This is a genomic window from Sorangium sp. So ce1036 (assembly GCF_051369805.1).
In the GTDB taxonomy this organism is placed as follows: domain Bacteria; phylum Myxococcota_A; class Polyangia; order Polyangiales; family Polyangiaceae; genus Sorangium; species Sorangium cellulosum_F.
The window spans coordinates 7,015,858-7,073,528 of sequence record NZ_JBBMOX010000001.1 but is presented as its reverse complement, the minus strand read 5'-3'; the positions used below and the strand labels follow the sequence as shown (position 1 = coordinate 7,073,528).

35 protein-coding genes (2 of these 35 only partly in view) are annotated in these 57,671 nt (G+C 72.7%); 13 read left to right on the top strand and 22 right to left on the bottom strand.

All coding sequences use genetic code 11. From position 1 onward, the window contains the following. The 3 genes in view from WMF31_RS26460 to WMF31_RS26450 are tightly spaced (each overlapping or abutting the next) and all read right to left on the bottom strand, a layout consistent with a single transcriptional unit that may run on beyond the window. Positions 1-378 carry the beginning of an SLC13 family permease gene (locus WMF31_RS26460; RefSeq protein WP_436604604.1) on the bottom strand. The gene continues 960 nt to the left of window position 1, outside the view, so only the first 378 of its 1,338 coding nucleotides appear in the window; the start codon lies at positions 376-378; its stop codon lies off the left edge, out of view. Beyond that, entirely contained in the window at positions 375-1,097 is a 723-nt protein-coding gene (locus tag WMF31_RS26455) for a hypothetical protein (protein ID WP_436604603.1), read from the bottom strand. The genes WMF31_RS26460 and WMF31_RS26455 overlap by 4 nt, the downstream gene beginning before the upstream one ends. After that, positions 1,097-1,783, bottom strand: a complete 687-nt coding sequence (locus WMF31_RS26450) for a hypothetical protein (protein ID WP_436604602.1) — start codon at positions 1,781-1,783, stop codon at positions 1,097-1,099. The genes WMF31_RS26455 and WMF31_RS26450 overlap by 1 nt, the downstream gene beginning before the upstream one ends. Between WMF31_RS26450 and WMF31_RS26445 the strand changes: the two genes are divergently transcribed. The 4 genes from WMF31_RS26445 (at position 1,766) to WMF31_RS26430 (ending at position 8,151) form a co-directional block, all read left to right on the top strand. Further along, positions 1,766-2,548, top strand: a complete 783-nt coding sequence (locus WMF31_RS26445; protein ID WP_436604601.1) for a phytanoyl-CoA dioxygenase family protein — start codon at positions 1,766-1,768, stop codon at positions 2,546-2,548. The genes WMF31_RS26450 and WMF31_RS26445 overlap by 18 nt on opposite strands. 321 nt (positions 2,549-2,869) lie before the next feature. Beyond that, positions 2,870-5,542 carry a pyruvate dehydrogenase (acetyl-transferring), homodimeric type gene (gene aceE, locus WMF31_RS26440; RefSeq protein ID WP_436604600.1) on the top strand — a complete coding sequence of 891 codons (2,673 nt, stop codon included), beginning with the start codon at positions 2,870-2,872 and terminating at the stop codon, positions 5,540-5,542. A gap of 90 nt (positions 5,543-5,632) precedes the next feature. After that, positions 5,633-7,357: a dihydrolipoyllysine-residue acetyltransferase gene (gene aceF, locus WMF31_RS26435; RefSeq protein WP_436604599.1), complete on the top strand. Its 1,725-nt coding sequence runs from the start codon at positions 5,633-5,635 to the stop codon at positions 7,355-7,357. Between the two features lie 227 nt (positions 7,358-7,584). Then, positions 7,585-8,151 carry an FHA domain-containing protein gene (locus WMF31_RS26430; protein WP_436604598.1) on the top strand — a complete coding sequence of 189 codons (567 nt, stop codon included), beginning with the start codon at positions 7,585-7,587 and terminating at the stop codon, positions 8,149-8,151. Between the two features lie 30 nt (positions 8,152-8,181). Here WMF31_RS26430 and WMF31_RS26425 read toward each other — a convergent pair whose 3' ends face one another. The 3 genes from WMF31_RS26425 to WMF31_RS26415 are packed head-to-tail and all read right to left on the bottom strand — an operon-like array spanning position 8,182 to position 11,917. Beyond that, positions 8,182-9,342: a hypothetical protein gene (locus WMF31_RS26425; RefSeq protein WP_436604597.1), complete on the bottom strand. Its 1,161-nt coding sequence runs from the start codon at positions 9,340-9,342 to the stop codon at positions 8,182-8,184. A gap of 55 nt (positions 9,343-9,397) precedes the next feature. Further along, entirely contained in the window at positions 9,398-10,519 is a 1,122-nt protein-coding gene (locus WMF31_RS26420) for a polysaccharide deacetylase family protein (RefSeq protein ID WP_436604596.1), read from the bottom strand. Between the two features lie 45 nt (positions 10,520-10,564). Beyond that, positions 10,565-11,917, bottom strand: a complete 1,353-nt coding sequence (locus WMF31_RS26415) for a glycosyltransferase (protein WP_436604595.1) — start codon at positions 11,915-11,917, stop codon at positions 10,565-10,567. A 224-nt stretch (positions 11,918-12,141) separates the two neighbouring features. Here WMF31_RS26415 and WMF31_RS26410 point away from each other — a divergent pair, with 224 nt between their 5' ends. The 4 genes from WMF31_RS26410 to WMF31_RS26395 all read left to right on the top strand — a co-directional run bounded on the left by WMF31_RS26410 (position 12,142) and on the right by WMF31_RS26395 (position 15,702). Beyond that, complete coding sequence (locus tag WMF31_RS26410) at positions 12,142-12,354, top strand: hypothetical protein (protein WP_436604594.1); 213 nt, start codon at positions 12,142-12,144, stop codon at positions 12,352-12,354. Between the two features lie 500 nt (positions 12,355-12,854). After that, positions 12,855-13,766, top strand: a complete 912-nt coding sequence (locus WMF31_RS26405) for a hypothetical protein (RefSeq protein ID WP_436604593.1) — start codon at positions 12,855-12,857, stop codon at positions 13,764-13,766. A 101-nt stretch (positions 13,767-13,867) separates the two neighbouring features. Further along, entirely contained in the window at positions 13,868-14,512 is a 645-nt protein-coding gene (locus WMF31_RS26400; RefSeq protein WP_436604592.1) for a YceI family protein, read from the top strand. Between the two features lie 209 nt (positions 14,513-14,721). Beyond that, the gene (locus WMF31_RS26395) at positions 14,722-15,702 is read left to right on the top strand and encodes a mechanosensitive ion channel family protein (RefSeq protein WP_436604591.1); all 981 of its coding nucleotides are present in this window, start codon (positions 14,722-14,724) and stop codon (positions 15,700-15,702) included. A 41-nt stretch (positions 15,703-15,743) separates the two neighbouring features. Here WMF31_RS26395 and WMF31_RS26390 read toward each other — a convergent pair whose 3' ends face one another. The 4 genes from WMF31_RS26390 to WMF31_RS26375 all read right to left on the bottom strand — a co-directional run bounded on the left by WMF31_RS26390 (position 15,744) and on the right by WMF31_RS26375 (position 20,779). Further along, on the bottom strand, positions 15,744-17,780 hold the full coding sequence (locus tag WMF31_RS26390) for a hypothetical protein (protein WP_436604590.1): 2,037 nt from the start codon (positions 17,778-17,780) through the stop codon (positions 15,744-15,746). A gap of 514 nt (positions 17,781-18,294) precedes the next feature. Beyond that, complete coding sequence (locus WMF31_RS26385) at positions 18,295-19,095, bottom strand: hypothetical protein (protein WP_436604589.1); 801 nt, start codon at positions 19,093-19,095, stop codon at positions 18,295-18,297. After that, the gene (locus WMF31_RS26380) at positions 19,092-19,697 is read right to left on the bottom strand and encodes an RNA polymerase sigma factor (RefSeq protein WP_436604588.1); all 606 of its coding nucleotides are present in this window, start codon (positions 19,695-19,697) and stop codon (positions 19,092-19,094) included. The genes WMF31_RS26385 and WMF31_RS26380 overlap by 4 nt, the downstream gene beginning before the upstream one ends. Next, positions 19,694-20,779 carry a hypothetical protein gene (locus tag WMF31_RS26375; RefSeq protein ID WP_436604587.1) on the bottom strand — a complete coding sequence of 362 codons (1,086 nt, stop codon included), beginning with the start codon at positions 20,777-20,779 and terminating at the stop codon, positions 19,694-19,696. The genes WMF31_RS26380 and WMF31_RS26375 overlap by 4 nt, the downstream gene beginning before the upstream one ends. Positions 20,780-21,325: 546 nt before the next feature. On the opposite strand from WMF31_RS26375, the gene WMF31_RS26370 reads away from it, so the two are divergent. Beyond that, positions 21,326-25,231 carry a protein kinase domain-containing protein gene (locus WMF31_RS26370; RefSeq protein ID WP_436604586.1) on the top strand — a complete coding sequence of 1,302 codons (3,906 nt, stop codon included), beginning with the start codon at positions 21,326-21,328 and terminating at the stop codon, positions 25,229-25,231. An 85-nt stretch (positions 25,232-25,316) separates the two neighbouring features. Here the strand turns inward: WMF31_RS26370 and WMF31_RS26365 are convergent, their stop codons facing one another. The 4 genes from WMF31_RS26365 to WMF31_RS26350 form a co-directional block, all read right to left on the bottom strand. Continuing rightward, positions 25,317-26,627: an ammonium transporter gene (locus WMF31_RS26365; protein ID WP_436604585.1), complete on the bottom strand. Its 1,311-nt coding sequence runs from the start codon at positions 26,625-26,627 to the stop codon at positions 25,317-25,319. Positions 26,628-26,831: 204 nt separating this feature from the next. After that, positions 26,832-27,263, bottom strand: a complete 432-nt coding sequence (locus tag WMF31_RS26360; protein ID WP_129346901.1) for an SRPBCC family protein — start codon at positions 27,261-27,263, stop codon at positions 26,832-26,834. After that, positions 27,256-27,573, bottom strand: a complete 318-nt coding sequence (locus WMF31_RS26355) for an ArsR/SmtB family transcription factor (protein ID WP_436606603.1) — start codon at positions 27,571-27,573, stop codon at positions 27,256-27,258. The genes WMF31_RS26360 and WMF31_RS26355 overlap by 8 nt, the downstream gene beginning before the upstream one ends. Before the next feature lie 166 nt (positions 27,574-27,739). Continuing rightward, entirely contained in the window at positions 27,740-29,386 is a 1,647-nt protein-coding gene (locus WMF31_RS26350) for a 4-alpha-glucanotransferase (RefSeq protein WP_436604584.1), read from the bottom strand. Between the two features lie 323 nt (positions 29,387-29,709). Here WMF31_RS26350 and glgX point away from each other — a divergent pair, with 323 nt between their 5' ends. The 3 genes from glgX to WMF31_RS26335 all read left to right on the top strand — a co-directional run bounded on the left by glgX (position 29,710) and on the right by WMF31_RS26335 (position 36,906). Further along, positions 29,710-32,046: a glycogen debranching protein GlgX gene (gene glgX, locus WMF31_RS26345; protein ID WP_436604583.1), complete on the top strand. Its 2,337-nt coding sequence runs from the start codon at positions 29,710-29,712 to the stop codon at positions 32,044-32,046. Positions 32,047-32,670: 624 nt separating this feature from the next. Further along, positions 32,671-35,526 (top strand): trypsin-like serine protease, encoded by a 2,856-nt coding sequence (locus tag WMF31_RS26340; protein WP_436604582.1) that lies wholly within the window; start codon positions 32,671-32,673, stop codon positions 35,524-35,526. 3 nt (positions 35,527-35,529) lie between these two features. Then, positions 35,530-36,906 (top strand): hypothetical protein, encoded by a 1,377-nt coding sequence (locus WMF31_RS26335; RefSeq protein WP_436604581.1) that lies wholly within the window; start codon positions 35,530-35,532, stop codon positions 36,904-36,906. A gap of 49 nt (positions 36,907-36,955) precedes the next feature. Here the strand turns inward: WMF31_RS26335 and WMF31_RS26330 are convergent, their stop codons facing one another. From WMF31_RS26330 to WMF31_RS26320, 3 genes are all read right to left on the bottom strand, one after another. Next, positions 36,956-37,597 carry a lamin tail domain-containing protein gene (locus WMF31_RS26330; RefSeq protein WP_436606602.1) on the bottom strand — a complete coding sequence of 214 codons (642 nt, stop codon included), beginning with the start codon at positions 37,595-37,597 and terminating at the stop codon, positions 36,956-36,958. 148 nt (positions 37,598-37,745) lie between these two features. Further along, positions 37,746-38,297 (bottom strand): hypothetical protein, encoded by a 552-nt coding sequence (locus WMF31_RS26325; protein WP_436604580.1) that lies wholly within the window; start codon positions 38,295-38,297, stop codon positions 37,746-37,748. 282 nt (positions 38,298-38,579) lie between these two features. Then, complete coding sequence (locus WMF31_RS26320) at positions 38,580-40,358, bottom strand: trypsin-like serine protease (protein WP_436604579.1); 1,779 nt, start codon at positions 40,356-40,358, stop codon at positions 38,580-38,582. A gap of 1,709 nt (positions 40,359-42,067) precedes the next feature. Here WMF31_RS26320 and WMF31_RS26315 point away from each other — a divergent pair. Further along, positions 42,068-42,841: a DUF6748 domain-containing protein gene (locus tag WMF31_RS26315; RefSeq protein WP_436604578.1), complete on the top strand. Its 774-nt coding sequence runs from the start codon at positions 42,068-42,070 to the stop codon at positions 42,839-42,841. Between the two features lie 151 nt (positions 42,842-42,992). Here WMF31_RS26315 and WMF31_RS26310 read toward each other — a convergent pair whose 3' ends face one another. The 5 genes from WMF31_RS26310 to WMF31_RS26290 form a co-directional block, all read right to left on the bottom strand. Next, positions 42,993-44,648 carry a cyclic peptide export ABC transporter gene (locus tag WMF31_RS26310; RefSeq protein WP_436604577.1) on the bottom strand — a complete coding sequence of 552 codons (1,656 nt, stop codon included), beginning with the start codon at positions 44,646-44,648 and terminating at the stop codon, positions 42,993-42,995. Then, positions 44,645-47,026 carry a carbamoyltransferase HypF gene (gene hypF / locus WMF31_RS26305; protein WP_436604576.1) on the bottom strand — a complete coding sequence of 794 codons (2,382 nt, stop codon included), beginning with the start codon at positions 47,024-47,026 and terminating at the stop codon, positions 44,645-44,647. Before hypF ends, WMF31_RS26310 begins: the two co-directional genes overlap by 4 nt. After that, on the bottom strand, positions 46,998-48,026 hold the full coding sequence (hypE, locus tag WMF31_RS26300; protein ID WP_436604575.1) for a hydrogenase expression/formation protein HypE: 1,029 nt from the start codon (positions 48,024-48,026) through the stop codon (positions 46,998-47,000). Before hypE ends, hypF begins: the two co-directional genes overlap by 29 nt. Before the next feature lie 99 nt (positions 48,027-48,125). After that, positions 48,126-48,716 (bottom strand): cysteine hydrolase family protein, encoded by a 591-nt coding sequence (locus tag WMF31_RS26295; RefSeq protein ID WP_129346916.1) that lies wholly within the window; start codon positions 48,714-48,716, stop codon positions 48,126-48,128. Between the two features lie 79 nt (positions 48,717-48,795). Next, positions 48,796-57,671: the 3' portion of an amino acid adenylation domain-containing protein gene (locus WMF31_RS26290; protein ID WP_436604574.1), read on the bottom strand. 3,721 nt of this gene lie beyond the right edge of the window; the window shows 8,876 of its 12,597 coding nt (coding positions 3,722-12,597); its start codon lies off the right edge, out of view; it ends in the stop codon at positions 48,796-48,798.

The window sequence follows — 57,671 nt, the reverse complement described above, 5'->3', positions numbered from 1 at the left end:
CAGCACCGGAAGGACCAGGACGAGCGCCGTGAGGTTGTTGACGACGCCGCTCACCAGGTACATCGCGACCGAGAACACGACGAGGACGCGGAACGGCTCGGCGCCGCTCAGCCGCGTGGCCGCGACCGCGAGGCGATCGAAGAGCCGCGAGGCCGCGAAGAGCCGGGACAGGAGCCCCAGGGTCACCAGGATGACGAGCACGTCCCACGGCACCTCGGCGAGCAGGCGCTGCGTGGTCGCGACCCCGAGCAGCGTCGACGCGAGGCAGGCGAGGGCCGCGCCGCTCGTCACGACGAGCACGCGGCGCGACGGGAGCGCGGCCTGGAGCAGGAGCGCGCCGAGCAGGATGGCGAAGAGCGCGGCCTGGGGCGTCGTCACGTCGCCTCGCGCAGCGGCGCGCATTCCCGCGGGCCGCCCGCGCCCCCGGCGGCGGCCGCGGGCGCGGGCTCGCGCGGGGGCGGCCCCACGAGGCGAGAGAAATCGTTCCGGCTCGTCTCGACCATCCAGCGCGGGTAGACCGTCATGGGGCGGCCGAGGATGTCCCAGCCGATCAGCGAGCGGAACTGGGTCCGCACGTCGGGGCCCGAGACGCGCAGCCACGAGGGGCTCACGTGGGCCGAGTGCCCGTCGGTGCCGTAGACGAAGGTGAGCAGCGCGCTCCGCCGCCCGGCCCAGCGCTGGAGATCGGACAGCGCGACCGGCACCATGAGCCCGTCGTAGTTCGCGAGCACGCGGTGGAAGTCCGGGTCGAGGCCGCCCGCGTCCGTGACGAGGCCCGCCTCCACGCCGGAGAGCCGCGGCACGAGCGCGTCGAGGCAGTCCGCCTCCAGCCCCACGACGAGCAGCCGGGTCACGCCGCGGAGCGCCTCGATGACGCCCGCGGGGTCGAGCGGCGCGTCGGCCTCGCCGGCGAGCCACCGCTCGGCGACGAAGTCGAGGACGGGGAACTCGCGCCCGAGGTGGTCGCGGGCCTCGTGGACGAGCGAGACCCCGCCGGCGTCCATCAGCTCGCGCAGGAACAGCCGCGCCGCGGAGCGCATGCCGAGCTCGGCGGCCGCCATCCGGAACGCCTGCCCGATCGCGGGCGGCAGCGCCATCAGGCCGGCTCCGTGCCGGCGGAGGCCGGCTCCGCCCCGGCCCCGGCGCGCCCGGCCCCGGCGCGCTCGGCGCGCGCGAAGAGGGCGTCGAGCAGGCTGACCATCGCGGCGTTGGCCAGCGCGTGGTGCGGCGGGCCGTCGGTGAGGCAGTCGACGAGCGCGGCGAGCTCCGGGGAGCCCTTCGGCGCGAGGCGCGTGAGCGGCGCGAGCGGGAGGGACAGCGGGTAGTCGTGGTCGTCGTCGCGCGCGAGGTGCGGCGGCAGGCGGAGCGGCACGGGCAGCGACTCGCTGGCGCGCGGCGGGCCCTCGCCGGGCCCGAGCGCCTCGAGCAGGAGGCCGAGCAGGCAGATCAGCGTGTAGCTCGCGCCGCGGTGGTGGATCGGGCCCTCTCCGACGATGCACCGGACGACGAACGCGCGCTCCTCCGCGTCGGGGATCCAGGGGGCGAGCAGCGCCTCGATCCTGGAGGGGCGGATGAGCGCGGAGACCGCGGACGAGGACAGCGGCAAATGATGGTGCGGGCCGTGATGATGAGGGTGCGGGCCGTGATGAGGTCGGGGCGGAGGCATGCGGGTGGACCAAGGTACCTCCTCGCCGCAGCCTCGATCCAGGTTGACCCGCACGAGGACGGTGACGCCGCTCGCGTTGCAGGGTAGATGCTCCGCGCCGTGGACGAGCCGACGCACACCCCGGACGCCGTCTTCGAGGACGCCCTCGCCGCGCTCGGCGCGGGGCCCTCCGCGCTCTCGGCCGACGCGGCGCGCTCGCTGGACGACGCGGGCTACGTCCTGTTCCGCGCGGCGGTCGACCCCGCGTGGCTGTCGGCGCTGCGCGAGGACTGCGACGGCGCTCGCCACGACGAGGGCCGCATGGGCCAGGGCGGCAACCAGCAGCTCGGCTGCGTCGGCACGCGGCGGGGCGCCCTCCGCGCGATCCAGTGGCCCCGGCTGCTCGCCGCGGTCTGGCACGTGCTCCGCAGGCCGTTCGTGCTGGGGTCCGTCGCGTGGCGCAACCCGCGGCACGGGCTCGGGCAGCAGGGCCTGCACGCGGACTGGAGCGGGCGGGGCGATCCGGGCGCGTACCACGTCGTCACCGCGCTCTGGTACCTGGACGATCTCGGGCCCGACAACGGCCCGACGCGCGTGGTACCTGGAACACACAAGCTGCGACGGTCGCCGCCGAAGAGCTTCGCGGACCCGGCCAGTCACCACCCGCAGGAGATGGCGATCCAGGCGGAGGCCGGCTCGGTGCTCGTCTTCAACGGCCATCTCTGGCACTCCGGGACGCGCAACCGGAGCGGCGCGCCGCGGCGGACGCTGCAGTGCTGCTTCATCGGGCGGGAGCACCGGGACACCTCGCCCGCCGCGGTGGACGACGCAAATGGCCTGTCCCCGGCGGCGCGCCTGGTGCTCGGCGCGACGGAGTCCGCCGGGTGGCGGTCGCTGGGGTGAACGGATTGAAAGGCAAGGGGACACGCGATGAAAATCAGCAGGTGGGGGAGGGGCCGCCGATGCCCCGGCGACGCGGCCCGGAGACGGCGCGACAAGGGAGCTTGTGTGTCGCCTGCATCGATGTTAGCAGCCTTGTCCGCAAGCTGTTTTTGTTGCACCGTGCGCAAGCCTGTTCTATCATCTTGAAATGTAAGCTGCATTTCATTCTGGCCGCCGTCGGTGCCGCGTTTCAGCCCAGGTGACCGGACGCCGCAACCGCCGCCCATCGAGGCGGCGCTTTCTCGAATGCCTGAAACATCAACTGTGAAGGAGTAGGCACTGATGGCCGCATCGCCCAATGTGCTGCTGCAGTCCGACGTGGACGCGCAGGAGACCCAGGAGTGGCTGGACGCCCTCGCCGCGGTCCTCGCCAAGGAAGGACCGGAGCGCGCCCATTATCTCATCGAGCGCTTGATCGAGACCGCGCGCGAGCAGGGCGCCGACATCCCCTACAGTGCCAACACCGCGTATATCAACACCATCCGCGCCGAGCAGCAGCCCAAGTATCCCGGCGACACGACCGTCGAGAACCGCATCCAGGCGTTCCTGCGCTGGAACGCGATGGCGATGGTCGTGCGGGCCAACAAGCACACCAACGTGGGCGGCCACATCGCCTCTTACGCGTCGTCGGCCACGCTGTACGAGGTGGGCTTCAACTGGTTCTGGAAGTCGCCCCTGAGCCCGGACGGCGGCGATCTGGTCCTCTTCCAGGGCCACTCGATCCCCGGCGTGTACGCGCGCGCCTTCCTGCTAGGCCGCCTCACCGAGGAGCAGCTCGACAACTTCCGCCAGGAGGTCGGCGGCAAGGGGCTATCGTCCTATCCGCACCCCTGGTTGATGCCGGACTTCTGGCAGTTCCCGACCGTGTCGATGGGCCTCGGGCCGCTGCAGGCCATCTACCAGGCGCGCTTCATGAAGTACCTGGAGAACCGCGGCCTGGCCAAGACCGAGGGGCGCAAGGTCTGGGCGTTCCTGGGCGACGGCGAGATGGACGAGGTCGAGTCGATGGGCGCCATCGGCGTGGCGGGCCGCGAGCAGCTCGACAACCTGATCTTCGTCATCAACTGCAACCTGCAGCGCCTCGACGGCCCGGTCCGCGGCAACGGCAAGATCATCCAGGAGCTCGAGGCCGTGTTCCGCGGCGCGGGCTGGCACGTCATCAAGCTGATCTGGGGCACGCACTGGGACGCGCTCTTCGCGCGCGACAAGGAGGGCATCCTCAAGAAGCGCATGATGGAGTGCGTGGACGGCGAGTACCAGACCTTCAAGTCCAAGGACGGCGCCTACGTGCGCGAGCACTTCTTCAACACGCCGGAGCTGAAGGCGCTGGTGGCCGACTGGACCGATGACGACATCTGGCGCCTGAATCGAGGCGGCCACGACGTCTTCAAGGTGTTCGCGGCCTACAAGGCGGCGACCGAGAAGAAGGGCCAGCCGACCGTGATCCTCGCCAAGACGATCAAGGGCTATGGCATGGGCTCCGCCGGCGAGGCGCAGAATATCACCCACCAGCAGAAGAAGATGACGCGCGACTCTCTTCTGCACTTCCGCGATCGCTTCGGTATCCCGCTCTCGGACGAGCAGATCGACGCGATGCCCTACATCAAGTTCGAGGAGGGCTCGCCCGAGCTCGCCTACCTGCGCCAGCGCCGCGCGGACCTCGGCGGCTATTTGCCGATCCGCCGCCAGAAGGGCGACGCGCTGCCGATCCCCGAGCTGTCGGCGTTCGGCGCGCAGCTCAAGGCCTCGGGCGAGGGGCGCGAGTTCTCCACGACCATGGCGTTCGTGCGCATCCTGTCCACGCTGCTCAAGGACAAGAACATCGGCCGCCACGTCGTGCCCATCGTGCCGGACGAGTCCCGCACCTTCGGCATGGAGGGCATGTTCCGCCAGTTCGGCATCTGGAACCAGTTCGGCCAGAACTACGTGCCCGAGGATCACGATCAGCTGATGTTCTACAAGGAGAGCCGCGACGGGCAGATCCTGCAAGAGGGCATCAACGAGGCGGGCGCGATGAGCTCCTGGATCGCCGCGGCCACGTCGTACTCGGTGCACAACGTGCCGATGATCCCCTTCTACATCTATTACTCGATGTTCGGGCATCAGCGCGTGATGGACCTGTGCTGGGCGGCGGGCGACTCGCGCGCTCGCGGCTTCCTCCTGGGCGGCACCGCCGGCCGCACCACGCTGAACGGCGAGGGGCTGCAGCACGAGGACGGCCACTCCCACGTCCTCGCCAACATGATCCCGAACTGCGTCTCGTACGATCCGACGTTCGCCTACGAGGTCGCGGTCATCGTGCACGACGGCCTGCGCCGGATGATCGCGGAGCAGGAGGACGTGTATTTCTACATCACCTTGATGAACGAGAACTACGAGCACCCGGCCATGCCGGAGGGCGCGGAGGCCGACATCCTCAAGGGCATGTACAGGTTCCGGAGCGGCGCCCCGTCGAAGGGGCCGCGCGTCCAGCTGCTCGGCTCGGGCACCATCTTCCGCGAGGTGATCGCCGCGGCCGATCTGCTCAAGGCCGACTGGGGCGTGGAGTCCGACATCTGGGGGTGCCCGAGCTTCAACGAGCTGGTGCGTGACGGCCAGGCCGTCGCGCGCTGGAACCTCCTGCACCCGCTCGAGGCGCCGCGCGTCCCGCACGTGGCGAGGTGCCTCGAGGGGGCGGTCGGGCCCGCCATCGCCGCGACGGACTACGTGAAGCTGTTCTCCGAGCAGATCCGCCCCTACGTGGGCCGCCGCTACGTCACGCTCGGCACCGACGGCTTCGGCCGCTCGGACACGCGCGAGAAGCTGCGCCACCACTTCGAGGTGGACCGCCGCTGGATCACCGTGGCCGCGCTCAAGGCGCTGGCCGACGACGGCGCGATCGGCCGCGAGAAGGTGGCCGAGGCGATCGCGAAGTACGGCCTGGATGTGAACAAGCCCAACCCGGTGGCGGTGTGAGCAGCGCCCGGGGCCGTCGGCGCGGGGCCGCGAGGCCGCGCCCCGCCTGACGGGCTCCTGCCCTCACTCCTCAGTCCTCACGAGGAAAGAATGAGCCAACTCATCGAAGTGAAGGTTCCCGACATCGGCGATTACAAGGATGTTCCGGTGATCGAGGTCGCGGTGAAGCCTGGCGACGTGGTGCAGGCCGAGACCGCGCTGATGACGCTGGAGTCCGACAAGGCGACGATGGACGTGCCGAGCCCGGCCGCCGGCGTGGTCAAGGAGGTGAAGGTCAAGGTCGGCGATCGCGTGGGCGAGGGCTCGCTGGTCGTGATCCTCGAGGGCCAGGGCGCCGCCCAGGCGCCCGCGCCCGCGCCGGCCGCGGCCCCGCAGGCCGCGGCGCCTGCGCCTGCGCCCGCCCCCGCGCCCGCCCCGGCGACCCCGGCGGCGGCCCCGCCGCCCGCTCCCGCGGCGCCCGCGGCCGGCGGCGTGGTCGACGTCAAGGTGCCTGACATCGGCGACTACAAGAACGTTCCGGTCATCGAGATCGGCGTCCAGGTGGGCGACACGGTCACGGCCGAGACGCCGGTCGTCACCCTGGAGTCGGAGAAGGCCACGATGGACGTGCCGGCCGGCACGGCGGGCGTGGTCAAGGAAGTGACCGTCAAGGTCGGCGATCAGGTGTCCGAGGGCTCCGTGGTGCTGCGGGTCGAGGCCGCCGGCGCGGCGCCTGCCCCCGCGGCCCGGCCCGCCCCCGCGCCGGAGGCCGCGCCGCCCGCGCCGTCGCCCACGTCGACGGCGCGCCCCGAGTCGCCCAGCCGGCCGCCCGCCAGCGCGCTCGGCGAGCGCCCGGCGACCGGCGCTCAGGTCGGCGCGCCGCGGGCCGCGCTGCCCGACGGCCCGACCCACGCCAGCCCGGCGATCCGCAAGTTCGCGCGCGAGCTCGGCGTGGACATCTCCCGCGTGCCGGGCACGGGGCCCCGGGGGCGCGTGCTGCACGAGGACGTGCAGCGCTTCGTCAAGGGGGTGTTCGCGCAGCTCGAGGGCGGCGCGTCGCCCGCGGCGGGCGGCGCGGGCGGCGGCGTCACCGGCGGGGGCGCGCTCAACCTTCTGCCCTGGCCGCAGGTCGACTTCGCCAAGTTCGGCCCGGTCGAGGTCAAGCCGCTCTCGCGCATCAAGAAGATCTCGGGGGCGAACCTCGCCCGCAACTGGGTGATGATCCCGCACGTCACGCAGTTCGACGAGGCGGACATCACCGAGCTGGAGGCGTTCCGCAAGGCCATCGGCCCGGAGGCCGAGAAGGCCGGGGTCAAGGTGACCCTCCTCGCCTTCCTGATCAAGGCGTCCGTCGCCGCGCTGAAGAAGTACCCCGAGTTCAACGCCTCGCTCGACGGCGACAACCTGGTCTACAAGCAGTACTTCCACATCGGCTTCGCGGCCGACACGCCGAACGGGCTGGTGGTGCCGGTGATCCGCGACTGTGACAGGAAGACGGTCTACGAGATCGCGCGCGAGATGGCGGAGCTCGCGAAGAAGGCCCGCGACGGCAAGCTCGGCCCGGCCGACATGTCGGGCGGCTGCTTCTCGATCTCCAGCCTGGGCGGCATCGGCGGCACGGCGTTCACGCCGATCATCAACGCGCCGGAGGTGGCGATCCTGGGCGTCTCCCGGTCCAGCAACAAGCCCGTGTGGGACGGCAAGGCGTTCGCGCCGCGCCTGATGCTGCCGCTCTCCCTGTCCTACGATCACCGCGTGATCGACGGCGCCGCGGCGGCGCGCTTCACGAGCACCCTCTGCCAGCTGCTCGCGGACATGCGCCGCGTGCTGCTCTGAGCGGCGGAGCCCGCGCCGGCTCCTCCCCCCAGTCTGGCGGGCCTGACGCGCCGTCCCACGATCGGGTCGGCGCGGGGGGCTCTGCCCAGCCGTACCCCAAACGTGACCACCACCCTCCCGCGTTCCTTGACTCTACCGCTCCGGCTGTACGACGGCTGGACGGGCTCGACACAAAGTGGGCTCACGAGGTCGTGTGCGCTAGAGTGCAGAATCGCTGGGCTGGAGGAATGATGGCGGGGGAAGGAGATCCGCTGGCGGACGGGGACATCCAGCGCTGGTGCGCCGAGCTGCGGCGCTGGTCGGCGGAGGAGTTCACCGCGCGCCATCACGGGCTGTTCCTGCTCGTCGGGCAGCCGAGCAGCGCGAGCGAGAGGGTCGATTTCGAGACCTGCGACGCCCACAACTACCTCGCGAAGCTGACCCGGGCCTCGCGGTCCGATCACGACGAGCTGCGCGTGCTCCGGATCGAGAAGTCGTCGCGCAACCCGTACACGGATCGGATCTCCCTCGGCCGCGCGCGCAACTGCGACGTCGTGATACGCCACCCCTCCGTCTCCAAGCTCCACGCCCACATCCGCGTGGAGGCCGGCGAGCGCTACACGATCGCGGACGTCGGCTCTCATAACGGGACCCGCGTCGACGATCGCCCCCTCGTCCCGCACAAGCCGGAGCCGTTCACGACCGGCAGCGTGATCTCCTTCGGGACGGTCGTCACCCAGGTGCTCAACGGCGAGCGCCTGCGCCGGGAGCTCCTGCGCCTGGTCGGCCCCCTGAGCGTCTTGAGCGGACGATGAGCGCCCGCCCCTCGGCGCGCGCAGGGGGGCTCAGCGCGTGCGCGCCCTGGTGAGCGCGCCGAGCCAGGCGCGGGGAGCCCCGCCGTCCTGGTCCGTGGGCGCGTGGAGTCCGCGCTCCCTGGGCGCGTGGAGGCCGCGGTGGCGGCGGTCGAGCCCGCGGTGGCCCGGGGCCGCGCGGGGCGGCGCAGGCGGAAGCCGGCGGTCGACCAGGTAATCGTATGCGATGCGCGGCAGGTCGACGCCCGCGGCGGCGCCCGCGTGGTCCCAGCGCGGGTACCGGGCGTTGACGTCGACGGTGTACAGCCCGCCGTCCCGCGCGTCGCGGACGAGATCGATCTGGAAAGGCCCCTTCAGCCCGAGCTTGCGGGCGACCTCGCGGCCGGCGGCGCAGACCGCGGCGTCGTCCGCGGCCTCGACGAGGGCGCCCTCGCCGGCGAGGGGCGGGGCCGCGCGGCGCTCGCGGCCGCGAGACCCCGCGAGCAGCTCCCCCCGCTCGTCCGCGAGGCCGTGAAACGACGCCCGATCGGCGGCGCTGGACGGGATGTGCTCCCGGATGATCAGCTCGTCCCTGAGGCGGTGGACATGGGGGTGCGCGAGCAGCGCGGCGCGCGTGTCGAAGACGCGCGCCTCGCCCGAGCCGCCGGGGAGATCGCCCCGGAGCCCACCCCAGCCGGACGCGCGGCGCGGCTTGACGACGATCGGCTCGCGCAGGCGGGCGAGGCCGGCCGCGAGGTCGCCCGCGGGCCGCAGCGCGCGCGGCGCGAGGACCTGCTTCACCTCGCAGAGCCGGTAGAAGCTCTCCTCGTCGAGGAGGGACCAGCCCACGTCGTCGTCGTTGAGGAGGAAGAGGAAGTCCCTCGATAGCTCGCGCCGGTACCGGTAGAGGAGATCGAGCTGCGGATCCGTCCCGTGATAGAGCGGGATCCTGCGCCCGACGGCGCCGCGGAGCCGCGCGCCGAGGTCGAGCAGGCGCGCCGCGGACTCGTCCTGATGCACGTCGTCGAAGCCGGGGAGGAGGCAGGTGGCGCTCACGTGACGCGAGCCCATGACGCCGTCGGCCGGGTCGGTCGCGGCCGCGATGACGGGGATCCCCGCCTCGTCGAGCGCGCGGATCAGCGTGAGATCCCCGAGCACGAGCGCGGGAGGACGCCGGGGGGAGAATCGATGAAACGCGGTGTCGTGTTGATTCATGGCTACCCGGGAGGTGACGGGAGCGGCCTCGTCTGGGGGGCTCCCCGCCGGAACGTCAGACCCCATCGAGCCGCGAGGACGGCCGCGCGCTCGCCCGGCGCGGCTCGCCTTGTGCGGCCGCGGCCAGCGCGCGCGACGCGTCGCCGTGCTCGCCGAGCAGCTGCCGGGCGCGCCAGACGCCTGACACCGAGCGGATGCAGCTGCGATGATCCTGGCCGAAGTCGATCCGGGGCACGGCGAACGGCGCGTCGGGCGAGCTCTGGAAATCGGCGGCGCTCGCGTGGCCGGACGGGCTGTTGGTCACCGCTCCCCGGAAGCCGAGCGCGCGCAGGGTCGCCGTCTCGCGGGGGCCGAAGTCGGCGCCCACGTGCCCGTTCGGGTAGCAGAAGATGGGGACCGGGCACCTGGCCTCGGCGCGGAGGCGCGCCCAGGACTCGGTGATCTCCTGCGCGGACTGCGCGTCGTCGGTCCGCGAGAGCACCGGGTGCGTGACCGTGTGGGCGCCGAACGTGATGCCGCGCGCCTCCCAGGCGCGGACGTCGTCCCAGGACATGGGCGCGTAGCGCGCGGGCGGGCGCTCGGGGAGCTCGACCTCGGCGGCGGCGGCGAGGCGCTCGATGGCGCGGAGCTTCTCGGGCTCCGGGACGTGCTTGCAGCGCTCCATGAAATCCCGGGCGAGGCGCGCCCGACCGCTCCTGTCGTCCAGGCGATAGACGAGGAGGACGCCGCCCAGCCACACGCTGATCTCGCGGCGCCGGGTCGTCTGGAACACGTGCTCCACGCGGTGCCACCAGCACCACAGCTTGCCGTCGAGGTAGCCGGTCATGACGAAGAGGGTCGCCGGGCAGTCGAACTCGGCGAACAGCGGGGCGGCGACGGTCGCCTGATCGAGGGTGCCGTCGTCCAGCGTGAAGGCGACGGCCCGGTCGAGCGGCGGCGCCTCGCCCGCGAGGCCGCGAAAGACCCTCTCGAGCGACACCACCGGGTAGCGCTCGCTCCGGAGGAACTCCAGCGCACGCCGGAGATCGCGCGGATCGACGCCCGGGATGCCGCGCGCCGGATCCGCCAGGCGATGCAGCACGAGGATGGTCGCGCGGCCGCGCATCACCCGCGCGAACGGCCGGGTCGCCCAGGGCACGGTCAGGAGATCCTTGAGCCAGTCGACAACAGTGGACATCGTTCGCCCCCTCCCTTCTCCGCGTCGTTGTGTCCCGGCGGCCGCTCAGCTCGGCGGCGCCGTCGGCGAGCGCGGCCGCGCGCCGGCCGCGGCGCCGCCGCGCGGCGCGCCCTCGTCGCGGTCCGTCGCCTCGCGGGGCGCGCTCGGGCCGAGCCCGCGCGGCAGGGCGGACGATCCCTTCACGTGGGCGACCAGGGCGCTCGGCCGGACGGTGGGCTTGCCGCGGGGGTGCTGCCGCACGAGCAGCAGCGTGTAGAGATCCATGTACCGCTCGACCATCCGAGCCGCGGAGTAGCGCTGGAGCGCGACCTTCCGGCCATTCCGCCCCATCCGCGCGGCGAGCGCGGGGTCGTCGCGGAGCTGGGTCAGCCTGGCCTCGAGCGCCTCGGTGTCCCCGGAGGGCACGAGGAAGCCCGTCAGCCCGTCGGTGACGGCCGTGGGCACGCCGCCCACGGCGGTCGCGACGACGGGGAGGCCGGCCGCCATCGCCTCGAGGACGGCGAGCGGCAGGCCCTCGGACAGGGAGGACAGGGCGAGCGCGTCGAGCGCGGCGAGGATCCGGGGGACGCCGTGCCGTTCGCCGAGGAAGAGCGCGCGCTCGGACAGGCCGAGCTCGCGCGCGAGCGCGACGAGCGGCGCGCGCTCCGGGCCATCGCCGACGAGGAGCAGCCGCCCGTCTTTCGGCAGCGCCCGCGCGGCCGCGCGCAGGAGCAACGCGTGGTCCTTCACCGGGGTGAGGCGCCCCACGGCCCCGACGACCCAGGCCTGCTGCGAGATGCCGAGCTCGGCCCTGACGCGGGCCCTGGCCACCGGGTCGGGCGCGAACCGCGAGAGGTCGACGCCGTTGGTGACGACGTGCAGCTTCGGAGGGGTGACCTGCCCCTCGCTGAGCATGACCTCGGCGGTGGGCCGCGACACCGCGACGTGGGCGTCGACGAACGCGGCGGCGGCGTGGCGCAGCCATGGCCGGGCTCGCGGGTCGTCGACGACGCCGTGCCTCGTGTGGATGACCGGGACGCGGTGCAGCCACCCGGCGGGCGCCGCGTAGATGAGCGGCTGCAGGTTGTGCACGTGGACGAGCGAGGTGCCCCACGCCGCGAAGCGCGAGACGAGCCGGGCGGTGATGCTCACGTCGAACCCGCGGCGCTTCGGCAGGAGCTGCACCTCGACCCCCCGCCGCCTGAGCTGCTCGGCGCGCGGGCCATCCGGATCGTCGGAGATCGCGATCACCACGACGTCGTGGCCTGCGGCGCGCTGGAGCGTCGCCAGATCGACGACCACCTGCTCGGCGCCGCCGACCTTGAGGCTGCTCACCACGTGCGCGATCGCGAGCTTGCACGCGAGCCGCGCCCCGGTCCGGCCGCGGCTCTCCGCGCCGTACACGTCACAAGGTTCCATGTTCCCCCCCTCGACCGGATGGTAAAGAGTCAAACCTCGCGGCTCGCCCAGCGCCCCCGCGCTGCATGGCCCCCGGCTCGTGGCCCCTCCGAGCGGCGGCGCGGCGCGCGTCCCCCCTCCGGCGCAGCAGGGCGACGAGGAACGGCGCGTCCTGGGCTCGAGGCGCGCCAGCGCTGCAGCACGCCGCGCCCGACGCGCGGCGGACGGCAGAGAAGTTGGTTGGAGTGGAATATACGCCGAACCCGGAAGGCGGCAATGCAAAACAACGACAATCGGTTAACGAGCTCCACAAAAGGATTGCTATCCAGGCGCGACCGCGCGTCGCGCGCTCGCTCCGGATGGATGCGATCCGTCCGCGACTGCCGGGTTCGACGGCATCGTCGGTCTTCTCCCGCGGCCGCGACGGAGAGCGCGCCTCGATGTCAGCCGTCGAGTGATGGAGAGGGGTGTTGAACAAGGCGCGATGGTTCGCTGGCGAGGTCTGCGAGGCGAATGTCCGCGCGTCCTCGCCCCGGTCGCGGCCCTCCGGGAGCCGGATCCCGGCCTGTCTCACGTCGGCGAGATCGGCCGCGATACGGCGCGTCCTGGTCACCGCTGTTTTGCTCTGACGGAATGCCGCGCTTCGTGCTCGTGATAACCACGCATCGGCGCCGCGCGCCTTGGCGGTGAGGAGCTCGCCATGATAGCTTCGCGTCCGATGTCGAGCTGTGATGTCCACGCAAGTTCGAACTGCCCCGCGCGCCGCGCGCTCTCCGCTGCTCTGCTCGGAGCAGGGCTTTGCGCCGCCTCGACCCTCGCGTGCTCGAGCGACGCGCCGGGCGGCGCCGGTCCGGGCAGCGGCGGCGCCGGTCCGGGCAGCGGCGGCGCCGGTCCGGGCAGCGGTGTCGCCCCGAGCGTAGCGGTGGCGACCTCATCGTCCTCTCTCGGCGGAACCTCCGTGTCGCCGGACGACGGGAGCTGGCTCGCGCTGGGCTGCGCGAGCGACGCCGATTGCGGTCCTGGCGGCCGGTGCGCCGCGGCGGACGACGACGATCCTCATTTTCGCGGGGGGCCGGCGGGCGGCTATTGCACCAAGGCGTGCCGTTCGGACGCCGACTGCGGGCCTGGGAACACGTGCAAGGACGCGGAGGACGGCGGCGTGTGCTTGCTCGGATGCACGCCCGCCGAGCCGCGCCTCACGCACATCGACGACGAGCTCGATCCGGACAAGTGCCACGGTCGCGAGGATCTCGGGTGCTTGCCGTCGAGCGGAGACGCGAGCCGCGGCGCCTGCGTCCCGGTGTGCGGCTCGGACGCGCAGTGCCCCGGGCGCCGGTGCGATCCCCTCCTCGGCGTCTGCGTGGACACGCCGAGCGCGGGGCTCCCCGCAGGCGCCCCGTGCCCGGGGACCGGGGAGGAGTGCGCGGGCGTGTGCCTGCGGGACACGGAGGGGAACTCTCAGTGCACGAGCCGGTGCGTGCTCGGCGGCGAGCTCTTCTCGACGTCGGACTGCGGAGGTATCGAGCAGGGGATCTGCATCATCAGCTTCTCGTCGAGCGGGGTAGGCGACGTCGGGGCGTGCGCGATCGCGTGCCAGCAGCATGACGATTGTCAGAACCCGTTTCTGTGGTGCAAGTCCACGCCGGTGACGGACCACGGATTCTGCATCCCCGCGAAGCCGTGCCCCGGGAGCGACGTGGAGTGCCCCGCAGGCTCGGAGTGCACGGAGACGGCGTACGGCCCCTACTGCATCGAGGGCAGGATCCCCCTGGGAGACGCCGCGCCGGGCACGGGCGGCGAGGCGGGCGCCGGCGGCGACGCGGGCGCGGGGGGCGAAGCGGGCACAGGCGGTGCGGCCGGCGCACCATGATGGATGGTTGTCACCAGTCTGGTCCTGGACGTATTGCTTGCCCTGCGCTCGCCGCTTCGCTAAAGGTTCGCCCTCACAAGGAGACCGGAGCGATGCGTGAGATGATTCGAGCGGTAGGGCTGACGGCCATCCTTCTCGGGGCGGTCGCGTGCGAGGACCCGACCAAGGACAAGGCGAAGGCCACGGTCACCGAGGCGACGAAGCCGGCGCCCCAGGCCGAGGCGCCCGCGGCCGCCGCCGCCGAGGAGCTGGCCATCGATGCGCAGGCGTCGAAGATCGAGTTCGTCGGGTCGAAGGTGACGGGCAAGCACGAGGGCTCGTTCCCGAGCTTCACGGGCAAGATCGCGTTTTCGGCGGACAAGCTCGAAGCGAGCAAGATTGACGTCACGATCGACATGACGTCGCTCAAGACGGATGACGACAAGCTGACCGGTCACCTCAAGACGGCCGACTTCTTCGACACCGAGAAGTTCCCGAAGGCGACCTTCGTGTCGACCTCGATCAAGCCCGGCGGCGCCAGCGGGGCGACCCACACCATCGAGGGCACGCTCGAGTTGCACGGCGTCAAGAAGACGATCTCGTTCCCCGCGACGGTGAACGCGGCCGCCGACGCGGTGACCGCCAAGAGCGAATTCTCGATCAACCGCAAGGACTTCGGCATCAACTACCCGGGCAAGACGGACGACCTCATCCGCGACGACGTGCTCATCAAGCTCGATATCCGCGCGCCGCGCAAGAAGAGCTGAGGGCCGGCTCGGGGCCGCCACGCACGTGACGCGCCTCGCGTGAGGCGCGCCACCTCCGGGACAATTCGACCCAGGTGCGACATCGTGTCGCACCTGCGCGCGCATGACCCGCCTGACGCCCACCTCTCGTGCTCGCGGCCGAGCCCTGCCGTCCCGGCGCCCGCTGGCATATCGGTTGCGGACGCCTCCCGGAGGAGGTGCAACCGCCCATGCCGCAGATCGACTCATGGCTCAACTCCACGTCCTGGCAGGAGGTCCCCCGGCGCACGGCCGAGTGGGCCATTCACGCCTTGCCAGCCGTGCTGCTGATCCTGGTCCTCGCGCTCGTGCTGCTCAAGGCGCTCCGTTTCCTGTGCCGGCGCATGGAAGTGTCGTTGATGCGGCGAGCCCGCTGCGGTGACGCGAAGACGGTGCGCGAGATCGAGAAGCACTCGGAGGCGCTGCTCCACCTCTTCCGGACGAGCGGGAGGGTGGTCATCGGCATCACGGTGTCGCTGCTCATCCTCGGTCAGATCGGCGTCGACGTCGCGCCGCTCCTCGTCGCCGTGGGGGTCGCCGGCCTGACCGTCGGCCTCGGGGCGCAGGAGCTCGTCCGCGACGTCATCTCCGGCTTCTTCCTCCTCCTCGAGTGCCACGTCCGGGTCGGGGACGTGGTGATCGTCAACGGCACCGGCGGCCTCGTGGAGCACATCGGCCTCCGCACGCTGACGCTGCGCGACGAGTCCGGGGTGGTCCACATCTTCCAGAACGGGAAGATCGATTCGCTCGCGAACACGACCAGGGAGTGGTCCGCGATGGTGTTCGACGTGGGGGTCGCGACCAGGGAGGACGTCGACAAGGTCATGCGCGTCATGCGCGAGGTGGCGCACGAGCTCCAGGAGGACAGGCGCTACAAGGCGAATATCTTCGAGCCGCCGGAGGTCCTCGGCGTCGAGTCGTTCGATGACCGCGCGGTGATCGTCCGCGCGCGCATCAAGACGCAGCCCGCCGAGCAGTGGCAGATAGGCCGGGAGTACCGCCGGCGCCTCAAGAAGGCGTTCGACGCGCACGGCGTCGAGATGCCGTCCCCGCACCGGCGGCTCTCCTGGGGAGAGGCGAGCCCGCCGGTCAAGGTCAACGTCCGGGCGTCGAGCGGCGTGTCGGACCGCGCCAACGGCGCCCGGATGGACGAGGCCGGCGTCCAGGCCTGACGCCGCCCCGCCCGCGCCCGCGCTCGGTTCCCCGTGGCGGGTCAGTTCACGAACCGGATGTTGTCCATGTAGTAAGGACCCGAGCCCGGGGTCACGTTGAGGTTGAACTGCAGCTTCACGTCGCTCGGCGACGCGTCGAGCGCGCTCACGGTGGCCGCCGGGAGCTGCGGGAACGTGATGGTGGCGAACGTGCCCGGGGTGTGGCCGTTGAGCACGTGGTTGCCGACCCACTGGTTGTCGATGCCGGCGGACGGGATCGAGATCAAGACCTCGATGGTGCCGATCCAGCTCGGGTTCGGCTGGGCCTTCGACACGAAGAGATCGAGCGCGATCTTGTCGCCCACCGGCGTGAGGCCCGCGGTGCTGAAGCTCGGGCCGACGATCGCGTTGAACGCGGTCGGGGTCCGGACCTCCAGCGACGAGATGCCCTCCACCACCCGGCCCGTGTGGACCGCGAGCTGCGCCTGCGGCGAGGTCCACGCGCCCGGCGTCTCGAACCCGAGGATCGGGTCGTTGAGGAGGTACTCCGCCATCACCGTCTTGCGGAACGGGAGGAACACATTGATGAGGGCCGGCGAGATCTTGAAGCGCTCCCCGCTGTTCGGGTCGTTCGCGTCGATCGGCTCCTTCTCCTCGGAGGTGTGGGTGAAGACCAGCGTGGTCGGGAACGGATCGCTCAGGCCGACGTCGAAGGCGTCGTCGATGCCGCCCTCACGGTCCTGGGGCTCGTGGCACCCCGAGCAGGCGAGGGTCTGCGCGCGCGCGACGACCTGGTCCACGGACAGGTTGCCGGCGGTGCCGGACAGATCGCTGCCCATGGCGGTCAGCTTGCTCTCGATGTTGGTCCTCAGGGTCGACGGCCCGGTGCCGAGCGCGTTCAGGTAGTTGTTCTGGAGGGGGATCATCAGGCTCTCGCCCGCGTTGATCGCGTCGGGCAGGGCCTGCGGGTAGGCGAAGCGGTTGATGTCCTCGGCCGCGGCGAGCCTCTCCACCACGTCCGGAAAGACGGCGCTCTGGAAGCTCGTGACCCGCGGATCGCTCGACGCGGCGGGCGAGAAGAGCCTCGCGGCCGGGTTGTCCTTGACGAAGGAGGGGACGATGTCCAGCGCGGGATTGCCGCTGGTGCCGTGCGTGAGCCTGAACTCCCGGAGCGACCAGGCGAGCGGCGGCGTCTGGCCGTTCAGGAACTCGTTGGTCCGGATCTGGCCCTGATCGGGGCCCGGGGCGTGGCCGTAATGGTCGATGTGGACGACCGGCTCGAACCCGGGCAGGCCGTCGAAGTAGAAGGCGAGGAGCTCGCTCGCCCGCGTCGCCGCGCTCTTCGCGGGATCCGACTGGTTCAGCCAGAACTCGACGACCGGGAGGCACGCCGCCCGGCCGAGGCCGGGGCTCGGGTTGGGCAGCCGCGCCTCGAAGATGATGAGGTTCCGCTGCAAGCCGTTCGCCTGCGGGTGGCCGCCCCGCCTCGCGAAGACGATCCGGTACTCCCCGCAATTGGAGCCGTCCGGCGGGGCGAGGTCGAAGCGGTTCGACAGCGTCGTGGCCATGTACGCGTTGTCGGCGTTCGGATCGGCGAACGGATCGCTCGCGGACTCGCTCCCCACGGCGCGCGGGCAGAGGATCGGCCACCCGTTCGTCGAGCCGGTGGGCTGCTCGGCCGGGTTCGAGGAGCCCGGGGGGTGGATATCGGCGGTGCTGGCCGCGACATCGTCGCAGTGCGGGACGTCGCCGAAGACCCCGTCCGCGCCGGTCCGGTGGGTGTCCATGAACCGCTGGAACAGCGTGGTGGGCGAGAGGCCCGTGACGCCCGACTGATCGATGAGCTGCTGGAGCACGTCCTCCAGCTTGAACTCGGACACGATGTCGACGTCGGTGACGATGAGCGACTTCCGCTCATCGATCGAGAACGGCAAGCCGAGCGCCTGGGCGGCCGAGGCGGTATCGCCGTCCACGAGGGCGACCCGCTCGGCGCCCCCCGGCCCGGGCTCCGAGCAGGCGACGGGCAGGGCGGCGAGCGCGAGCAGCGCGGCGTGCCGCGCCCGCCGCCACGCCCCGGCGGGGCCAGACCATGAGCGCACCGGAATGCCAGAACTCGAATGCTGAGAGACCATGAAACCTCCAGGACCTGTGATCACGAAGACGCGCGGAGCCGCGCGGGACGGCGCGCGCACGCGGATGAAGGAGCGGCCGGATCGAGGCGAGCACGGAAGAGCGCCTGGCGCTGCTGCGGGAAACCGGGCCGAGAGGCGGACCGCCATGACGCCAAGGGCGCCAAGAAACCAGGGAAGTAGAAGGGGACCATGGAGGGACAACCCTTCCCCTCTCTTCTTGGCGTCGTTGGCGTCATGGCGGTTCTTCTGCTGATCCGGGGCAACTTCCCGCAGTCGTGCGAGCCGACGTCGATGCGCCGGAGCGAGCGCGCGCACGACCTCGGGGCGTGCTTCGCCGCCCTCGATGCTGCCGCGGCGCGCCCTCATCGATTCATCGCGTTGACGATCCGGCCGCGCCTTGCTCCGCGCCGCGCGGCTACCCCCCTGGATGCCGACGAGCCCGCCGGCCCTTCATGCAATCGTGAGCGCCCGTGTCGTTTTTTTATGGTGCGACGGAGGTGAGCCGGCGCACGCGCTCGGTGTAGGCGGTCGAGGGGAAGCGCTGGAGGAACGCCTCGGCGCGCGCGCGCGCCTCGTCGGCGCGCCCGAGGCGCATGAGCGCCTGGATCGCGATGAGCTCCCGCTCCTCCGCGAGCTGGCCGTTCGGGAACTCGCTCCGGTGCGCGTCCAGCGTCGAGAGGGACGCCTCCGGGGAGTCGGCGAGCGCCGCCCGGGCCTGCTCCAGGCGCCGGGCCTCCCGGAGCAGCTCATCGCCGCTTGGCGCCGCGGTGGTCCCCGGCGGCGCCGCGGGCGCGGCCGGCCGGGCGGCGCGCGCCGCCTCCCGGCGCGGGGCGGGCGCGGCCGCGCGCGGCGCCTCGGCCTCGGGCGCCGGCGCGGCGGGCGGAGGGGCAGCCGGCGCAGGCTCCGTGGGCGGAGGGGCAGCCGGTGCAGGCTCCGCGGGCGGCGCGCCGCCGCGCCCCCTGGCGAGCAGGCCCTCCAGCGGCAGGTGCGCGAGCATCGGCGGCGACGCCGCCGGGACGGCGGCGCTCCGGGCCCCGTCGAGGGCGCCGTGGAGCGCGAGCCCGCCGAGCCCGATGCCGGTCACGAGGAGGAGCCCCTTGGCCCACACCGGCAGCGCGGCCCCGGCGCCCGCGGACGCCTGGAGCGGCGCCACCCGGGCCGCCGTGCGCGCGAGCTCGGCCGGGGTCATCGGCCGGGGGCGCGCGGCGGCGCGGAGGAGCTCACGGGCCCCCTCCGGGGCGCCCCCGCCGTCCTGGTTCCATCGCATCGGATCGCGGCTCATGTTCCCCCTCGACGCGTACGCTCAGCTTCGGTCCTCCGGAGCAGCGCGGCAAACTCTTTCCGCGCGGCGTGCAGCCGCGAGTAGACGGTGCCCACGGGGACGCCGACCAGGCTCGCGATCTCGCTGCACGGCATCTCCTCGATCTCGAACATCACGAACACGGCCCGCCGGTCGAGATCCATCGCCTCGAGGATCTCCTCGAGCTGCACCCTCGCCTGGCTGTGGGAGGTGAGCTCCTCGGGGCCCTTCGCGGAGTCCGGCACGTCGTCCACCACCTCGCCGAGCCGCTCGCGCCGCGCGTACGCGCGCCGGCGGTGCGCGGCGGCGACGCGCCGGCAGATGGCGAAGAGCCAGGTCGTGATCGGGCAGGCCCAGTCGAACGCGGGGAGCCGCCGCTGGACGACGATGAAGACGTCCTGGAACGCGTCCTCGAGGTCCGGGTGCCGGATGCCGAACCGTTGCAAGGTCGCCCAGACGAAGCCGCCGTGCTCGGCGTGTAAAGCGGTGAGGTCGCTGGGCGGTCGCCTGACGTGGCCCAGCACCTCCGGTTGCAAGCATTGCTCCACGGAGGGGTGAATGCCGGTGTCCGGGGGATCCTTCATCGAAAGGTGACGCCGAGGCCCCCGAAGACCGTGCCCGCGACGGCCGGCTGCTCGAAGGCCGCCGGGAGGTCGCCCTGGACGCGGAAGCTGTACCGCGTCGCGGGGACGAGCAGGTCGACCCCGGCCTCGACCCGGAGCGGCCCGACGACGCGGACGGCGAGGCGCGGGCCCGCCGCGGCGCTGAGCCACGGCCGCGCGCCCGGGGTCGTGGGGACGACCCTGGGCTCGTCGAGATCCTCGAAGATCACGGCATGGATGCTCCCGGCGACGAGCCGGCCGCACACGCCGAGCGCCACCGCGCGGCTGCGGATCGCCTCGACGCACGCGCCGAGCCAGCCCGCCGTGATGCCGAAGGCGAACGTCGGGTCGTCCGCGCGCAGCTCCGGCAGCCACAGCGCGCCCGTGGACAGCGTCCAGCGTGGCAGGAACGACCACTCGGCCGACAGGGCAGCGCCGGGCGCGGGCGCGGGGAGGAGGCCGAGGGCGGCGAGCCCGCGCCAGGCGACCGAGAGCGAGGGGGGCGGAGGGGGTTCGGCCGGCGACGGCCGGGGCGGGGGCTCCGCGGGCCACGGGAACGGCGGCTCCGCGGGCCGGGAGATGGCCGCCGGCGCAGGCGCAGGCGCAGGCGCAGGCGCAGGCCGGGGTGGGGGTTCCGGGTCGGCGGCCGGCGCCGGAGGGGGCTCGGAGAGGTCGGCCTCGGGATCGATCGCGAGGGCGATGAGCAGCGTCGCCGCGGCGGCGATCGGCTCGCACGTCATGGCGCTGTCGGTGAGCTTGCGGACGGCGGGCGGGGCGCCGTCGCAGCCCTCGGTCCGGATCTGGGCCGACCACGCGCCGGGCCGCCCCTGCACCACGGCCTCGATGGAGGGGCCCTCGCCCGTCGCGCCGAGCTCCCGCCGCAGCCGCCGCGAGACCTCGGCGCGGACCTGCGCGGCCGCGGGACACTGCGCCTCGGCGCCCTCCAGGCGCACCCACGACACGTCCGCGGCCCCGCCGTCGCACGCCGCGCGCGCCGCGGCGGGCGCGAGCGCGACGCTCGCGCAGAGGCCCGCGCCGAGCGCGCGCGCCGCCGGCGCGCTCACCAGCGCTCCCGCTCGCCCGCGGAGCGCGGGCCGGGGCTCGTTGTGGGCGATAGGGCGAGTTCGTGGGAAGCGGGGCGCCATGAGGGGAGAATCGTTGGATCCGTTTCCAATGCGAGGACGGTGTATAGCCGTCCAGCGCGCAAAGTCACACCCGTTCAACGGAGCGGCGACGCGGCGCCGGGCGCGTGGGATGCGCGCCGGCGATGACGAGTCCCGCGCCGCGCGCGCCTCGAGCTCCGTCCGGTCTCGGCGACCACGGGGGGCGCGCCGCGCGTCGACCGCGGGCGCGCGCTGCGTTCGACGAGGCGCCGCTCGGGCGGCGCGCCGCGGGCGCGCGATGTCCACTCTCCGCGGCGCAAACATCGCTCGGCGCGGGGCCAGCCTCGGAGACAGGCTGATCCGGACATAACGAGTTGATGTTCGCGCCGCGCGCGCTCTCCACCGCTCATCCACCGCGCGTGGCGCCGAGTGACGGTGAAGAGGGCATGTCTCCTGCGCTTGAATGTGAGCTGGACAGCGCATTGGCCGACGGGCAATACTCGATCCATGCACGCGGGGGACGTCGTCGGGGGGAGATTCGTGCTCCTGGAACTCGCTGGCTCGGGCGGGATGGGGGAGGTGTTCCGGGCGCAGGATCGGGTCACCGGCGACACGGTCGCCCTCAAGGTGGTGCTGGGGGGACACGGGCTGGAGACGCGGTTCGAGCGGGAAGCGCAGCTCCTGTCGGAGCTCTCGCACCCCGGTATCGTGCGGTACGTGGCGCACGGCAGGACGCCCTCGGGCAGGTCGTATCTCGCCATGGAGTGGCTCGAAGGCGAGGACCTCTCGCGGCGCCTCCAGCGCGGCCGGCTCACCATCGAAGAGACGCTGGCGCTCGGCGCGAGCGCCGCCGAGGCGCTCGCCGTGGCCCACGCCCACGGCGTCGTTCACCGCGATCTCAAGCCGGGCAACCTGTTCCTCGTCGACGGGAAGATTGACCAGGTGAAGATCCTCGATTTCGGGATCGCGCGGCGGCTCGACGCGACCCCCATGACCCTGACCGGGGTCGCCCTCGGGACGCCCGCCTACATGGCGCCGGAGCAGGCGCGCGTCGGCCACGGCGCCCTCACGCCGCGCGCCGACGTGTTCTCCCTCGGCTGCGTGCTCTTCGAGTGCCTCGCGGGCGCGCCCGCGTTCGCCGGCGAGAACCTCCCCGCCATCCTCGCGAAGATCCTCTTCGGGGAGGTCCCGGCGGTGCGCTCGCTCCGCCCCGACGTCCCGCCCGAGCTCGACGCGATCGTCCACCTGATGCTCGCGAAGGAGCCGGAGGAGCGCCTCGGCGACGGCGCGACCGTCACCGTCATCCTGAACGCGCTGCGCGCCCGCGGCGGCGCGCTCGCGCGGAGGGCCGAGCCGGCGCGGATCGAGGCGCTGACCTCCGGCGAGCAGCGGCTGCTCTCCGTGCTGCTCGTGGGGAAAGCGCCCCTGTCCGAGGTCGAGACCGCGGCGCTCGAGCTGACCCTGCCGGCGGGCGTGGAGGCGCAGCTCAGGGACGTCGTGCTGGCCCACGGCGGGCACATGGAGGCGCTCGCCGACGGCTCCGCGGTGATCGCCATCGTCGCGAGCCGCGGCGCGACCGACCAGGCGGCGGACGCGGCGCGCTGCGCGCTGGCGCTCCGGGAGCTCGTCCCGGGCCGGCCCATGGCGCTCTCGACGGGCCGCGCGCACGTGATGGGGCCGCTGCCGATGGGGGAGGCGATCGACCGGGCCGCGCGGCTGCTCGGCGCGTGCGCGGCGGGGCGGACCGCCGGGCGGCCCCCCGGCGCGCGCCCGCCGCCGATCGCGATCGACGACGTGACGGCGCGGCTGCTCGGCGCGCGGTTCGACGTGTCGGGCGAGGGCGAGCGGCGCGCGCTCCACGGCGAGCGCCACCTCCCGGAGAGCGCGCAGACGCTGCTCGGGAAGGCGATCGCGTGCGTCGGGCGGGACCGCGAGCTGCTCACGCTGAGGACGATCTTCGCCGAGTGCGTCGAGATGCCGGTCGCCCGCGCCGTGCTCGTGACGGCGCCCGCGGGCATCGGCAAGTCCAGGATCGCGCGCGAGTTCACGCGCGCGCTCGGCGAGCACGACGGGCCGGTCGAGGTGTGGACGAGCTCCGGCGACTCGCTGCGGGTGGGCTCCGCGTTCGGGATGCTCGGCCAGGCGATCCGGAGCGCGTGCGGCATCCAGGACGGCGAGGCGAGGGCGACGCGGAAGCAGAAGCTGCTCGCGCGGATCGCGCGGCACGTCCCGGGCCCGGACCGGGAGCGCGTCGCCATGTTCCTCGGGGAGATCGCCGGCGCCCAGTTCTCCGGCGACGAGAGCGCGCTCCTGCGCGCGGCCCGCGAGGACGTCGAGACCATGGGCAAGCAGATGCTCCGGGCGTGGGAGGACTTCCTCGTCGCCGAGACGTCGGCCCACCCCGTGGTGCTCGTGCTCGAGGACCTGCACTGGGGCGATCTGCCGACCGTGCGCTTCGTGGACGCGGCGCTGGGCGCGCTCAGGGAGCAGCCGCTCATGGTGCTCGGGCTGGCGCGGCCGGAGGTCCACGATCTGTTCCCGGGGCTCTGGACGGGCCGCGCGCTGCACGTGATCCACCTGACCGGGCTGCCGCGGAAGGCGTGCGAGCGGCTGGTCCGCCACGCGCTCGGCGAGGGCGTGGACGCGGCCACGGTGGCGCGCCTCGTGGCGCACGCCGACGGGCACGCGTTCTATCTCGAGGAGCTGATCCGCGCCGTGGCCGAGGGGAAGGGGGACGTCCTGCCGGAGACGGTGCTGGCGATGGTCCAGGCGCGGCTCGCCGCGCTCGACGGCGAGGCGCGCAAGGTGCTGCGCGCGGCGAGCGTGTTCGGCGACGTCTTCTGGCGCGGCGGCGTCACGGCGCTGCTCGGCAGCGCGCCGCCGTGGGCCGGCGCGCCGGACGTCCTCTCGACGCTGGTCGACCGGGAGGTGATCGTCCGCCGCAAGGAGAGCCGGTTCCCCGGCGACGAGGAGTTCATGTTCCGGCACGCGCTCCTGCGCGAGGGGGCGTACGAGATGCTCACGGAGACCGATCGCGTGCTCGGGCACCGGCTCGCCGCGGCGTTCCTGGAGCAGAACGGCGAGGGCGACCCCACGATGCTGGCGGAGCACTACGAGCGAGGGAAGGACCTGGCGCGCGCCGGCAGCTTCTACCTGAGCGCCGCCGAGCAGGCGCTGCGGGGGAGCGATCACGACGCGGCGCTCGCGCGCGCCCGGCGGGGCCTCGAGTGCGGCGTCCCGGACGCGGTCCGCCTGAGCCTGCTCGGCGTGCTCTCGGAGGCCCACGCGTGGCGCAACGAGTGGGACTGCGCCTCGCTCTACCTCGAGGAGGCCTCGCGCCTGCTGACGCCGGGGAGCATCCCCTGGGTGAGGATGGTGCCGGCGAAGATCACGGTGGACATCCACCTCGGCAGGCCCGAGGAGCTCACCGCGACGGTGCGCGCCATGCAGGCGGTCGAGCTGGCGACGGAGGCGGTCGGCTCGGCGGCGTTCGCGCTCGCGGCGGGGAGCTACTACGTCCACCAGATGGGCGAGCTCGCGCTCGGCGAGGCGCTGATCCAGCGGATCGGCCAGGTCGTGGAGCCGGTGGCGGAGCGAGAGCCGGTGGCGCGGGGGTGGATGCAGGTGGCGCGCGCGTTCTACGAGGCGTGGAAGGACGGCGACCCGTGGGCGGGGCTGCGCGCGGCCGAGGCGGCGCGCGCGAGCTTCCAGCAGGCGGGCTTCTGGCGCGGCGCGGTCATCTCGCAGGTGGCGATCGGGATGAACGCCCGGTCGCTCGGCGATCTCCGCCGGGCCGAGCGCGAGCTGCGCGGCACGGTGCCCGCGGGGGAGGAGCTCGGGCCGGTGTCGTGGCTCCGGACGTTCCTGCTCATCGAGGCGCAGCTCGACCGCGGGGCGCTGGACGCGGCGCGCGCGGAGGCGGCGAGGATGCTGGAGTCGGGCCGGAGGCGGCGCAACCCGCTGCAGCAGGGCTGCGCGCGCTGGGCGCTCGCGAGCGCGCTCTTGCGCGAGGGGGACGCGCTGGCCGCGGAGCGCGAGGCGCGGGCCGCGGTCGATCTGCTCGCGTTCCTGCCGGTGGAGCAGATGGGGGCGAAGGCGCTGCTCGCGTCGATCCTGCTCGCCGCGGGCCGCGCGGGCGAGGCGCTCGCCACGGCGGAGGAGGTCGCGTCGGTCCGCGCGGGGTGGAGCGCGCCGGGCTACAAGAGCACCTTCGCGCGCCTCGTCCACGCCGAGGCGCTCGACGCGGCCGGCGATCGGAGGGCCGCGGCCGCGGTCCTCCGGGGCGAGCGCGACAGGCTGCTCGCGCGGGCCGAGCGGCTCGCCCCGGCGCTCCGCGAGCGCTTCCTCGGCGACGTCCCCGAGAACGCGCGGGTGCTCGAGCTCTCGCGGCGGTGGCTGCGCGCCGCGGGCTGAGCCGGGCGGCGTGAGGCCCGTGAAAGCGCCGAAGGCCGCCAGCTCCCGCCGGCGGCCTTCGCGTGCGCGCTTCCGCGGCGCTGGATCAGGCGCCCTCGCGCGCGAGCACCGGGGCCGGCGCCGGGACGCTGGACGGCGTGGGCGCCTGCACGGCGGCGTGCGCGCCGCCCTCGCCGAGCGAGTACGCCTCCTCGCCGTGGAGCGCGCCGTCGAGCCCCTCGTCCTCGACCTCCTCGTCGACCCGGAACCCGATGACCGCGCCGATCCCCTTCACGAGCACGAAGGTGACCACCCCCGCGTAAGCCGCCGCCGCCACGGCCGCGATCACCTGCTCGACGAACAGCGCCGTGTTGCCCGCGAGCAGGCCGTCCTGGCCGGCGGGGTTCCACACCTTCGAGGCGAACACGCCGGTGAGCAGCGCGCCGAGGAGCCCGCCCACGCCGTGGATGCCGAACGCGTCCAGGCTGTCGTCGTAACCGAGCTTGCCCTTCAGCATCACGGCGCCGTAGCACACCGCGCCCGCCGCGAGCCCGATGACCATCGCCCCCATCGGCCCCACGAAGCCCGCGGCCGGCGTGATGGCGACCAGGCCCGCGACGAGCCCCGACGCCACGCCGAGGAGCGACGGCTTGCCGTAGCGCACCGCCTCGATGAGCGCCCAGGCGAGCGCGCCGAGCGCGGCCGCGATGTGCGTGTTCACGAACGCCACGGCCGCGAGCCCGTTCGCGGCCAGCGCCGAGCCCGCGTTGAAGCCGAACCAGCCGAACCACAGGAGGCCCGCGCCGAGCAGGGTCATGGTGAGGTTGTGCGGCACGATCTTGCGCGCCGGGTACCCCTTGCGCTTGCCGACCAGGATCGCCACGACCAGCGCGCTCGCGCCCGAGGCGAGGTGCACGACGGTGCCGCCGGCGAAGTCGAGCGCGCCGCGCGCGCCGAGCCAGCCGCCCGGCCCCCACACCCAGTGACAGACCGGGCTGTAGACCGCGAGCGACCAGAGCAGCGTGAACACGACATACGACGAGAACTTGATGCGCTCCGCGTAGGCGCCCGAGATGAGCGCCGGCGTGATGATCGCGAACATCATCTGGAACGCCATGAACAGGATGTGAGGCACCGTGGTCCCGCTGCGGGGGTCGGTGCCGACGCCGTTCAGGAAGGCGTGATCGAGGCCGCCGATGAACCCGCCCCTGGACTCGGCGAACGCCATCGAATAGCCGAGCGTCACCCACGCCAGGGTCACGAGCCCCATGGCGAAAAAGCTGTGCATGAACGTGCTGAGCGTGTTCTTCGTTCGGACCATCCCCCCGTAGAACAGGGCGAGCGCTGGCGTCATCAGCAGGACCAAGGCCGATGAGACCAGGAGCCAGGTGGTGTCCGAGGCGTTGATTTCGTTCACTGGTGGCCTCCTCGACGGCGAAGGTAAGAGGAGGAACTTTTCCGGAATGTTTCGTCGGTATTTACTTCACGGGCGCACGAAACATGCCGTCGCGACGCGGCGAGTCAGCGCGCGGGCGCCGCGGCCGCCGGCGCGCGGGGCGGGCCGGCGGTTTCAGCGGGTCGACGGTTATTTTCGTCCGGCGACATGCCGTCGCGCGCGCGGTCACCGCCACTCGGGGTAGAGGGCTTTGCCGGTCTCGAGGAGGCTCTTCATGCCCGACAGGATGGCGGGCCACCCGTTGCTGATGGCCGGGAACACCTTGCTGCCCTCGTCGAACTCGTCGTGGGTGAGGGTGAGCTTCACGTGCGGGCCGAAGAGGGCGAGCTCGAACGTGACGCGCGACGGGCGCTCGCTCCGGTTCACGCCGAAGGTGTAGGCGAGGCGCTTCGGCGGGTCGACCTCGAGGATCTCGCCTTGCCAGTCGCTCTCGCCGTTCTCCTGGATGTGCCGCACGACCGAGCCGGGCTTCCAGTCCGACTCGATGGTCCTGCCACCCCAGTACTGCCGGGTGAACTCTCCGCTGGTCAGCGCCTCCCACACCTTCTCCGGCGTCGAGGCGATGTACATCACGTAAACGAACTCGGGCTTACTCATCGCTGTTTCCCTCCAGCGTGCGCTTCAGCGCCTCGAGCGCCCGCACGCGGTGGCGCTCGTACTTGCCGATCCATCGCTCGTAGATCTCGCCGATCGGCGCCGGGTTCAGGTAGTGGAGCTTCTCCCGGCCCTGCCAGACGACGACGACGAGGTTCGCGTCCTCGAGCACGGCCAGGTGCTTGCTCACCGCCTGGCGCGTCATGTCCAGCCCCTCGCAGAGCTGTCCGAGGGTCTGACCGTTCTCCGCGTGGAGCCGATCGAGCAGCTTCCTGCGGCTCCGGTCGGCGAGCGCCTTGAAGACCTTGTCCATCGAGCCGGCGCTCACGTCCGCATTATGCAACCATATGGTTGCATGTCAAGGCAGCGATCGGGCTCGACCCTCCTCCACGCACGGCGTCAGGTCCGAGGAGAGGGAGGGCGACTCGGCACGACCTTCTCTTCGTGCAGCCCGAGCCCACCCACCCGCGACGACGCCCTTAACCGCGCCCGCTCGCCAGCACGCTCTCCCGCACGCGATCCAGCGCCGCCCGCACCTCCGGCTCCCGGTCGAGCTCCGCCGGCGTCGCGGTCAGCCGGAGCGTCCAGTTCTCCGGCCCCACCGTCCCCGGCGTGTTGACCCGGTCGCGGGTCGCGAGCACGTCCTGGAGGAGCAGCAGCACGAGCTCGCTCTTCGCCCCGTGGATGAGATCGAGCAGCGCCCGGTGCGTCTCCCTCGTGAACGTCGGCCCGAGCTCGTGCCGCCGCGGCGCGAGCTCGGGCAGGTCGAGGACCCCGGAGCGCTCCCGCTCGTCCCGCGACTCCCACCACACCACCACCGAGTCGGTGTCGTGCGTCCCGAAGCACGCGACCGACCGCTCCGGGTACTCCGCCGGATCACGGAACACCACGTCGTCCTTCTCCCAGATCAGCACCTTGTAGCCCGGCACCCCGAGCTCCGTGAGCGACGCCCGCACCCACGGCGGCACCGCGCCGAGATCCTCGGCCACGAGCTGCGCCCCCGTCTCCGCCGCCCCCTCGAGCATCGCCCGCATCACGCGCGGGCCGTGCTCGCGCTGCGCCGCCTCCTCCGGCGGATCGAACATCGCCCGCGGCCGCTCGCCCCCCTGGCCCCCGCGCTCCGTGAACATGTACGTCCGGTAGAAGCCGACCAGGTGATCGATCCGGAACCGGTCGTAGAGCAGGCCCGTGTAGCGGCAGCGCCGCCGCAGCCACGCAAAGTCGTTCTCCCGCATCCGGTCCCAGTAGTACGGCGGGAGCCCCCAGTTCTGCCCCTCCGTGTTGAACTGGTCGGGCGGCGCGCCCACCGACATGTCGTGCCGGAACTCGCCCTGGTGCGCCCAGACGTCGGCGCTGTCGCGCGCCACCATGAACGGGAGATCGCCCATGATCTCGATCCCCTTGCCCCGCAGATCCGCGCGCGCCGCCTCCCACTGCGCGTGCGCGAGCCACTGCACGTACTCGTAATACAGGACGTCCCGCGCGCGCTCGCGCCGCAGCCTTTGGAGCGCCTCCGGGGCGCGGTGCCGGATCTCCTCGGGCCACGCCCACCACGCGGCGCCGCCGAACCCGTCCTTGAACGCGCGGTACTGCGCGTAGTCGGGCAGCCAGTCGGCCTGCCGCGCCACGAACGCCGCGAGCTCGGCCGCGCGCGGCGTCTGCTTCGCGTGGTGCTCCCGCTCGAACCGGTCGAAGGCGAAGCGGAGCGCCCGCTGCTTCACGCGGCGGACGAGATCGTACTCGACGCGCCCGCTCCTCCGCGCGCGCTCCAGCGTCCCGAGCTCGTCGCCGAGCGCCTCGGCGAGCTGCTCCGCCGGGAGCTCCGGCACGGCCGAGATCGAGATGTACATCGGATCGATCCCGAAGGCGGAGAGCGCCATGTACGGCGACGTCTCGCCGCCCGAGATCTCGCCGAGCGGCAGGAGCTGCACGAGGCGGAGCCCCGCGGTCCGCATCCACGCGGCGAACTCGGGGAGATCGCCGATCTCGCCGATGCCCCACGAGCGCTCGCTGCGCAGCGAGAACAGCGGCACCGTCACGCCGGAGATGCGACGGCGCGCGCCGGAGGGAGAGGACGGGCTCGTGATCGAGCCCTGGGACTGGCTTTCGGCAGGGGAGGAAGACATCGGTCTCTTGGCTTGGCTCCAGGCGTTCGAGGGCGGAGTCTATCGCGGGTCGCGCGGCTTCGCGATGATCCTTCCGCGGCGCCGCGACCCCGCGCCGCCGCGACCGCGCAGCGCCGCGACCCCGCGCCGCCTCGTCCGCGCGCCGCCTCGTCGCGGGCTCCGCGCGGCGCCAGGCGTCGCGCAGGCGGAGCCCGACCCGCGACCGGGCTTCGCCCGATCGGGCAGGACGGGGGCCCGGCTCACCGTCCCGGCGGCGAAAATTCGCGCGGGGTGCGCTTGTGCCTCGACAGCGGCGCTGATTTCGCGAATACGCGGATCTTCCGATGACCCGACGCATATGGCCCGGCACGCCAGCCCCCCTCGGCGCCGTTCATGACGGCGAGGGGGTGAACTTCACGCTCTTCTCCCAGTCCGCCACGAAGGTCGAGCTCTGCCTCTTCGAGGCCGTCGACGACGTCGTCGAGCGCGTGCGCATCGAGCTCCCCGAGCGCACGGCGCACGTCTTCCACGGGTACGTGCCCGGGCTCAAGCCCGGCCAGCTCTACGGCTACCGGGTGCACGGGCCGTACGACCCGCGCTCCGGGATGCGCCACAACCCGGCGAAGCTCCTCGTCGATCCGTACGCGTACGCGGTCGCCAACGAGCCGAACTGGAAGGCGCCGCTGTTCGCGTACGACCGCGGCGGGCACCCCGAGCGCGACGAGGGGCCTCCCGGCCGGTCGTCCCCCCGCGGACCGGAGCGGGACGGCGCGGCGAGCGCGCGGGGCGAGGCGGGGCCGGGCGGCAGGGCCGCGGCCGAGCGCCGGGCCGCGGAGGCGTGCGCGCACGAGCACGCCGTCGCCCCGGCCTTGCTCGACGACCACGTGATCTGCCACCGCGACAGCGCCTGGGGCGCGCCGAAGTCCGTGGTCGTCGACCACCGCTTCGCGTGGGACGGCGACCGGCCGCCGCGGACGCCCTGGCAGGACACGGTCCTCTACGAGGTGCACGTCAAGGGGTTCACCCAGCGGCACCCCGGCGTCCCCGCGCACCTGCGCGGCACGTACGCCGGCCTCGCCTCGGAGGCGGCGATCGCCCACTTCAAGCGGCTCGGCGTCACGGCGATCGAGCTGCTCCCCGTGCACGAGATGGCGAGCGAGCGCGAGATCTGGGAGCGCGGGCTCGTGAACTACTGGGGCTACAACACGCTCTCGTACTTCGCGCCCGCGGGCCGCTACGCCGCGACCGGGCGGCTCGGCGAGCAGGTGAACGAGTTCAAGGCGATGGTGAAGGCGCTCCACGCCGCCGGCCTCGAGGTGATCCTCGACGTCGTCTACAACCACACCGCGGAGGGCAACCACCTCGGCCCGACGCTGTCCCTGAAGGGCATCGACAACTGGGCCTATTACCGCCTCGTCGCGCACAACCCGCGTTACTACATGGACTACACGGGCTGCGGGAACACCGTCAACACGCGCCATTACCAGACGCTGAAGCTCGTGATGGACAGCCTCCGGTACTGGGTGACCGAGATGCACGTCGACGGCTTCCGGTTCGACCTCGCGTCGGCCCTGGCCCGCGGGCAGCACGACGTCGATCGCCTGAGCTCGTTCTTCGACATCATCCACCAGGATCCGATCCTCTCGCGCACGAAGCTCATCGCGGAGCCGTGGGACGTGGGCGACGGCGGCTATCAGGTCGGCAACTTCCCCGTGCTCTGGACGGAGTGGAACGATCGTTACCGCGACTCGGTCCGCCGCTTCTGGAAGGGCGATCTGCACGCGGCCGATCTCGGCTACCGGCTCACCGGGTCGAGCGATCTCTACGGATCGAGCGGGCGCCGCCCGTACGCGAGCATCAACTTCGTGACGGCGCACGACGGCTTCACGCTGCACGATCTCGTCTCGTACAACGAGAAGCACAACGAGGCGAACGGCGAGGGCAACCGGGACGGCACGAACAACAACCACAGCTACAACCACGGCGTCGAGGGGCCCACCGCCGACCCGGCGGTCATCGAGCTGCGCGAGCGGCAGAAGCGCAACCTCCTGGCGACGCTGCTGCTCTCGCAGGGCGTGCCGATGATCTCCGGCGGCGACGAGATCGGCCGGACGCAGCTCGGCAACAACAACGCGTATTGCCAGGACAACGAGCTCTCCTGGCACGACTGGGACCTCGACGAGCGGCGGAGCCAGCTCTTCGAGTTCGCCTGCCGCCTGGTCGCGCTCCGGCGCAGCCAGCCCGTGCTGCGGCGGCGGACGTTCTTCTCGGGCGGCTACGTGCACGGCAGCGGGCTCAAGGACATCGTGTGGTTCCGGCCCGACGGCGCCGAGATGACGCCCGAGGACTGGACGCACCCGAACGCGCGGGCGATCGGCTTCTTGCTCGGGGGCGACGCGCTCTGGTCGCTCGGCCCGCGCGGCGAGCCGATCGCGGGCGACACGCTGCTCGTCCTCATCAACGCGAACCCGGCGCCGCTCGAGTTCGTGCTGCCCGCGATCGAGTTCGGCGAGCGGTGGGAGGTGCTCATCGACACCCGCACGGCCGCGGAGCCGGCGCGCACGCTGCCGGCGAGGGCAGGGGGGGAGCGCTACCTGCTCATCGATCGGTCGCTGGCCGTGCTGCGGCTCCTGGAGCGCAAGGGGGCGAAGAAGGTGAAGCGGGTGAAGGCGCGGGTGTAGGAACCGCGCGGCGCCTCGAGGACACCCCGGATCCGGGGGGCGGGCGAGATCGCCGTGAGGCGATCTCGGTGAGCCGCGAGCGCCCGGGGGGCGCCGGCCTGTGCCGTGACCCGTCACGAACAGAGCGTGAAATCCGCCGTGACATGTCACGCTCGCGGCGTGACATGTCACGTTCGCGGCGTGACATCCATCGTGACATGTCACGACAAGGCGTGATGCGCGCCGCGCTCACCCCCGAGGCGCGGGCTGCGACCCCGGCCCTCTGCGCGGCGTAGAAACCACCCTCCTCGGCCGATATTCCTGGCCTCCGCGGGGCGCCGCGCCTCGCGCACGGCCGCCGGGGCGCGGTCACGGGCGCCAGGGCGCGAGGGAGCCGCCGGGAGCAACGTCCGGTACGGCGCTTGCTGAGGTCGGCTCAGGAAGCGGATTACCGGCGCTCACACCGGGAGCTCAGACGGTCGCTGTCCGGCGTCGTGGTGGCGACCCCCGGCGAGGGGCCGCCCGAGCCCATCATGGCGAGCTCCACTCGCCTCGCGGGATCTGCCGGGGAAGCCTGGTCTCCTGGGGGCACCGCGCGAGCTCCCCGCTGCCGAGAAGGGAACATCGAAGTCAATGAGATCGAGCTTGAGAAAACTGTCAGTCGCCGGCGCGCTCGCGGCGATCGGCGCCTCCTTCAGCAGCCCAGCGCACGCCGTCGGACAGGGCATCGAGGACACCGGCAACCGGTATCCTTACGTCGTGAGCCTGACCGCGATGGGCTCGAGCGGGCCCTTCTGCACTGGAACGCTGATCTCGCCGTGGTGGGTGGTGTCGGCGCAGCACTGCTTCATCGATGACAACGGGAACCCCAAGAACCAGAACTTCGTCGTCGAGCTCGGCACGAACCCCTTCAGCTCCCAGCCCTCTTTCGCGCACACCATGGCCGTGTCGGGCCCGGTCTTCGTCCCGACCACCGAGCCGCCGGATCCGCTCGACGACGACTATCGGTCGCGCGACATCGCCGTGTTTCGCCTGGACACGCGGGTCCCGCGCTCGCTGGCCAGGCCCGCCCGCCTGCCGGAAGAGCGCGCGTGCGGCTGGAGCTTCGACGGCACCATCGTCGGGTTCGGGAGCAGCGCGGACGACCTGCTCATCTGCTCCGATGTCCCTTCGAGGCGCAGATACAGCCGTGACCCGCTGGAGTACGACCGTTCGGTGGAGGACTACGGCGACATCCTCTCCGACGAGTCGACATGGACGCTGGTCAACTGGCCCTGGATCTGCGACGAGTACGAGGGGAGCTACGGCGGAGACTCCGGCGGACCTCTCTTCGACGAGGAGGGCAGGCTGTGCGGCGCGGTCAGCGGCAAGACGCTGGGGAGCTTGTTCCTCCCGGGGACGTACTCCCTGGAGAACGTCTTCGCCGCGCTCGACAGCCCCCAGGCGCGGAGCTTCCTGCTCGGCGTGACGACCGCTGCCGGCAACAAGATCATCGACGCGAAGGGCAACTACGACGGTGAGTGCCCGGCGTTCATCCACCGGTGCGACAGCTTCGGCAACTGTGACGAGACGGACACGGACGGCGACGACATCATCGACGTGTGCGACAACTGCCCGACGATCGCCAACCCGGAGCAGGCGACCGATCCCAACGACGACGCCGACGGCGACGGCCTCGGCGCCGCGTGCGACCTGTGCCCCGGAGTGGCCGATCAGGGGAACTGGCCGGGGACGAACTGCAATTTCGAGGCGGAGCTCGCCGTCGGGTATCCGGACCAGTCCTGGCCGCCGCTCATCCACGCGGACTCGCCGACCCTCGCGGCCGATCTGCAGCTCTACAGGGACACGTTCCGCCCGAACGCGTGTGATCCCGTGCCTTGCCCGGTGGCGGATCTCGACAGCGGCGGCACGCTGCCCTCGGCCGAGCTCCCCGCCCCGCCGTTCGGCGAGCCTGGCTGCTCCCAGGCGTTGGGCTGCAGCTGGAACGCATACAACCGGATCAACTTGAGGCCGGTGCTCGGGTCCGTCGGCGCCGTCAACACGACCGGGCAAGTCGCGCTCAGGTGGTGCGACTGCGAATATTTCGACACCAACTCGCAGCAGGGGCGGTATGCCTGTGAGCACGACACGAGGACCGAATGCATACGAACGTCGGCGGACTTCGGCACGAGCCCCAAGTGGCTCCCGATCTCCACCGCGGCGGACGGGGGGTGGTCGCACGGAAAGGATCTCGGCAGAGTGTTCTCGGTGCCGTTCGACAGGAACCCGGGGTACACGAAGCGGTTTGTCGACTGGGACTTCCTCGATCTCGGGCCTAGCTACGTGGAGGCAACCACCCGTCGCCGCGAGGTCAAGGGGGTGCTGTTCAGCCACGTGAACAGCTTCAACCCCGGGGCCGGGTACGACACGGTCCAGGCCGCCACGTACGGCAATTACTTCTTCTCGGGCGATGCCTTCGTCGTCGCGAAAAACGAGCCGCTGCCCTACATCGAGGCCATCGACGTGAAAACGAAGTATTTCTGCCCCGAGTGCCCCTTGGGCTTCTCTGACATCTTGGTTATCTACGAGCCCTACGATCCCTCTCCCCGGATCTTGCGCTCCTCGCCGGACGGGTTGAAGGTCGTGCCCGATCTCGACCTCGACACGGTGGATTTCTATGCCGACGTCGCCGCCGGGACCCTCAAGTACGTCGCCGCCGCCGAGCCGGTCCGGCGGCTCGCGCAGACGCAGATCCCCGGCGAGACGGTCCTGAGGGCCGTCGCGCTCGACGGCGCGAGCAGCGGCCAGCTCGCGGCGCAGGTGCTCAGCGCCGAGCTCGACCGGGCGCCGTTCGTCGTTCGTACCGCGGGCATCGCCCAGCTCCGCTCGATGCTGCTGAACGAGCCCGTGCTGCAAGGGAACGAGGGGCTCGTGCTCTCGGCGACCAACCGCCGGCTCGTCGTCATCGGCGGGACCACGGACGGCCAGCCCGGGTCGCAGCCGAACGCTTCGGCCTGGATGCTCGACGTGGACTCGGAGCTCTGGTCGGAGATCGAGATCCCAGGGACCGCTCGGCCCGGGGCCGTGCTCAGCGCGACCTTCCGCATGGAAGACCAGCTCGTTTACCTGCTCGACAAGCGGAACAACGTCATCCGGCTGCGGCGGTGGCAGCCGGGTCAGCAGGTCGAGACGCTCGCCGAGCTCCCTGCGTGGTGGAACGATTTCTCGGCGTACTGGCTGGTCCCGGGGGAGGCGGGCGACCTGATCCTCGCCGCGACCTCGCCCGCGACGCAGAGCGCGGACCCGATCGAGGTGTTCGCCCGGTTCACCGTCGACGCGACGGGCGCGCTCGCGTTCACCGGGCTCCTGGAGGGGCAGCACCACCTCTCCGAGGCCCCGATCGTGGGTACGGAGATCATGTCCGTGACCCGCAGGGGCTCGGATGACAGCATCTCCATGGCCGAGGTGTCGCTCGGCCAGCTCAGCACGCCCCAGAGCAACAAGGCGCCCACGATCTACTGAGCCATGCGACACGTCCTCCCTGTCAGCCTCGCGGCGCGCGCCGTGCCGCTCCTCCTCCTGTCGGTCCTCTCGGCGAGCTGCTCTCGCAACCCGCCGGAGCCTCCGGGGGGCGGCGGCGCCGGCGGGCATCCGGCGACCGGCGGCGCCGGCGGGCATCCAGCGACGCCTGGCGCGACCCAGGGCAGCACGCACGGGTCCGGGACGGCTGGCGAGGCGGCGACCGACGCCGGCGTCCCGGTGGACGCCGGCCCGGACGCGGCTGCACCTCCCGGCGACAGCGCCTGGAAGGCGGCGGGCTGGCTCGATGGGTGCCAGGTCGACGTCGCCGACGAGCCGAAGAAGGCGCTGCCCCCCTTGCGCTGGGAGCCGTGCCCGGGGGGCGCTCCGGGGTGCACGTCGCTCGCCGTCGACTGGGATCACGACAAGTATCCGCGGACCGCTTCGCCGAGCGTGGTTCGCTGGGGCGACGGCTACCGCGTCGGGCTGGTCCTCCAGCGCCTCGGCGACCAGCGAGCGGGCGTCTACGACGCCGACGGGACGCCGCTCGCCGCCTGGCGCAGCAAGGACTACTGCTTGCTGACCGTCCCCGAGGTCGGCCATGAACGGGTCTGGCTCGGCGCGCAGAAGGTGGGCGTCGACGCGATCGCCTCGGCCTACCTCGTCTCCGGCTACGACGATCTCGCCGCCGCGAGCCAGCCCATTCCGGTCGACGTGTCGAACCGCGGTCTCAGGGCGAGCGACGACACCCTCGTGCTGTCGGGCCCTGACGTCGGCGCGATCACCATCTACGACAGGATCAGCGACAAGGCCCGAGAGTTCGGCCCCCGTTCAGGCGACGACGCGCCCTCGATCGATCGGATGCATCCGGTCGGCGACAGCGCGGTCGGCCTGGCGTTCTTCGAGGACAGGACCACGGAGGGGTGGATCTGGAACCGAAAGGCCCACTCCATCGAGCCGCTGCACCGGGCAGAGTCGCCTCGGATCCTCGTCGACTTCACGAGCGACGGGCAGACGCTCGTGTGGCTGGAGGCGAGCCCGGTCTCGGACGACGGGCTCCACGGGCCGTCGACGCTCTGGACCAGCCCGTTCGCGGCGGCGAAGGCGGACCTCGCGCCGACGCCGCGCCGACCGGGGCCCGTCATCGGATACCCGATCTCGGCCGTCGGGGAAGGCTTCTATGCGGTCTATGCGATCGGCGAGAAGGCGATCCACGTCTACCGCCTGTCCGACGCCCATCACTGGTCGTTCAAGACGCCGCCCGAGGTCTTCGACCTCCAGGACATCGCCCACGTGGACTCCCGCGAGGTCTGGGTCTGGGTCCGGGGCGGGATCGTGCGCCAGGCGATCTCGGAGCTCGGCGCCGGCGACCCCGCCCCGTGATGTCCGCGGTGCGCGCGGCGGCGTGACGCGCGCGGCGGGGGACCGCCGCTCAGGGCGCCGCGTTCTCCGCGCCCGGCGTCGGCGCCGTCGCGGCGGGCTCGCCGGTCATGTCGGGCAGCCGGGCCCACGTCTGCCCCTCCGCCGCGGCCTCGATCGGGTACTCCAGCCGGGTGAGCACCTCGCCGTCCGGAGAGATGAGGTAGACGGTCTCGCCCCTGGAGGCGCTCACCTTCCACGTCGCATAGAAGCAGCGGCTCGGACCGCCCTCGGGCAGGCACGTCGTGTGGGGCCCCGGGCCGTCCTCGGCGACCTGGTCGCCGAGGACGAGCAGGTACTCCCCCGCGGCGAGCTGCGTGCCCACGGGGAACCAGAGCGCGTCGCCCAGGTTGCACGCCCCGGTCGCCTCGTCGGAGTCGCAGAGGCCGAACCCCCCGAGGTCGGCCGAGCCCGGGCCCGGGTTGCCGAGCTCGATCCAGTCGCTGCCCTTGGCCGAGATCTCGTTCACCACGACGGTCGTCGTCGCGCCCCCGCCGGCCGCCGTCCCTCCTCCGCTGCCGGAGCCGCTCGATCCCTGGGACGTGGTGGTGGCGTCCGTGTCCGGCCCGCCGCCGTCCCCCGACTCGTCGCCCGAGCCGCAGCCCCCCGCGTAGAGCAAAGCAGCACAGAAAACGGTGAACCGAAGATATGTCATCACGGTGTTCTCCTCCGCGCGCACGACACGACAGCCTCGGCGGCGTGTCAACCCGGCAGGCGGGGGGCTCCTCCGCGGGGTGCTGGCCAGCTCACCCCGCGCGCCGGGGGCGCATCTCCCTGGTGCTCCCCGGTGCGCGGCGGGCGCGTCACTCCACGGGATAACCGAGGTCGTCGCGGAGCTCCTTCCGGAGCTCTCCCAGGCGCTCCGGCTCGAGCGCCGTGCCCACACGGATCACGCTCGTGGTCCCGACGCCCCGGACGCGCACGGCCGCGCGCGTGTACACCGCGCCGCCGAGCGTCAGCACGGCGGACAGGAGCAGCAGCACGCCGAACAGGAGGCCTGGAGGCGTCGGTGTGCCGACGAAGCAGAGCCCTGCGAGGAAGACCATCAGCCCCCCGCCGAGCGTGGCGCTCGGGTGTACGGCCGCCGCGCCGACCTCGATCTCCATCGAGGAGATCGCGCTCCGCGGCGCCCACGAGACGACGCGTCCGCCGCTCAGGACGACCATCCGCTCGCAGGTGAACTCAATGGGGCCGATCTGGAGCACCTGCCTCGCGCAGCATCTCTTGCAGAACACCGCGCCGGCGTCGTTGCGCGTGCCGCAGCGGGCGCACCCGGGCGCCGCCTCCGCCCCCGGCTCGCGGTACGGGCCCGACGGGCCGCTCGATGGGTGGACGGGATGCGGCGAGCTGCTCATGATCGCCGAGCTCCTCGGGCATGCTTCGATCGCAGATCAACCCACCGGCGGGCGATCAGGGCACCGCGCCGTGCCACGGCAGGCGGTCCATACGACGTCGTGCAGACCACGGGCGCAGTGTAACGCGCCATGGGAAAGCCGGCGCGTCAAAGTGGGTTCCGTCCTCGCCGTAGCGCGCTCGATTCCTGTCGCGTCCTGTCGCGCCATTCACTCCGGACTACGCGGATAGGCAATGAAATGCAGGCCTCCGCGGCGCCGGCGTCGAGGTCGAGGCGCAGGATCTTACAGGCCGAACCAGGCGCCTTCCAGCGACACGAATTGCTGTGCGGACGACCACGCGCCGTCGGTCTCCACGTTCACGTCGCCGGACGGCGTGATGCGCAGCCGGCCCTTTTCGGAGTTGCTGAGGGTCACGGTGACGTAGACGTCCGTCGCCGGGCGCATGCTGGGGGGCAGGTAGAACGCGGTCGGGTGGGTGCCGCTGGTCTTTATCGCGCCCTGGAAGCGGATGATGCCACCGACGTTCGCCACCCTCGCGGTACGCGTGCTCTGGCTGTGATCGGTCCATCCGTTCTGCAGCGAGAGCGCCTCGAAGCCCGTGCTGTTCCTCGCGAAGGAGACACCTTCCAGCGACGTGAAGCACTGGGCGTCGGAGAACCCGCCGAAGGTCTGGATGAGCACCGCGCCCCCGCTCGTGATCATCAGCCGCCCCTTGGCGGCGCCGCACAGGTCGACGGGCACGAACACGGTAGCGTCCGGGCGGAGCTCCGGGTCCAGCGTGAACGGCTGCGCGACGCTGCCGTTGGCGATCGCGCCCTGGAGGCGAACGATGTTTCCGCTGAGCAACGCCGCGGCGGGGCGCGTGCCGTACGGCGAGTTCGTCCAGCCGTTGATCAGCGAGAGGCTCTCTGTACCGAGAGCGTTTCTCGTGAACGACACGCCATCGAGCGACGTGAAGCACTGCGCGGCGGACCAGCCGACGCCGGGCCCCAGCGCGACCTGGACAGCGGCGATGGGGCTGTCGGGAATGACGTGCAGGCGGCCGTTGGCACCGCCGCAGAGGTTGGTGGGGATGTACACCTCGGAGGGGGGCGCTTCGCTGCTGAACAACGAGAACAAAGCCGTGTTGGTGCCCTCGGTCCGGAGGCCGCCCCGGAGGTGGATCGTGTTGTCGATCTTCGTGAACCAGGCGGCGTTGGTGGAGGGGAAGTGGACCCAGTCGACGCCCAGTAGCGGCTGCGTCCAGTTTGCGGTGCCCCCCGGGGGACGCGCCTGGGCATTGTCGATGTAGTTCTTGAACTCGACCACCGAGCGCCAGTGCGATTTGTGGATCTTGGTGATGGTCTCCTCGCAGAATTCTGGAATTGCGCAGTCCCACTCGGCCCAGGACGCCACGCCCACGACCTGGCCGTCGCGGAGACAGGGGCCGCCGGAGTCGCCGGGGGCGACCGTCTCGTAGCCCGCGCTGGTCGAGTGGGTCACGAGCGAGTTGTCGCTGTAATCGAGCTCGGCGACGGTGCGGGTCAGCGTGCGCCAGATGTCGCTGCCCGTGAGACCGAACGGGGAGTCGTATGCGGTGAAGCCCCGCCCGTAGCAGGTGATGGGCTGCCCGACCAGCGTGCTGATGGGCTCGGAGCTCATCGTCCGCGTGACGTTGGGCCACTCCGATCCTGGGGCCGGCGGCGCGAGCTGCATGATCGCCAGATCGGAGGTGCCGACCTGCTCGACGGCGATGGCCATCCGCTTCTCCGGCGTGCCGTCGGGGCGGGGAGCGGTCGCCCAGTTCTGGAAGAACTCATAGAAGTTGAGGCAGTGGGCCGCGGTGAGCACCCAGTCGGGGTGAATCAGAGATCCGGAGCAATCACCGTGCACCTCGACCAGGCCGAGCGAACGGCGGGTCGCGATCGATACCGAGCTGCCGCCGATGATCTCGGACTCGGCGGACGCCAGGTCGGACTCCAGGTCCTGGTCTTCCGCGCCGCAACCGGCGGCGGAGGCTGCCAACATGATCGAGAGCAGCCAGCTCGATGAACCACGAAACGATGACGCTCGGATCTTCATGCCCAATCTCCCTGGTGAGTGTCGACTCGTGCGGTCGAGGAACAGGCCAGGCGCACGAGCGGGTGTAAGGAACTCTGGACGCTTCGGAGACATCAAACCTTGTCCGCGGGGGGAAGGGGATCCAAACGCCTCGGAGACGTCACCCTCAAGTGCGGGACCTGCCCCCCCCCCCGGGTCGACAGAACATTCTTCTGTGCGATCCGACACCCCCTCAAGGAGCGATGCTATATCAACAACTCATCCATGCATCGAAGGGGCCGCCTTCACTCCATGGCCAGCAGGGCTGCGCAAGCGCGCGCGCGTCGGTCACATTCCTGCAGGAGCGGTGGAGTAGAGTGGACAGCCTCCGGCATGGCGGCGGCGCTCTCCGGCCCTGATGTCGATGCACCCGAGACGCGGTCGCGACCGGGCAGCGGATCGTCCAGGAACACGCCGCATGCTGCAACGAGTGTGCCATGTCGCGGTGTCCTTGCCCCACCGCCTGTGCTGCCGCGCTGATCTGGCGCCTCCGCAGCGCTTCAGGGCCGCGATCGCAGCGACGAGCGCTCGCTCATCGCCAGCCCTGGAATCCTGGCCCCGCCGGGGGGCTGGTGAGGTTGCAGAATGTCATGGATCGACCGTGACATGTCATGATCGAACCGTGACATGTCTCGTGACACGTCACGGACCGATCATGACACGCCGGTCACCGAGCAGGCGTCTTGGCGGTTCGCTTCCCGGCCCGACTTCCCGCAGTCGTGCTCGTGCACCTGGTTCCGGGATCCTCGTAGGCCTTCGCGGAGGGCCTCCTCCTCGAGGGTCGGGCAGCCCGGCTAGACCTCTCGCCCGCAACCAGGGACGAGCTCGGGCGACGCGGTCCTGGAGCCGCGCCTTCGCCCGCTTCACCCTCTTCGTGCCCTTGCGCTCCAGGAGCCGCCGCACGGCCAGCGACCGATGAGAGCCGCCGGGGAGAATTGAAACTCAGACCGGAGGCTGTCGAGAGCCGCCGGGGAGAATTGAAACTCAGACCGGAGGCTGCCGAGAGCCGCCGGGGAGAATTGAAACTCAAACCGGAGGCTGCCGAGAGCCGCCGGGGAGAATTGAAATTCAAACCGGAACCTGCGGGGAGGTGTGACGGTGAAAAATTTCGTGCTGGGCGGCATCGGCGCGGACACGGACGAGGCGCTGCGAGCGCGCGGGGGGCATGCAGCTCGAAGGCTGGACCGAGCGCATCCTCTGTTCGCCCATATCGCGTGGCGGCCTCCTGCTCGACGCAGCGATCGGGCGCGCAGGGACGAGCTCATCGAGGAAGCTCCTGGCCGGGCACCTCGTGCTCACGTCGGATTCGTGAAGCCTCATGGCACGTCGAATCCCTGTCATGACCAGCGTCTTGCCTGGAAGCGCCGGAAGGTACTATCCTTTCATTCGCTGGAGCAGAGCGTCTCCAGACCCTGTCTGACGAATGTCGGGAGCGGCCCGAGCCCAGGGAGAGCGAGCGAGGAATACTGCACTATCTCGAGCGAGCTCGACCGACGGATCGGGCCGCGCAGCGGCTCGTCCGACAGCGCCAGAGGCAACGCGGCGAGCAGCGAGGTGGGACGACAGGCGCCTGCCACGCTCGCGACAGCTCGCTGCCTCGACCCGTGAAAGCCCACGAGGATGCCTCGCGCCTGCGGACCGGCCGAGGCGCCCGCACGCTCATGAACCTGTGTCCGAGCTGGAGAACACCGATGTTCGACTCGACCCATCATCGCATCTCGCGTCTCGCCCTCCTCGGCTCGCTGACCCTGCCAGCGCTCGCTTGCGACGTCCCCGGCGACGGCGCCCTCGCGCTGGACGAGCCCCAGACCGAGCCCGCCGCCGAGGTCGATCCCGGCGCGCTGATCGAGGCCAAGGGCGCCGTGGCCGACTACTTCATCGTGACCCGCCCGGATCTCCGCAAGTGCGTGTCACCGATCTGCGGCGGCCATTTCGTCGCCCGCGTCAACACCAGCGTGGCCCGCTGCGCGGATGGAACATGGCAAGAAGAATGCCATATGTTCGAGCTCGATCTGTCGCGGCTCCGGCTCGACCGCTCGACCGTGACCAAGGTCAAAGAGGCGTTCGGCGCGGGGAAGGCCCTGGTCCGCGGCGAGCTGGGGCAGGCCAAGACGGACCCGCTGTGGCCGCGGCCGGCCGACGTGCTCATCGCCAGCGAGGTCTGGATCGGGGCGACCGGCAAGGCGCCCGAGGGCCACTTCTCTCGGGTCGAGAGCACCGGGATCGTGTGCATCACCTATCCCTGCCCGTCCTTCTCGGAGAAGAGCCTGAACACGAGCGTGAGCGGGCCGCTCGACAGCATCGACCTGTCCGCGTCCGGCGCCACGCCGGAGCGGGTCGAGGGCGGCTTCGAGGCGCTCGCCGCGGGCGGCCTGCTGGTCGCCGGTCATCACACGGTGATCACCGGTCCGGCCGGCTCGATGAACGGCCTCGAGGCGGTGGAGTTCTACCTGCCCGTGAGGTGAGGCTGGTCGGCACCGCCGAGACCGGCGCGTGAACCGGGGCGACGCGCGCCGGTTCCCCGTGGGCGCGCTGCTCGCCGCGGGGGAGGACTTGCTCGTCCTCGGAGGTCAGGTCGCCGAGACGGCCCGGCTCCCCGCACCACGCCGCGGCGGGTCACGACCACGCCTGCGCCGCGGACGCCTCGTCGGCCCGCGCGCCCGCCGCCGGCTGCTCGCCCACGAGCTGGCCAAAGTCCATCTTGAGGACCCGATCCGCCAGCCCGTAGTACTTGTCGTCGTGGCTGATGACGAGGATCGTCTTGCCGCTCGCCCGGAGCTCCGGGAGGATCTGGCGATAGAAGACGTCCTTGAACACGGGATCTTGATCCGCCGCCCACTCGTCGCAGAGCAGGATCGGCCGGTCCTCCAGGTACGCCGTGAGCAGCGCGAGGCGCTTCCTCTGCCCCTGCGACAGCGACGTCGTGGAGAGCGCGCCCCCCTCGACCTTGACCTTGTGATCGAGCTGCAAGCGCGCGAGGTAGCCGCGCGCGCGCTCGTTGAGCTCGGGCGAGTCGAGCCCGATCAGGCGCTCGAACAGGTGGAAGTCGAAGAACACCACCGAGAAGAGCTGCCGGTACGCGCGCCGGTTCCGGTCGGTGATCGGCGCGCCGTCGAGCCGGATCTCGCCCGACTCGGGCGTGTACAGGCCGGTGATCAGCTTCGCCAGCGTCGTCTTGCCGCTGCCGTTGCCGCCCACGAGGAAGATCATCTCCCCGCGCCGCACGCTGAGGTCGATGGGGCCGAGCATGAAGCTGTCGTCCTTGCCCTCGGACCGGTACGCGTGCGTCACCCCGGCGAGCTCCAGCCGCTTCCAGCTCCCCGGGAGCGCGGCCCCCGCCTCCGCCTCGCACGCCTCGACCGCGAGGGTCCTGCCGAGATCCTCGACCCGCTGCACCGCGATGCCCGCGCGGCTCAGGGCCGGGACCGCGCCGATGAGCACCTGCATCGGCGTCATCAGGTACAGCAGGATGAGCGCGTAGCCGACCAGCGCCTCGACGGTCGCCACCTGGAAGGTCGGCAAGACGAAGAGCGTCACGCCGATGATGGTGAACACCATCGCCTGCCCCCACCCGTTCGCGGCCGTGAGCGCCACCACCCCGCGCAGGTTGCTCGCGTGGACCGTCCCCGCCTCCGCCTCGAGCGACGTCGCGAGGAACGCCTCGCGGCGCCGCGCGTGGAGCTTCAGCTCCTTGACGCCCCGCGTGAGCGCGCGGAACGCCTTCATCAGCTCCTCGGTCGCCTCGCGCGCGCGGCGGAAATGGCGCGACGCCCGGCTCATCGGGAGCTGATACCCGAGGACGCCGATCACGATGAGCGCCAGCACCGTGGCCAGCATGAACGGCGAGAGATACCCCATGTAGAGCAGGCCGCCGACCACGATGACCAGGTTGATGCAGATGATCGGGATCTGCAGCAGCGCCGCGGTGATCACCGGGACGTCGTCCGTGAGCGCCGTGAGCACCCGCGGCGGGCCGATCTCCTCGATCTGGCGCAGCGGCGCGTCGAGGAGCTTCCGGCAGATCTTCACCCGGAGATCGAGCAGCGCCCCCTGGCCGAGCCGCGTGAGCAGGATCTCCGAGTGATACCGGGCGAACGGGAGCAGCAAGCACACCGCGACGAACGCCCACATCACCGCGCCGCGCTCGCCCTGCAGCGCCTGGTTGATCAGCACGAGCAGCACCGTGTTGCAGGCGCCGCAGATCACCCCCGCGACGATCGCGAGGACCAGGATCCGCCGGGAATACCCGGCGATGAACGTGAGGAGCCTCATGGACGCCCGGCGGAGGTGGGGAGATCCGGAGGCGCCGACCCGGCGCGGGCCGCCGCGACCAGGATCTGGCCGAGGGAGAGCCCGCCGTCGTTCGACGGGACCAGCCGGTGGCAGTACGGCGTCAGCCCCTCCCGCCCGAGGCGCCGGATCGCGTTGATCAGGACGAACTCGTTCATGAAGACGCCGCCGCTCATCACCACGCGGCGCACGTCGTACCGCTCGGCCAGGCGCCGGCACACCTGCGCTATCGCGTCCACCACGGTGGAGTGGAACCGCCGGCTGAGGTGCGCCGGCGTCGCGCCCGGCTCCTCGAGCGCGCGCAGGAGATCCCGGACCAGCGGGCGGTAATCCACGATGAGGCGGCCGTCCCGCTCCTCGATGTCGTAGCGCAGCGGGTCCGCCGTCCGGAAGTCCCGCTCGAGCAGCGCCTCCATCTCGATGGCCGCCTGCGCCTCGTACTCGACCTCGTGGCAGATGCGGAGCAGCGAGGAGACGCCGTCGAACAGCCGGCCCATGCTCGTCGTCGCCGTCGCGTTCAGCCGGCGCTGCGCCATCTTCACGAAGACGTCGCGGCGCTCCTCCGCGATGTCCTGGAGCGCCGGCACCCGGACGCCGCCGAGGTCGCCCCCGAACGTCTCGACGAGCAGCGAGATGGCGACGCGGATCGGCTCCTTCACCGCCTTGTCGCCGCCGAGCAGGACCATCGGCCGGAGGTGCCCGGCGCGCTCGAAGTCGCGGTGATCGCCGACCAGGAACTCGCCGCCCCAGATGGTGTTGTCGAGGCCGTAGCCGGAGCCGTCGAAGATGACGCCGATGACGCGCTCGCTCAGCCCGTTCTCCGCCATGCACGCGGCCATGTGGGCGTGGTGGTGCTGCACCGTCACGACCTCCGCGCCGGCCTGCTGCTTCGCGGCCCGCGTCGACCGGAACGCCGGGTGCATGTCGCAGGCGACCGTGTCCGTCTGCACCGACAGGAGCCGCTGGACGTGGGTCGAGCAGTCGACATGCGCGCTGAACGTCGCGTCGTTCTTCAGGTCGCCGATGTGCTGGCTGATGAACACCTGCCTGTCCTTGCCGACGGCGACGGTGGTCTTCAGCTCCCCGCCGAGGGCGACGACCGCGCCGACGTCCTCGGGCATGTGGATCGGGTAGGGTGCGTACCCGCGGGACCGCCGGATGAAGGAGAGGAGCGGCCCGTCGAGCCCCTCCGCCTCCGTGAGCCGGACGACCGAGTCGTCGACCCGGGTCCGGATGTCGCGGTCGTGCAGCACGAAGTAATCGGCGATGTCGCGGAGCTGCGAGAGCGCCGTGTCGTTGTCGTACGCGATCGGGTGTCCGGACAGGTTGCCGCTCGTCATGATGAGCACGTCGAGCGCCGGATCCTCGAGCAGCAGATAATGCAGCGGCGTGGACGGCAGCATGACGCCGAAGCTCGGGTTGCGCGGGGCCACCGCCTCCGGCAGCGCGCCCGGCCGCTTGCGCAGGAGCACGATCGGGCGCTGCCGGCTCTCGAGCAGGGCGCGCTCGGGGGCGCTGACCACGACGAGGCGGCTCGCCGCGTCGCCGTCGGCCACCATCACCGCGAACGGCTTGGCGTCGCGGCGCTTGCGGCGGCGGAGCTCCTTCACCGCCGCCTCGTTCCGCGCGTCCGCCACGAGGTGGAACCCGCCGAGGCTCTTGACCGCGAAGAGCGCGCCCTCGCGCAGCCGGGCGATCGCGAACCGCACCGGATCCTCCGCCGCGATCGGGGCGCCCAGCCGGTCGGTGAGCGTGAGCCGGGGGCCGCACGCCGGGCAGGCGTTCGGCTGGGCGTGGTAGCGCCGATCGTCGATGTCCTCGTACTCCCGCGCGCAGGCGGGGCACATCGCGAAGCGCTGCATCGTGGTCTGCGGCCGGTCGTACGGCATGTCGCAGATGATCGAGTAGCGCGGCCCGCAATGGGTGCAGTTGATGAACGGGTACCGATATCGACGGTTCGAGGGATCGCGCATCTCCCGCAGGCACTCGGCGCAGACGTCCGAGTCGGGCGGGATGAGCGTGTCGGTGTAGCGCAGATCGACGCTCTTCCGGATGTGGAAGTCGGCGTGCCGGGGCGCGGGCTCGGCGAGCGCCTCCTCCCGGACACCGGTGATCCGCGCGAGCGGCGGCGGCGACGCCGAGAGCGCCCGCAGGAAGGCCTCGATCGCCTCGCCCGGGGCCTGCAGCTCGAGCAGCACGCCCTGGGAGTCGTTGAGGACCCACCCGCGCGCCCCGACGTCGCGGGCCAGCCGGTGCACGAACGGCCGGAAACCGACGCCCTGCACGATCCCGGAGACCCGGAAGCGGCGGGTGACGATCGCCGGCCGCGGCTCAGCAGAGCCGGGGGAGTTCGGCGCCATAGAGCTCCTCGAGCTGCGTTTGCGTCCCATCGGGCTCGATCACGGAGACGACCGGCGCCGGGGCGCTCTTGACCTCTCCGATCACGGCGGCGTTGCGGCCGTACGGGTGCGCGCGCAGGATCCCCAGCACGTCACCCACCTTGTCCGCCTCGACGAACAGGCAGAGGCACCCCTCGTTCGCGAGGTGGATGAGGTTGATGCCCAGCATGTCCGCGGCCATGACCGCCTCCGGCAGCACGGGGAGCGCCGCGCGCGTGAACGACAGCTCCGCGCCCGCCGCGCGGGCGAACTCGTGGAGCACGGCGCACAGGCCGCCGCGCGTGACGTCGCGCATCGCCGTGACGGCGCCCTCGGGCACGCCCCGGAGGACCGCCTCGATGAGGCCGTTGAGCGGCGCGCAGTCGCTCTGCACCCGCTTCTCGAAGCCGAGCCCCTCGCGCACCGAGAGCAGGTGGATGGAGTGGTTGCCGATGTACCCGCTGAGCACGATCTTGTTCCCGGGCCGCACGGCGCGGCTCACGAGCGGCGCGCGCTCCACGACGCCCACGCCGGTGGTGTTGATGAAGAGGCGGTCGGCCTCGCCCTTGCCGACGACCTTCGTGTCGCCCGCGACGATCTTCACGCCGGCCTCCCGCGCCGCGTCGCGCGCCGACTCGAGGACCCGGATCAGCGACGAGATCGGGAAGCCCGCCTCGATGATGAGGCCCAGGGTCAAATACAGCGGCCGGGCGCCGCTCACCGCGAGGTCGTTGACCGTGCCGCAGACAGCCACCTTGCCGATATCGCCGTTGCCGAAGAACAGCGGCGTCACCACGAACGAGTCGGTGGTGACCGCGATCCGGCCGGTGGGCACGTCGAGGACCGCGCTGTCCTCCATCGCGCCGATGTACGTGTCGCCGAGCGTGGCGGCGATGCGCTCGACGAGCTCCCGGCTGAGGCGGGCGCCCGTCCCGTGGTCGAGGACGACCTCTTCGTTGTCGCTTGCGTGTTGTCCAGTCATGGGATGAAGCTCCAGGGTCGATTCCGCAGCACCTGCGGTGAGAGGGCATGAAAGAGAAAAAGACGAGGCCGCCCGGCCCCTCGGCCTCGTCGTCCGGGGTCAGCCGAGGAGCTCTTCCCGGCTCGGCAGGTCGTCGCTCTCGCGGAGGCGCTTGATGATCTCCGCGCCGGGCGCGATCGCGGCGCAGTACGACGCCATCCACTCGAGGGAGCGCTTCTTGTCCTCCTCCTTGAGCGAGAACACGCAGTCCTCGGGGACCCACACCTTGTACCCGCGGAAGAACGCGTCCGCCGCCGTGGTCTGCACGCAGATCTGGGTCTGGATGCCCGTGACGAGCACCGTCTTGACGCCGAGCTCCTTCAGCTTGTCGTCGAGGGGCGTCTCGTAAAAGCCGCTGTCACGGCCCTTCACCATCACGAGGTCGGACGGATGGACGAAGTCCTTGATCAGCTCGGCGTTGGGCGTCCCCTTGATGGCCGGGATCTCCTTGCCGCGGAAGCGGCGCTGGATCTGCGGGTCGTTCGGGTCGTTGATGAGCTGGAGGTGGACGACGACGTGCCCCAGGGCGCGGATGGCGCCGAGGAACATGTTGAACTGCGGCGCCACCCGGGCGAGGAGCTCGCGGCCCCCCGGCATCTTGTCGATGAACTCGTACTGGAGATCGTTGGTGAGCACGGCGATGTTGGGCATGGATCGGTCCTTTCTGGTTCGGTCGATGGGTCTCGGACGAATCGGTCGAAGCGGGCTCCGCGGGCGCTGCGCGGCGTGATCACCCCGGCGGGCGGGCGGCGCGGGCGTCGTCGCGCCCTGCGGCGCCGTCGGCCTCCGCGTCGAGCAGCGCCTCGCGGAGGCGCCCCGCGAGCGCCTCGACGTGCGGCCTGCGGAGCAGGGTGTAGTGGTCGCCGGGCGCGACGTGGCTCCGCAGGCCGGGCGCCCACCGGGCCCACGCGGGCCGCGGGTCGCGGCGCGGCGAGCCCTCGGCGCGGAAGAGCTCCACCCGGGCCGAGACGGCGCCGGGGGCGTAGCGCGCGAGCAGCGCGGCGTTCCGCTCGAACACGTCGAACAGGGCGCCGAGCTCGTCGAGCGTGGTCCCGGCGGGCAGCACGCCGAGCTCCTCGAGCCGCGCGAGGATCCACGCGCGATCCGCGGCGCCGCCGCCGGGCGCGGGGAGCGCCGCGGCCGCGTCGGCGCCCGAGAGGCCCGCGAGATCGGCGGCGAACTGCGCGAGGGGCGGGAGCTCGTCGCCGGGCTCGTCGAACGGCGGGAGGTACGCGTCCAGGAGGACGACCGCGGCCACGCGGCGGCCGCGCCGCTCGAGGACGCGGGCCATCTCGAAGGCGACGACGCCGCCCATCGACCAGCCGCCGAGCAGGTACGGCCCCTCGGGCTGCACCCGGCGGAGCTCGTCGCAGTACGCCTCGGCCATCTCCGCGACGCTGCCGAGCGCGCGCGGGGGGGTCTCCAGCCCGAACGCCTGGACGCCGTAGAAGGGGCGATCCGGCCCGAGGGCGCGCGCGAGCTCGGCGTAGCAGAGGACGTTGCCGCCCACGGGGTGCACGAAGAAGAGCGGGGCGCGCGCGCCGACGGCGCCCGGCGCGCCGGCGGCGCCCGGCGGGGCGGGCGGGGCGAGCGGGACGAGGATCGAGCCGCGGCCCGCCTGCGCGCCCCGCCGCTCGCGCACGAGCGCCGCGAGCGCCTCGGCCGTGGGCGCGCGGAACAGGCTGGTGAGCGGCAGGTCGCAGCCCGTGCGGCCGCGGATCTCGGCCATGAGCCGCACGGCGAGGAGCGAGTGGCCGCCGAGCGCGAAGAAGTCGTCGGTCGCGCCGACCCCCTCGACGCCGAGGAGCTCCTCGAAGAGCGCGCAGATCTCCAGCTCGGCCCGGGTCCTCGGCGCGACGCGCGCGCCCTGGCCGAGCGCCGCGCGCGCGGCGGGCACGGACGCGGCGAGCGCCCGCCGGTCGATCTTGCCGCTCGGCGTCTGCGGCCACCGATCGAGCGGCGCGATCGCCGCCGGGATCATGTAGTCGGGCAGCCGCTCGGACAGGTGCCGGCGCAGCGCGTCGACCGCGACGGGCGCCCCGCGCGGGACGAAGAAGGCCGCGAGCCGCACGTCGCCGGGCCCGTGCTCGCGCGTGACCACCACCGCCTCGGCGACGCCCGGGTGCGACGCGAGCACGGCCTCGATCTCGCCGAGCTCGATCCGGAAGCCCCGGATCTTGACCTGCTCGTCGAGCCGGCCGAGGAAGTCGAGCTGGCCGTCCGGCAGCCACCGCACCAGGTCGCCCGTGCGGTAGAGCCGCGCCCCCTCGGCCTCGGGGAACGCCGCGCGCACGAAGCGGGCGGCGGTCAGGTCGTCGCGGTTCAGGTAGCCGCGCGCGAGGCCGATCCCGCCGATGTGGAGCTCGCCCGGGACGCCGACGGGCGCGGGCTGGCCGCGCGGGTCGAGCACGTACACCTGCGTGTTCGGCAGCGGGCGGCCGATCGTGGGCCGCGCGACGTCCGGCCCGTACTCGGCCGCGGTCGCGAGCACCGTGGCCTCGGTGGGGCCGTAGCCGTTGAGGAACCGCCGCCCCTTCGCCCACCGGCGCGGCAGCTCGGCCGGGCACACCTCGCCCGCCACGCACAGCACGCGCAGGTCGGGGAGCTCGCCGGGCGGGACCGCCATCAGCGCCGAGGGGGTGAGCATCGCGACCTGGATCCGCTGCCGCCGCAGCAGATCCATGAGCCCGGGCCCGGGCAGGAGCGCCTCGGCCCGCGCGAGGCACACCGCGCCGCCCGCGAAGAGCGGCACGAAGATCTCCATCACGGAGACGTCGAAGCTCAGCCGGGTGAACTGGAGGACGCGGGTCCCCGGCTCGACGCCGAGCAGCTTGCGCTGCGCCACGGCGAAGGCGGAGAGCGCGCGGTGCTCGATGAGCACGCCCTTGGGGCGCCCGGTCGAGCCCGAGGTGTAGATGACGTACGCGAGATCCCCGGGGAGCGCCCCGGCGGCGGGATCGTCGGCGCGCTCGTGCGGGAAGGGGGGCTCGCCCTCGCCGAGCCGCACGACCGGCGGCAGCGCCGCGGGCAGCGCGGGCAGGAGCTCGGGCTGCGCGATGAGCAGCGCGGGGCGCGCGTCCTCGATCATGAAGGCGAGCCGCTCGCGCGGGTAGGTCGGGTCGAGCGGGACGTACGCGCCGCCGGCCTTGAGCACCGCGAGCAGCGCGACGATCATGTTGGGCGAGCGCGGCATGCACACGCCGACCAGCGCGCCGCGCCGGACGCCGCGGGCGCGGAGGTGGTGCGCGAGCCGGTTGGCCCGGCGGTCGAGCTCGCCGTAGCTCAGCTCGGCCCCCTCGAAGAGGAGCGCGGTCCGCCCGGGGGCCGCCTTCGCCTGCGCCTCGAACAGGTGGTGCGCGCACGCGGGCTCGGGCGAGGAGGGCCGCTCCGCCCCGCTGAAGGCGCGCAGCACGAGGCGGCGCTCCTCGGGCCCGAGCAGCGGGGCGTCGGAGACGCGCAGCCCGGGCTCGGCCGCGACGGCCGCGAGCAGCGCCTCGAGGTGGCCGCGCCAGCGCTCGACCGTGGTCCGGTCGAACAGGTCGGTGCTGAACTCGAGGCCGCCGGAGACGACGCCGTCGCCCTCCTCGAGGGCGAGCATGAGGTCGAACTTCGCGACGGCGGCGTCGACCTCGAGCGGCGCGACGTCGAGCTCCCCGAGCTTGCGCGGCCGCTCCGGCGCGTCCTGGAACGCGAAGGCCACCTGGAAGAGCGGCGTGCGGCCGAGGTCGCGCGGGACCTCCAGGGCGTCGACGACCTGCTCGAACGGGACGTCCTGGTGCTCCTGGGCGTCGAGCGTCACCTGCCGCACCCGCCGCACGAGCTCGACGAAGGTGGGGTCGTCGTCGAGGCGGACGCGCAGGACGAGCATGTTGATGAAGCAGCCGACGAGCGGCTCCATCTCGAGCTGCGTGCGGCCGGCGACCGGCGAGCCGATGGCCACGTCGGGGCGGCCCGTGTACCGGCGCAGGAGGGCGGCGAAGCCGGCGAGGAGCAGCATGAACAGCGTCGCGCCCTCGCGCCGGCCGAGCGCGCGGAGCGCCTCGACGAGCGGCGCGGGCAGGCGCACGGGGACCGTGTCGCCGCGGTAGGAGGGGGCGCTGCCGCGCGGCCGGTCGGTCGGGAGGTCCAGGGGCTCCAGGCCGGCGAGCTGGCCCTTCCAGTACTCGAGCTGCGCGCGCCACGCGTCGGCCTGCGCGCGCTGCCAGACGGCGACGTCGGCGTACTGCACCGGGAGGGGCGGCAGGGCGGGCGCGCGGCCCGCGCGCGCGGCCTCGTAGAACGCGGCGAGGTCGCGGAAGAGGACCGGGAGCGAGGCGCCGTCGCACGCGATGTGGTGCACCGTGACGAGCAGCGCGTGCTCGCCGTCGGAGAGGCGGAGCAGCGCCGCGCGGATCGGGAGGCCCGAGGCGAGGTCGAACGGCCGCCGCGCCTCGTCCTCGGCCGCGCGCCGGGCCGCCCGCTCCCGCTCGCCCGGGGGGACGGCGGACAGGTCGACGTGGCGCAGCTCGAGGCGCGGCGCGGGGTCCACGACCTGGAACGGCAGGCCGTCGCGCGCCTCGAACCGGGTGCGCAGCACCTCGTGGCGCGCGACGACCTCGGCGAGGCTCCGCTCCAGCGCGCCGCGATCGAGCGGCCCGCGGAGCACGAGCGCGAGCGGCATGTTGTAGAGCGCGGTGCCCGGCTCGAGCTCCTCGATGAACCAGAGGCGCTGCTGGGCGTAGGAGAGCGGCAGATCCCCGCCGCGGGGGGCCGGGCAGAGCGGCCGGCGGGCGGCGCCGGGCTGGGCGCGCCGCGCCCGGTCGATGCGCTCGGCGAGGGCCGCGATCGTGGGCGCGTCGAAGGCGGCGCGGAGCGGGAGCTCGACGCCGAACAGCCGCCGCGCGCGCGCGACGACCTGGACCGCGAGCAGCGAGTGCCCGCCGAGGGAGAAGAAGTCGTCGTCCGCGCCGAGCCCGTCGCGGCCGAGGACCTCGCCCCACACGCCGGCGAGGGCCCGCTCGGTCGGCGTCGCCGGCGCGCGGCGCGCCTCGCCCGACGCGCGGCGCGCCTCTCCCGGTCGATCCGCGCGGTCGGGCGGCGGGAGCGCCTTGCGATCGATCTTGCCGTTCGGGTTGAGCGGCCAGGCGTCGAGCGCGACGAAGGCGGACGGGACGAACGGCTCGGGCAGGCGCTCGGCGACGAACGCCCGCAGCGCCTGCTCGTCGATCGGCCGCCGCCGGACCAGGAGGTAGGCGACGAGCCAGCGGCCGGACGGGCCGTCGTCCCGCGCGAGCACGAGCGCCTCGCGGACGTCCGGGTGCGCGGCGAGCGCGGCCTCGGTCTCCCCGGGCTCGACGCGGAAGCCGCGGATCTTCACCTGGTGGTCGAGCCGGCCGAGGTACTCGAGCTCGCCGCCCGCGAGCCAGCGCGCGCGGTCGCCGGTGCGGTACATGCGCGCGCCCCGGGCCTCGTCGAGCGGGCAGGGGACGAACCGCTCGGCCGTCAGCTCGTCGCGCCCGAGGTAGCCGCGCGCGACGCCGGCGCCGGCGATGTAGATCTCGCCGGGGACGCCGGCGGGCACGGGCTGCTGCCGCGCGTCGAGCACGTAGATCTGGGTGTGATCGATGGGCTTGCCGATCGTCGGGCGCGCGTCGGCGGTGACCGTGGACCAGGTCGAGTAGGTCGTGGTCTCGCTCGGGCCGTAGAGGTTGAGGAGCCGCTCGACGTGCGGCAGCGCGAGCACGTCCCGCGCGAGGGATGCGCGGAGCGGCTCGCCGGCGAGGCACACGGTCCGCACGGACCCGGGGATGCCCGAGGCGGCGACGAGCGCCGCCGCGGCGGACGGCACGGTGTTGAGGAGCGTCACCTCGTGGCGGCGCCGGAGCGCGGGCAGCGCGAGCGCGTTGTCCGCGAGGACGACCTTGCCGCCCCAGCAGAGCGGCACGACGAGCTCGAAGACGGAGAGGTCGAAGCACGTCGACGTGGACGCGAGCACGCCCGCGAGCTCCTCGTCCGAGAACGCGCGCCGCGCCCACCACGCGAGCGCGACCGCCTGGCGGTGCTCGATCACGACCGCCTTGGGCCGGCCGGTCGAGCCGGAGGTGTAGATGAGGTACGCCGCCTGCTCCGGCCGCCCCGCGTCCGCCGCGGCGCCGGCCCCGTTCAGCGCGGAGGGCGCGGGCTCCTCGAGGCCAGCGGCGAGCTCCTCGAGCAGGACGACCCGGGTGCCCGGCGGGGCCGGGGCGCGCGCGGAGAGCTCGCGCTCGGTGACGAGCAGGTGCGCCCCCGCGTCCTCCAGGAGGAGCGCGAGCCGCGCGCTCGGGTAGCCCGGGTCGAGCGGCACGTGGACGCCGCCCGCCTTGAAGATGGCCCAGAGCGCCACGACCAGGTCGAGCGTCCGCCGCACGCACAGGCCGACGCGCACCTCCGGCCGCACGCCGAGCGCGCGGAGCCTTAGGGCGAGCGCGTCGGCGCGGCGCCGGAGCTCGCCGTACGTGAGCTCGCCGTCGTCCGAGGCGACCGCCACCGCGCCGGGCGACCGCTCGGCCTGCGCGTCGAACAGCCCGTGCAGGCTCGCGGCGGGCGGCGGCGGCGCGCTCGTCGCGTTCCACGCGACCAGCACCTCATGCCGCTCGCGCGGCGTGAGGAGCGGGAGCTCGGCGGCGCGCCGCCGGGGATCCGCGGCGGCGGCGCGCAGGATCGTCTCGTAGTGCCCGGCGAGGCGCGCGACCGTCTCGGGGTCGAACAGGTCGAGGTCGAACTCGATGGCGGCGTCGAGGCCGGCGCCCGACTCGGTGAGGAAGAGCGTCAGGTCGAAGCGCGACTGCTCGAGATCCAGCGCGATCTGGGACACCTCGACGCCGGGCAGCGAGAGCGCGGGCGGCGGCGCGTTCTGGAGCGCGAACATCACCTGGAAGAGCGGGTTCCGGCTGGGATCCCGCTCCACGGCGAGCTCGTCGACGACGATCTCGAACGGCAGGTCCTGGTGCGCGTACGCCTCGAGCGCGTCGGCCTTCACGCGCCGGACGAGCTCCTCGAACGTCGGGTCGCCGCCGAGCCGCGCGCGCAGGACGAGCGTGTTGACGAACAGCCCGATCAGCGGCTCGAGCTCGGTCCGCCCGCGGCCGGCCACCGGCGTGCCGACGCAGAAGTCCTCCTGGCCGCTGTGGCGGTGGAGCAGCACCTCGAAGGCGGCGAGGAGCGTCATGAACAGCGTGGCGCCGAGCTCCTGGCTCGTGCGCCGCAGCGCGGCGACGAGGTCCTCGGGCAGCGCGAACCGGTGCGTGCGCCCGCGGAACGACCGCGCGGCGGGGCGGGGGCGGTCGGTGGGCAGATCGAGGGGCGGCGCGCCGTCGAGCCGCCTGCGCCAGATCTCCCGCTCGGCCTCCTGCACCTCCTCGGTGAGCTCCCTCCGCTGCCAGGCGGCGTAGTCGGCGTACTGGACGGGCAGCGGGCGGAGCCCGGGCTCCTCCTCCCGCGCGAGCGCGGCGTAGGCCGCCGTGAGCTCGTGCGCGAGCACGCCGAGCGACCACCCGTCCGAGGCGATGTGGTGGAGCGTGACGAGCAGCGCGTGCTCGTCGGGCGCGAGCCGGTAGAGCGACGCGCGCAGGAGCGGCCCGCGCGCGAGGTCGAACGGCCGCGCGGCGTCCCCGGACGCGAGGCGGAGGAGGGACGCCTCCCGCGCGGGCGCGGGGAGCGCCGCGAGGTCGAGGAAGGCGAGGGGCCACGCGTCCGGCGCGGCGTGGAAGCGCTGGACGGCGCGGCCGTCGACCGCCTGGAAGGTGGTGCGCAGGACCTCGTGCCGCCGGACCACCCAGGTGATGGCGCGCGCGAGCGCGGGCACGTCGAGCGGGCCGCGCAGGCGGAGCGCCGCGGGCACGTTGTACGTGGCGTTCTCCGGCTCGAGCTGGTCCAGGAACCAGAGTCGCTGCTGCGCGAACGACAGCGGCACATCCCCGGCGCGCGGCGCGGGCGCGAGCGGCGCCGCGCCGGGGCGGGCGCCTTCGCCCGCGGCCTCCCTGGCCGGGCGCTCGAGGCGCGCGGCGAGCGCGGCGACGGTCGGCGCCTCGAACAGCGACCGGACCGCGACCTCGACGCCGAGCAGGTCCCGCAGGCGGGCCGCGACGCGGGTCGCCGAGAGCGAGTGGCCGCCGATCGCGAAGAAGTCGTCGTGCGCGCCGACGAAGTCGAGCCCGAGGACGGCGCGCCACACCTCGGCGATCGCCTGCTCGAGGCCGGTGCGCGGCGCCGCCCGCGCCGCGCGCTCCGCCGGATCGGCCCAGGCGGGCGCGGGCAGCGCCTTGCGGTCCACCTTGCCGTTCGCGCTCAGCGGGAGCGCGTCGAGCGGGACGAGCGCCGCCGGGACCATGTAGCCCGGCAGGCGCGACGCGAGGTGATCCCGGAGCGCGCCCGGCTCGAACCGGGCGGCGGGGCCCTCGGGGACCACGTAGGCGACGAGCCGCGGGTCGCCCGGCGCGTCCTCGCGCGCGACCACGACGACATCGCGGATCCCGGCGCACCGCGCGATGACGGCCTCGATCTCGCCGAGCTCGATGCGGAAGCCGCGGAGCTTGATCTGGTGATCGATCCGCCCGAGGAACACGAGCTCGCCGCCGGGCAGCCGCCGCACGAGATCGCCGGTCCGGTACAGGCGCGCCCCCGGCGCCCGGGCGAACGGATCCGGCAGGAACGCCGCCGTCGTGCGCTCGGGGTCGTGCAGGTACCCGCGGCCGACGCCGTCGCCACCGACGTACAGCTCGCCGGCGACGCCGATCGGCACGGGGCGCCGCTGCCGGTCGAGCACGTGGAGCTGCGTGTTCTGGATCGGGCGCCCGATCGGGACGTAGGCGGCGTCCTCCGCCGGGGGCTCGACCACGACGTGCTGGGCGACGTCGTCGGAGCACTCCGTCGGCCCGTAGGCGTTCATGACGGGGACGCGCGGGTAGAGCGCGAGCCACCGGCGCACGAGATCCGGGGCGAGCGCCTCGCCGGTGAGGACGAGCCACCGCAGGCCGTCGAGGCGCGGCCGCCACGCGGGGCGCGACGCCAGCTCGTCCAGCATGCCGCGCAGGAGCGAGGGGACGATCTCGAGGACGGTGATGCCGTCGTCCGCGGCCGCGTCGAGCAGCCGCGCCGGGTCGGTCGCGATCTCGTCCGGCACGAGCCGGCACGCGCCGCCCGCGAGCAGGGGGGAGAGGAGCTGCCAGACCGAGATGTCGAAGGTGATGGGCGCGGTCTCCGCGACCACGTCCGACGGCCCGAGCCCGAGGGAGCGCACCTTCGCGAGGAGGTGGTTGAGCATCCCCCGGTGCTCGACCATCGCGCCCTTGGGCGCGCCGGTCGATCCGGACGTGTAGATGACGTAGGCGAGGTGGTCGGGCGTCGCGCGCGGCGCGGCAGCGCCGGCGGGCTCCGGCGGGGCGGCGGCGAGGAGGTCCCGCGCGGAGAGCGCCTCCGGCGCGGCGGGGCCCGCGGCGGCGAGGATCTCGTCGCGGAGCGCCGCCGGGATCGCGTCGCCCACGAGGAGCAGCGGGGCGCCGGCGCGCGCGAGGATGTCGGCGCTGCGCTGCGCCGGGTGCGCGGGGTCGAGCGGCACGTAGGCGCCCGCCGCCTTGAAGGCCCCGAGCG

Excerpts from the sequence above, each read along its gene's own strand:
- WMF31_RS26455 (WP_436604603.1), bottom strand. The coding sequence starts at position 1,097 with ATGGCGCTGCCGCCCGCGATCGGGCAGGCGTTCCGGATGGCGGCCGCC.
- aceE (WP_436604600.1), top strand. The coding sequence starts at position 2,870 with ATGGCCGCATCGCCCAATGTGCTGCTGCAGTCCGACGTGGACGCGCAG.
- aceF (WP_436604599.1), top strand. The coding sequence starts at position 5,633 with ATGAGCCAACTCATCGAAGTGAAGGTTCCCGACATCGGCGATTACAAG.
- WMF31_RS26430 (WP_436604598.1), top strand. The coding sequence starts at position 7,585 with ATGATGGCGGGGGAAGGAGATCCGCTGGCGGACGGGGACATCCAGCGC.
- WMF31_RS26425 (WP_436604597.1), bottom strand. The coding sequence starts at position 9,342 with ATGAATCAACACGACACCGCGTTTCATCGATTCTCCCCCCGGCGTCCT.
- WMF31_RS26420 (WP_436604596.1), bottom strand. The coding sequence starts at position 10,519 with ATGTCCACTGTTGTCGACTGGCTCAAGGATCTCCTGACCGTGCCCTGG.
- WMF31_RS26415 (WP_436604595.1), bottom strand. The coding sequence starts at position 11,917 with ATGGAACCTTGTGACGTGTACGGCGCGGAGAGCCGCGGCCGGACCGGG.
- WMF31_RS26400 (WP_436604592.1), top strand. The coding sequence starts at position 13,868 with ATGATTCGAGCGGTAGGGCTGACGGCCATCCTTCTCGGGGCGGTCGCG.
- WMF31_RS26395 (WP_436604591.1), top strand. The coding sequence starts at position 14,722 with ATGCCGCAGATCGACTCATGGCTCAACTCCACGTCCTGGCAGGAGGTC.
- WMF31_RS26385 (WP_436604589.1), bottom strand. The coding sequence starts at position 19,095 with ATGAGCCGCGATCCGATGCGATGGAACCAGGACGGCGGGGGCGCCCCG.
- WMF31_RS26380 (WP_436604588.1), bottom strand. The coding sequence starts at position 19,697 with ATGAAGGATCCCCCGGACACCGGCATTCACCCCTCCGTGGAGCAATGC.
- WMF31_RS26370 (WP_436604586.1), top strand. The coding sequence starts at position 21,326 with ATGCACGCGGGGGACGTCGTCGGGGGGAGATTCGTGCTCCTGGAACTC.
- WMF31_RS26360 (WP_129346901.1), bottom strand. The coding sequence starts at position 27,263 with ATGAGTAAGCCCGAGTTCGTTTACGTGATGTACATCGCCTCGACGCCG.
- WMF31_RS26355 (WP_436606603.1), bottom strand. The coding sequence starts at position 27,573 with ATGGACAAGGTCTTCAAGGCGCTCGCCGACCGGAGCCGCAGGAAGCTG.
- WMF31_RS26350 (WP_436604584.1), bottom strand. The coding sequence starts at position 29,386 with ATGTCTTCCTCCCCTGCCGAAAGCCAGTCCCAGGGCTCGATCACGAGC.
- glgX (WP_436604583.1), top strand. The coding sequence starts at position 29,710 with ATGACCCGACGCATATGGCCCGGCACGCCAGCCCCCCTCGGCGCCGTT.
- WMF31_RS26335 (WP_436604581.1), top strand. The coding sequence starts at position 35,530 with ATGCGACACGTCCTCCCTGTCAGCCTCGCGGCGCGCGCCGTGCCGCTC.
- WMF31_RS26330 (WP_436606602.1), bottom strand. The coding sequence starts at position 37,597 with ATGACATATCTTCGGTTCACCGTTTTCTGTGCTGCTTTGCTCTACGCG.
- WMF31_RS26325 (WP_436604580.1), bottom strand. The coding sequence starts at position 38,297 with ATGAGCAGCTCGCCGCATCCCGTCCACCCATCGAGCGGCCCGTCGGGC.
- WMF31_RS26320 (WP_436604579.1), bottom strand. The coding sequence starts at position 40,358 with ATGAAGATCCGAGCGTCATCGTTTCGTGGTTCATCGAGCTGGCTGCTC.
- WMF31_RS26315 (WP_436604578.1), top strand. The coding sequence starts at position 42,068 with ATGTTCGACTCGACCCATCATCGCATCTCGCGTCTCGCCCTCCTCGGC.
- WMF31_RS26310 (WP_436604577.1), bottom strand. The coding sequence starts at position 44,648 with ATGAGGCTCCTCACGTTCATCGCCGGGTATTCCCGGCGGATCCTGGTC.
- hypF (WP_436604576.1), bottom strand. The coding sequence starts at position 47,026 with ATGGCGCCGAACTCCCCCGGCTCTGCTGAGCCGCGGCCGGCGATCGTC.
- hypE (WP_436604575.1), bottom strand. The coding sequence starts at position 48,026 with ATGACTGGACAACACGCAAGCGACAACGAAGAGGTCGTCCTCGACCAC.
- WMF31_RS26295 (WP_129346916.1), bottom strand. The coding sequence starts at position 48,716 with ATGCCCAACATCGCCGTGCTCACCAACGATCTCCAGTACGAGTTCATC.